The sequence below is a fragment of the Mucilaginibacter sp. P2_A4 genome (genome assembly GCF_056405015.1).
In genome coordinates, this window is sequence record NZ_JBFUCX010000022.1 from 1 (window position 1) to 57,671 (window position 57,671).

Genomic DNA, 57,671 nt, shown 5'->3' on the forward strand with positions numbered 1-57,671 from the left:
ATAAACGGCCTTGGTGACCATTTGTTCAAAATATTTGGCGGCAGGGATGCGACCCATCTGCCCGGGTTTACCGATTATAAGTGGTTACTACTATATTCAGAAGTAGGGTCTGACTTGAGTAAGTGGCCACGTGAAAAACACTTTACCGGTTGGCTTGGATTGTCACCGGGGCAGGATCGGTCGGGGAGAAAGTATAAAAGCAAGAGCAAGGGCAAGCCCACGGTAGGACAAATATTCAAGCAGATGGCCCACGGCTTATTAAACAGCAAGTATATTGGTTGGGGAGCATTTGCCAGAAGATTAAGAGGAAGAAAAGGCCCCGCTATAGCTATTAAAGCAACGGCCAGAAAATTGGCTGTTCAATACTGGCGTTTAATAGTCAAAGGAGCTGACTTTGTGGAAAAAGGTTTGGAGGTCTATGAAGCCATACTTAAGGAGCAGAAAAAAAGGCGGTTAGAGAAACTCGCCTTTGAACTGAACATGGAATTGGTACCTGCATAACTAATATGTCATGGGTAGGAACGAAGGATCTACTCTTCACCATGCTTCTTCGCCCTGTAAAGTTTGCGAATAGATCCTTCGTTCCTCAGGATGACAAACCTTTTTAACGTCATTGTCCGTTCAGTGTCCACTGGATTTTACCACTCAATGACATGGTGGTTGTTTCAATTAAAGTCCCTTGTGCTTTTTATTGAATAAATGTTATGTATACATTTCTATTTTCTTGAAAACTTTATACCTTTAAAAAGTATAAACAACCAGTAAACCATTCTGAATCAATTATAAGCTACCCTTAGTTTTAAGGCGGCTTGTGATTGTATCATTAAACAATTAATTATGATAAGAAAGATTTTTACAATGCTACTGCTTGGCGCGTTTTTTTCAGGCGCATCGGCACAAGAAGTTTCCATAAGCAAAGGCTGGAAATTGGCTGTTGGTGATTCGGCGCAATGGGCATCACCAACTTATAATGATCAGCACTGGCAGGCTGCTAACCTTAATGACAACTGGGAGCGCCAGGGGCACCCCAATTATGATGGCTTTGGCTGGTATCGTACCAAAGTGGTGATCCCATCATCATTAAAAGAAAAATCTTTCCTGAAAGATAGCCTTCGCTTAAACTTAGGTACTATTGACGATAACGATGAAGTATACCTGAATGGTAAACTGATAGCTAAATATGGCGGCAATGGCGGTACTATAAAAGATGGACACTATGGAGGTCGCTCCTATACTATAGCTGCAAACAATCCGGCTATTTTGTGGGATAAAGAGAATGTACTGGCCGTACGGATATTTGATACTGGCGGCGATGGCGGTATGGTTAGCAGCGGTTACGGCAGTGTGTTTAGCATTACCATGGCCGATGTAATGGACCACGTAGCGGTTAATACCGATGCTGATTTTGAATATGGCGATAATAACAGCCTTAGTAAAAGTGTTAAGCTATTTACTACAAACCAATACCAATACTCCGGAAAATTGGCCTTCAAAGTAACCGATCCAGAAACCAACGCTGTATTGTATGAAAAGACTAACGATGCTACCTTTACTAAAGGCAAACCGTTCACCTATTCATTTTCTATAGCTCGTTTGGCTAAAAAATCATACACCATTAGCTATACATTTACAGATACCAAATCGGGTAAAGCGATTGTGCAAACCGAAACTACGCCCTATATCCTTACCCCTTATCCATCGGCTAAGGTGAAAATAAATGGAGCCGATGTATTTGGCGCACGTCCTGGTCACCCGTTTTTGTACCTGATACCGGCATCTGGTAAAAAGCCCTTAACTTATAAGGTAAGCGGTTTGCCAGAAGGCTTAAAGCTTGATGCTGCAACAGGGGTGATAAGCGGTACTGTAGTTCAAAAAGGAGATTACCCGGTTACTTTTACAGTGAGTAATACACTGGGTGCAAAAGTTAAAAAATTCACGATTAGTATTGGCGATAATATAGGTTTAACACCAGCACTTGGCTGGAACAGCTGGAATGCATGGGGCTTGAGTGTAAATGACAGTAAGGTACGTATATCGGCCAAAGCAATGATTGATAAGCTGAGCGCGCACGGCTGGGCGTACATTAATATAGATGATGGATGGGAAGCAGAACAAAGGGCATCAGATGGTAAAATTGTTACCAACAGCAAATTCCCGGATATGAAAGGACTAACCGATTATGTACATAGCTTAGGTTTGCGGATGGGTATTTATTCATCGCCGGGCTCACGTACCTGCGGCGGTTATTTAGGCAGCTGGCAACATGAAGACCAGGATGCACAAACTTATGCTGATTGGGGCATTGATTATTTAAAATACGACTGGTGCTCATACTCTGAAATAGCTCCAAAGCCCGACCTGGCCGAATTGAAAAAACCTTACCAGGTAATGCAGGCTTCATTGGGTAAAGTAAACCGCGATATCATGTATAGCCTTTGCCAATACGGTTGGGGCAATGTATGGGAGTGGGGTGCCGAAGTTAATGGCAACAGCTGGCGTACAACAGGCGATATCCAGGATACATGGCAAAGTGTGTCAACCATAGGTTTTAACCAGGGCCCGGCTGCATTGCATGCACAGCCAGGTCATTTTAATGATCCTGATATGTTGGTTGTAGGTAAAGTAGGATGGGGGCCAAGCCTGCATAATACACGCCTTACTTTTGATGAGCAGTATACACACATCAGCTTATGGAGCCTGTTGGCATCGCCATTGTTGATTGGTTGCGATATGGGCCACCTGGATAGCTTTACATTGAGCCTGTTAACAAATGATGAAGTGCTGGCCATTGATCAGGATGCTTTAGGCAAAGGAGCAAGTCAATACGTTAAAAAAGATGATTACCAGGTTTGGGTAAAGGAATTAAAAGACGGCGGCAAAGCTATTGGTTTGTTTAATACATCCGATAAATACCAAACCATTAGTCTTGATAAAAGCGATCCGGCGATAAGGGGCTATACCAAATTCAGGGATGTATGGCAGCAGAAATATATCATTAGTAGCGGTAAAACCTTAACTGCAAGCGTAGCGCCGCACGGCGTGTTGTTGGTAAGGGTAGAGAAATAGTATCAGTATACTATTATAGCAATTGGAGTATGGCAATCGCGAACTTTGCAGAGTTGATCTGTATAGTTCGCGATTGCTTTGTTTATAGCAATATGGGTTTTATTTCTGCGGACTATGGTAATAGTAAACCGGCGAAAATACACCTTCGCTTGTGGTGTAATATCCTTTACCATCGGGTGTAAAACCTATTGCTTCGCCTTGTTTTTCGGCTACGTAGGGTAATTCTCTTGGTTGTCTTACCATGGCATCCCAGGCATGTTCATTAGGCAGGCGGCGCCAGTAGTAAACCTTTTCGTAGCTTTTTAGTACAATCTGCTGTCCATCTTTTGATATATCGCCCGCCGTGATCCATTTAAAAGGTCTGAAGCCCGGGAAAAATAACTTAGCCCTTTTGGTTAGGGTAAGTGTATCATTGGCTGTAAAATTTAATGGCGACGTATAAACTGCTACAGAATCGCCCCGTTTGCTAACAATATATAATAGTTTTTCAACGGGGTCTACCATTAAAGTTTCCGCATCCTTTGGCCCATCGGGGTATTTGAAATGGATAGCTACCGGCACGGCATGGGTTATGGTATCGCCGGCCCATGAAGTACTTTCCATGAAACGGTAAACGGTAATGTATTTTCTTGAACCATTGTTATCACCAATATCGCCCAGGTAAACATAGCTTTTACCCTTTTTTGGCCCCGGCCCAACGGCTATATCTTCGCAATCTTTTACGCCTAAGCGTTCGGTTTTGTCGCCGGTAAAATAAATAGTGCTTTTTAGTTCTCCTTTTTCATCTATAGAAAAAAAGCGGCTTGTATCACCACTATCATTGTGCACATAATAAATATCGGGGTTTATGGATGAAGCGGCAATACCCGAAGTTTCATCCATTTGCTTATTGTTGAGCGTGCCACTTATATCCTTTTTATCAAGCAAACGGTGCCTGGCATATGACCCCAAAAAGAGCAGCATAATCAGGGGTATAAGGATTTTTAATTTTCTTCTTCTGCTCATCTAAATTGTTAAGAATAATAACGCAAATAAATCATATTATTATGAAGTTCGCATTAATTATATGGTATTCTTGTACATCTGCACAAAAATGCTGCCAACAAGTTACTTGCGCAAATTTAGCTTAAGGAATTTAAACACACGTTGTGTTTATGTAATAATTGATAATTATCGCTGCCTTTGAGGATGATCGAATTTTTGGAAAGGAATCTTTATCACGTTTACAAATTTTCCGTTCAAATTTTCGTCCATGTGAGTGTCAATGCCGAAAACGGTGTCTTCTTTTTCTAAATTGCCGTAAGTGCCAAAAATTCTGTCCCAGATGCTTAATACATCCCCATAGTTACAATCTGTATAAGGTAATTGGTAATGGTGGTGTACATGGTGCAGGTTAGGTGTAATAAATACCAGCCCAACAATCTTGTTAACCTTTGCCGGTAATCTAAACTCAGTATGTGCAATGATGTTGGAGAATGATTGGAAAGTTTGCCTTAAAATAAGGGCGGCAATAGCAGGGCCACATATAAATACCCAAAACATTAAAAAGCAGGTGCGTATACAGGTTTCGCACGGATGTTCTCTTAGCGTGGTTGATACATCTACCTTAAGATCGCTGTGGTGAACCAGGTGAAATTTCCACAATGGCTCGGCTTTGTGCATCGTAACATGATAAACATATTCGCAAAAGTCAAGCATTACAAATAAACCGATATAGTAAACCCAGGGATTTGTATGGTAGGGTATAAAATTGATAAGTCCCCAATGATGAACAGTAGCCCATCCGGATATTAAAACAACAAAAGTTGTTAATAGTAGTTGCAGTGGTAAGGCCGTAAAAATAAAAAGTGTGTTAACTGATGAATGCTTCCATTTGGTTTTAATACCATCAAATGATACTATCATTTCGGCAAACCATAAGCTTGTTATTACACCGGCATATAAGAGTACTTGGGTCAGATCTTCGTGCTGAGAAAAAAATGAGCTCAGTTTGTGCATAGTTAAATTAAATAGGGACCTAAAGGTAGTGAATATGTTACCGTTTCCTTAACCCCACGTTAATTCTTCATTATTTATTCATCTTTCTGAGCAAAAAAATAACGATAATATTTCCCTGTTTAATGCAGTAAGTATTTCTGTTTCAGTGTTGTTATAGGGCAATAAAAAAGGGCTCTTTTCAAAGCCCTTTCATTTTAATACTATTTAGTCATCTCCATTTCCACATCGGGTTTTGAAACATCTGTTAATGCAACCCGGCCGCGATCTTTACGGAGGATACGGTTGAATAGTGATATTTCCCGATCAAAAAGAAATTGGAAAAATAGCTTGGTCCATGAAGTATGGAAGTGTAATGTGTCGTAATATTCAGGAGCAGTTTTCTTTATCTCAGGAAGTTTATTCCAAGGTATCGATGGGAAATCATGGTGCTCATTGTGGAATCCTACGTTGAACGCTACCGCGTTAAAGTTACCGTAGTAACTGTAAGTTTCCTGTTCAATAGTATGAGTAAGATAATGCTCCTGGATCCAGCGTGCACCAAGCGGGTGTAAGCCTACCGAAAAAGAAAAACTTAATAGTAAAAACGCAACTGAATGCCAGCCCATAAAATAAGCTATTGCCGTAGTGAAGATCACCTGCAAAACAAAGTTGGTAACTATCCAGCCGTCAATAGGGTGAATCTCTCTTAACCTTGATAAACGGAACAGTTGAAACACGGGGAAAAATAACAACCATATCGCTTTACCAAAAAATGAATTGCTTATCAGTTTAGCCTCCCATCTGTTTGGCAAATCGGCGTCCAGCTCATGCACACCCTGGAAAGAGTGGTGCTTAATGTGGTACTTTTCAAAAGATATAGCGCTTGGCAATATTTGCGGCAAATTGGCAAACATAGATGCCCAACGGTTTGCATTACGGTTTTTAAACAGCAGTTGATGAGTACATTCGTGAATCATCACAAACAAAGCATGATCAGCAAAGGCGCCCAATAAATAGGCCGCGCCAAAAACAAACCACCATGATTGGTCGCGCAGAAACCAGGCTAAAACCACCTGGAAAGCCACTAAACCAATAATAGCAAATATAGTGTTTGGATTTTTACCTATCAGTTTGCGAAGATGCGGAAACTGCTTTAGAATTTTTTTTGTACGAATACGATGTGGTTCAGACTCCTGGGAATAAACAAAATCAGTTCTCTTAATCATATAATATATAAACGTTAAAGATAGCAATAACGTTTTTGAAAATATCATTTAGTAGTCAAAATAAAAAATCCTTATAAAATCTTCATGCCGTTTTCATAAAGATTTTATATGGTTTTTTATTTATTGTTGTTTGTAAATCAGTACTTTAAATGTATTTGGTAATGCCTTGCGGGTACCGGGTTCAAATTCTGCAACGCTTAAATAAATTTTATGGGTTTCGGTATCTAAAGCCAGAGTTTTGGCACGCACAGGAGTTTTTAGTACTTGAACAACGCTGTATTCATCTGCTGATTTTTGTTTTATAATGGTAGTTGTACCATCACCGCATGAGCAAAATATCAATTTAGTTTCGGGGTCATAAGCTACTGCATCAACTCCGGCGCCAATAGGAAGGGTTGCTGTAACTTTGCCGGTATTGATATTAATTACGCTAATACCTTTGTTTTCGCGGCAAACGGTAAACAAGCGTTGGCTGGCGGCATCCAATGCCAGCCCTGTAGGACCGCCACATGGCGCAAGCGGATAGTTTTTTACCACTTTAAGTGATTTGCTGTCAATTACATTCAGGCTGCTTTTATCTTCCAGGTTGTTGTAGATTTTGCCTTTGCCATCAGATACGGCAAATTCAGGACCGCCGCCTAAAGCTACAGTGCCTACCTGTTTCAAGGTTTTAGGATCGATAACGGATGAATTGTTGCTTTCGCCGTTAAAGCTGAAAACGCGATCGGAGTAGGAATCATACATAATAGCATCCGGGCCGTTTGCATCCTTAAGCAGGATGGTTGCAATAATTTTCAATGTTTTTAAATCAAAAGCTACAACCGAGTTTGATTTGCCATCGGTAATAAAGCCACGGTTCAATTTATTTACAATAGCAATGCCATGTACACCTTTCATGTTATCAATAGAACCTACGGGTTGCTCGGTAATTAAATTGATAACATTTACCTGTGTGCCATGTGATACATATAAACGGTGATTTACCTTATCAATAGCCAGGTAGTCGTAACCACCATCGCCGGGTAGGGATATGGTTTTATCAGCTACATAGGTTTGAGCTTTTAAGGCCATAGGAGTTAAGGCCGTTGCCAGTAATGCAAGAATTAAAATTTGCTTTTTCATTTTTGTTGGGTCTGTTTATACGAATGAAATTAGGCTTTAAATCTGGAGAAATATTGTGCTATTGCGGATGATCTGTATGTTGTTCAATAGCCGGTACAGTGAAGCCATTACGATATAAAATACGCATCATACTTGGTAAAACAATTAAAAGCAATGGCAGGGCAACTAAGAAACCGCCAATAACTGCTATAGCCAAAGGCTGATGTAGCTGAGCCCCGGCGCCGATACCTAAAGCCAGTGGAGTTAATGCAATTATTGCTCCTAATGCGGTCATTAATTTGGGCCTTAACCGTGTTGAGATAGAATAAACTATAGCTTCATTCACGCTTTTTTCTCTTGCGCTTTCCCTAAATTGCAAAAAGGTGAATATGGCATTTTCGCCAATAATACCAACTATCATAATTAATCCTGTATAGCTGCCAACATTTAGTGGAGTATTTGTAATATATAAAGCCAAAAAGCTTCCCGAAATACCCAAAACGGCCATCACCAAAATTAATATTGCTATTCTGAACTGCTTAAACAAAAATAGTATCACCCCAAAAACCAACAGACTCGATGTGATGAGGATAATCAGCAGTTCTTTAAATGATTGCTGCTGCTCGGCATAAGCACCGCCATATTCTACATGATAGCCCCTGGGGAAGTTTACTTTTTGGGCTATGTTTTTTTGTATGGCGGGTATTACTGTTCCTAAATCACTATTCTCTAACCGGGCGGTGATAACGCCCATTGATTGCAGGTCCTGCCGGTTAATTTCGGCATCGCCGGCTTTTATCTCAACTGTAGCCAACTGGCTTATCGGAATTAATTTACCGTTGCCCAGGAATATATTTAGTTTTTTAATATCGGCTATGTTTAATGACCGGTTACCCGGATAAACCATGCGGATGGGAGATAGTTGCTGAGTTTCGTACAAATTACCTACCACGTTGCCGTCCAGGGCTGTTTGGGCCTGAAACTGCAGGGCGGCCGGTGTGATATTGTATTGAGCCAGCTTTTTATAATCAGGTACGATACTTACAGAAGGACCTGCAATCACGATACCATCAAACACATCGGCAGTACCTTTAACCGCGGTGACTTCGGCTGCAATTTGTTTGGAAAGGTTTTGAAGGATGCGTTGGTCATCGCCAAAAACTTTGATTTCGATTGGCTGGGTTGAACTCATCAGGTCGCCCAACATATCCGTTATCACTTGTCCAAAATCTACCCGTAAGGCAGGTTGTGTTTTTTCAATCTCACTCCTTATATCACTGGTTACCTCTTCAGTTGTTTTTTCATGAGTTTTTTTCAATTGAATCAGGTAGTCGCCGGTATTAGGCTCAGTTATAAAAAAACCCATTTGTGTTCCTGTACGGCGGGAGTAGGCGGCTACGTCAGGATGTTTGGTGATGATCTTTTCTATCTCTCTTAGCATCCGGTCGGTTTCCTGCAGCGAGGTTCCCGGCGGCGAACTATAATCCAACACTATACTGCCTTCATCCATAGCCGGTAAAAAACCGGTTTCTAATTTTGAGGGTATAAAAACGATCACTGCAATCAATGCCATCATGATAACAACGCTGATTATTGGCTGCATAATGAAAAAAGAGACCCAGCCCTGCCTTTTTACCTCGTGTGTTTCTTCCTTTACGTTTGTTGAATGCGCATGTTGATTACGTGTAAGAAACAGGTAGATCACAGGCAAACCTATCCATGTTACAAAAAACGAGCAGATAAGGGTAATGATCATGGTGTTGGTCATTACCTTAAAATAGGCTCCGGCAACACCCGTCATCAATAAAAAGGGAACAAAAATAACTATGGTACTTATAGATGAGCCAAGCATAGCCGGGAACAAGTAATCAATAGCTTTTTTAAGCAGGCGGCTGGTGGGTTCATCAGGGTGCTCTTCGTGCGTGCGATGGATTTGCTCAACCACAACAATGGCGTCATCAATGATCAATCCTATAGCTGCTGCTATTGCACCCAGCGTCATGATATTGAAAGTATAGCCTATTACGTAAAGCACAATAAGTGTAAGGCAAAGCGTAACCGGAATTGTAATTAAAATGGTTGCACTGGCTTTAAATGATCTCAGGAAAATAATAGCTACAACTATTGCCAGCAATAAACCTATCCAAACACTATCGGTAACACTTTTAACAGAATCGTTTACAAAATCGGCCTGTACATAGTAGGGTTTTATAGTAACATCTTTGGGTAGTATTTTTTGAAGGGCCGCCACTTTTGCCGCCATATCTGTTGATAAGGATATCAGGTTGGCATTGGGTTGTTTTATAACTGCTATTAATACGCCATCATGGCCGTTGGCATTTATCTTGGTATATTCTATGCCTTCGCTTATTTGTACTGATGCAATATCTTTTACCTGGATAACCCTTTTGCTGTTATTGCTTATCACCATATTTTCCAGCTGATCCTTTGCAGTTACGGTAGCATCGGTTACGGTGAGATACAGCATTTTATAATCAGAAAGATAACCTTCTGATTTTATGAAGTTTGTTTGGCTTAATGCGCTGCTGATCATATCCGGCGTTAATGACAGCGCCGTCATTTTTTCGCGGTTAAGCACAAGCCAGTACTCTTTTGTTTTACCACCAATAACCCTTATTTCGGATACGCCGTTTATTTGTGATAAAAATGGTTTTACGGTAAATGTAGCCAGTTGCTTTAACTCAATTGGTGATCTTTCATGACTTTCCAGCGTGTACCCGCTTACCGGTAAAATAGAAGGGTTCATTTTTTCGACGGATATGTTTACATCCGGCGGCAGGGTATTTTGAATTTTAGCAATCTGTGATTCTATTTGTTGCTTACTGAGGTCAATATCAGCATTCCAATCCATATAGGCCGATATCTCGGCACTTCCGCGGCTTGTGGTGCTTCTTACTATTTGTAAGGCCGGTACCTGTTTTATCGCGTTTTCTAACGGTTTGGTTACCGTTATCATCATTTTGTTTACCGGTTGTAAACCGGCATCGGCAATTACCTTAATTTTAGGAAAAGTAATCTCTGGAAAAAGGGAAGTTTGAAGTTTGGTATAAGCAAATATGCCACCTATTAATATCAGCGATAATACCAGTAGCAGGGGTTTGCGATAAAAAATAAAAAAATTCTCTACCTTATCTATTTTTGTTTCTACAACTTTAGCCATTACTGTACAATTTTAACTTTAGCTGTATCTGCCAAACCATAATTACCGCTTATAACTATTTTATCCCGGGGAGAAAATTTGGGTGATAGAATCTCTACTTTGCCTCCACTTTCAATTCCTTTTTTTACAGGTATTTTAACTGCTGTGGTGGCATTAATTAATTTCATTACCCAAAATTCTGTTTGTGTTTCGTTTGATAGGATGGCTGAAGCTGGCAGGGATGTGGTGTTTGTTTTCGATGTTTTTACTATTCGTGCCCTGGCTACCAGGTTTTCGGGGATTTGATCGGCCGAGTTTACTTTGATCACGATGCCCTGAGTTTGTGATAGCGTATCAACAACGGGCATAAAAGAGGCTACTTTGCCATTTAATTTTACCCCATCAGGCAGGGTAAGCAATACGTCCTGGTTGCTGGATACAGAAGCGCGCAATTCATAAGGCAGCTGCATAATGAAGGCAAAGCTTCCCCTGTCGCTTATGATAGCTAATTGTTCGCCATCCTGTACATAATCACCTACCTGGTGATTTAATTGCGTAATATAACCATGTTCCGAGGCTTTGATTTTATTTACGCCCGAAAATTTGAAGGTAGTATCAAGTATGTTTATGCTATTGCCAATGCTTTGCGCTTCTTTGGTTTTTATTGTAAATAAAACCGCGCCTTTATTTACGTAATGGCCAATTTGCGTATTTACCTTTTGTATGTAACCAATTGCATTAGCTTTTACATAGTTTTTTTGAAGGAATGATGATGTGGCATTCAGTTCAATGTAATCTGTAAGTGAACTTTCGTCAATGGTGGTAACTTGTACAGGTGTTTCGGGTACTACAACTTCTGCATCGCTTGCAGTTGCTGCATCAGAATTACCTTTACATGAAGAATACACCAGTGCTACTGCTAAAATTATTAAAATGTTTTTTGAACGGGAACAGGCTGTTTTATATATTTTCATGTTATTTATTCCAGTAATTTAATTGATTGGTGAGCTGGAGCTTTGTTATGGTAGTTTGTGTAAGCAGGTTGGTAATGGTATAGTAACTATTAACAGCCAGTATAAGATCTGCAATTTTTACATCGCCGGTTTGCATTAGTTGAGTATCAACCTTTATTAAGCTTTCGGCGTATTTTATCTGTTCCTTTATCTGGTTAATCAGGTTATCATTCTCGTTTATCTGCTGATTAAGCTGCGCAATTTGCTGCCGGTATTGCGAATTAAAAAACGCTTTATAATTTAAGCGGGTCTCCTCTTCCAGTTTTAACCTTTTGTATTGAAGTTTACGCTGGCCGCCATCGTAAATTGGCATAGAAATACTAAAGCCAAAGCTGGTACCAAAGTGTTTATAGGCCTGGGTTGTAAAATCAGTATTATATCCGCCATCGGCAAAAATATTAGCTTTAGGCCTGTAGCTATAGTCAATTAAGCTCCTCGTATTTACAAGTCGTAAACTATCAGATTTAAATTGCCTGAAAAATATACTCATGGAAGCATCGGGCGTAATTGTTGTTTGAATAACAGGCTCGCTTAGTTCAACCGTTGTAGTATCAACAACACCGGCCACGTAATTTAGTGTGGCATAATCATTTTTATATTGTATTTGTGCCTGCAAAAGCTGTAGCTGCTGTTGTTTTAAGGTAACCAAAAAAGCAAGATATTCGCTTTGTTTGTAAACATTGTTTCGGGTGAGTTTTTTTAGCAGGCCTTCTTCTTCAGTAAGTAATTTAACTACATCGCGGTTAAATTTTACCTGCTGCAAACTGCCGTAAGCGGTTATGTATTGACCGGTGATGGTCTTTTTTAAGTCTTGTTCAGATACTGCCCCGCTGTTGATGATAGAATCGCGCTGTAAGTTTATGGCTGCCAGTTGTGTATTTAAATATTGTTTACCTATCAGCTGCTTGTTTACTCCTAAAAGTGCATTAAAGGTTTGCACATTAGTAATAGCGCCTGCATAACCATAACCACCAACAACAGGTGCAAAATAGCCGTTGCTGTTTACGTTTACCTGTGGCCTTAAACCGGCCCTTAATCTTAAACTATCTATTTGGCTTGCCGCTATTTGATTTCTGACAGCCTTAAGTAAGGGACTGTTATTTTTTGCAAGTTCCAGGTAGTGATCAAGCGTATAAGTTTGTGCCCGGGCAGCAGTATAGGTGAGTGTGAATAATATAAAACCGAAAAACCACTTCATTAAATGAGGTATAAATGTATTTTAAACATAGCTAAACTATAGCTAAATTCTGTAAAAATTTAGGATGCTAAATGCCAATTTAAAAAGTTACAATAAAAGTGTGATAATGGGCCTGGTATTGGTAGGAGAGTGAAAAATCGAAGTTTTCGCAAATTTGTTTGCTGATGGTAAGCCCAAGCCCGCTGCCATCAGAGGTGGATGATTTATGGAATCGTGTAAAAATTTTATCATCGGGCAATGGTTTGCTATCTCCAGTGTTTTTGATAATTAAATTATGGGCTGTTAATTTAATGATAATATTACCGTTGGCATGATTGTGTCTTACTGCATTAATGACCAGGTTACTGAGCAATATCTCTATCAGATACCGGCTTGCCAGGACCTCCTTGTCCTCCAGTTCAACCGTTACCGTTATTTGCTTATCACTAAAAATATCCTCCAATTGCAAAACCATTTCTTCAATTAACAGGCGCAGGTTAATATTTTGCTGGTCGGTTAGTAACCTGTTTTCTATTTTAACCAATAGTAATAATGATTGATTAAGCCGGCTCAACCGTGCAACCGCGCTGTACAGATCATTAAGAAGTTTGCTTTGCCTGTCATTAAAGTTTTCGGATTGTATTAAGGTATCCAATTTAGAGTTGATGACCGCGATAGGGGTAAGCAACTCATGAGAAGCATTTTCTGTAAAGGTTTTGAGTTCTTTATAGTCATATTTTGCTTTGGTGGTCATTGCAGCTGCAGCCTGGTTTAACTCCACAAATTCAGTAATACGGGTAGTAGTTTGGGGTATCTCGCGGCTATCGGTAATATTGAACAGTTTTATCTCGCGTAAAATGCTATAAAAGGGCTGCCATAAACGATTTAAAATTAAACGGTTGGCAATAAGTAATACCAGCATCAACAGTAAAATAACGCCGATGGTAATGCCGAAAATGATTTGTATGAGATCTTCAGTTTCTACCTTTGATTCTACAATAAGTATCTTGTAGTATTTACCGTTTACGGTGATAGAACTGATCAGTCCGCGGCCCGACTCGTATTCATTTTTATCCCTGCGGTAATCTGTATTGATAAATTCGCGCGTTATTGAATTTGGCTTAGCCTCGCTAAAGGTGATCTGTTGATCTTTGGATTCAAATACCTGTGGTAATTGGTGGTTAAGTTTTACATAATCAAAAACCTCATCTTCCTCTACCTTTAAGGCCTTGTCATTTTGATCATTCAATATCCAGCTAATAGCCTGGTAGTAGATGATTCCGGTTATCACCATTACAACTACAGTTGTGATGATGTTTACGCGGTTATATAAGGTAAGCAGCTTCATTGGCCCGAGAATTTATAGCCCATGCCATAAGCAGCCTGGATATAATCATTAGCGCCAGCCTCTACAAGCTTTTTGCGTATGTTTTTGATGTGCGAGTAAATGAAGTCGAAATTATCGGCAAGGTCTATACCATCGCCCCAAAGGTGTTCGGCTATGGCGTTTTTGGAGACTACCTTTCCTTTATTGGCTATAAAATAAATAAGCAACGCAAATTCCTTGCGGGTAAACTTTAAAGGGGTGTCATGTACGCTTACTGTTTTGGCCTGCAGATCGATACTGATTTCGTTAAAAACCAACAGGTTGCTTCCGTTGTACATTTTACGCCTGATGATGGCAGATACGCGTGCCTTTAACTCGGATAAGTGGAATGGTTTCACCAGGTAATCATCGGCGCCTAGATCAAGGCCCTGCAGCCTGTCATCAAGCGAGTTTTTGGCGGATATGATAAGCACACCATCTGTAAAATTATTTTCTTTTAATTTTTTGAGGATGCTGATGCCATTGCCGCCGGGTAAAGTAATATCCAGCAGGATACAATCATAACGATATAACTCAACCTTGGTTAGGGCGGTAGAATAGGTAGCGGCTGTTTCACAGATATTTCCTGCTTCGGCAAAATATTCTTCAATACTTTCCCGCAGGCCTTCTTCATCTTCAATAATCAGTAATTTCATTTGGGCTATCTGTTTACTTGATATGCAACTTATATATTCCGGCTAAAGGTACCCATCCATTTTGTACACATTTTGGATTTAACCAGATTTACTACAGTTTGATAAAGCAAATTTGCGTTTATAATGTTAACGTTAAATTAAAAAATACAGGGTAAAACTTAAAATTTAAAAATTATGTGGTGGATATACGCTCTACTATCGGCTTTATTTGCCGCGCTTACTGCAATTTTTGCCAAAATAGGTATAAAAGGAGTTGATACCGACCTGGCTACCGCCATACGCACGGTAGTAATATTAATACTGGCCTGGGCTATTGTGTTGTTTAAAGGCAGCAATAAAGGGATTGAAGGTTTAACCCGCCTGAATTGGACATTCCTCATCCTGTCTGGCTGTGCAACCGGGCTATCCTGGATCTGTTATTTCCGGGCTTTGCAATTGGGTAAAGTATCCCAGGTGGCACCGGTTGATAAATTGAGCGTGGCATTGGCCATTGTTTTAGCCGTTGTGTTTTTGGGCGAACCGCTTACTTTAAAGAATGGCATTGGTGCTTTATTGATCATTGCCGGTACTTTGGTCCTGATTTTTTGAGGCACGATAGCGAGTAAAGAAACTGAGAATCAGTATGAGAGAGTGAATGTTGCTTTTGAGGCAATTTCATATTGATATATTTCCATTTAATTAATAAAAAAGGATTTTTTCTTGAGTCTTGACTCTTAACTCTTGATTCTTTTACCTCATTGTAACAAGTATGTTGATAAGTTAACCTTATTGTAACAAACACACCAGTAATCAGAATTAATCCAAAGTTTCTTTTCAAATTCGCACCCAAATCATGGATTTTTTAAGGATAATGAAAGCGTACTGTATATTATTTATTTTTATTCTGTTTACAATAAATTTACATGCTCAGGCTCCTGCCGGCAAGGGTAAAATAATTGGTAAAGTTACCGATGCTACAACCAAACAAGCGGTTGATTATGCAACTATATCTGTTTATAAACAAGGAGTTGAATCGCCATTTAACGGTATTAGTACCGATCCTAAAGGAAATTTTACGGTTGATAAAATACCTGCAGGCGAATATAAAGTTACCGCCGATTTTTTAGGTTATCAGCGTGCTACCCTGGAGCATATTATAGTTAAAGATGGGGCTGCCATCAATTTAGGCGAAATATTACTATCGCCCTCGCCGCACCAGTTAAAGGATGTAAATATTACCGCTACAACGCCAACCGTTCAAAACAAGATAGATAAAATGGTATACAACCCGCAAAACGACCTGAGTGCGCAGGGCGGGGTAGCTATCGATATATTAAAAAAGGTACCTCAGATTACTGTTGATATTGATGGCAATGTAGAGTTGCAGGGTAACGCCAATATCCGCTTTTTAATAAACGGAAAACCATCAAGCATCTTTGGCGCCAGCCTTGCCGATGCATTGGCAAGTATCCCGGCCAGCCAGATCAAAAGCATTGAAGTAGTTACCAGTCCCGGCGCCAAGTATGATGCCGCTGGTACAGGAGGTATCATCAACATTATTTTAAAAGACAGTAAAGTTGAAGGAGTAAACGGCAGCGTTAACCTATCGGCTGGTACCCGTCGCGAAAACGGGTCATTTAACCTCAATGTACGTAAAGGTAACTTTGGCGTCAATGCATTTTTTAGCGGCAACGCCCAGATTAACAGTAACTCACCGAACACGAGCAATCGTGTATCTAAAGATTCATTAGGGAAAACCACTACTTTGTTTCAGCAGGGGAGCAATAATTTTAAACGTAACGGTTATCAATCGGGCCTGAATTTTACCTGGAATATCAGCAAGCATGACGATCTTACCGCATCTGTGGGCTTCAATCATTTTGGCAATCATGGTAATGGCTTAACCAACCAGGACGAAAATACAGTAAGTGCCGACGGCACCCAACTTTCTGATCTTAAAACCCTCCGCACATCCAGCAGTAAGTTTAGCGGAACATCCACAGACGTAAGTTTAGCCTACAAAAAAACATTTGATAAAGAAGGGCAGGAGCTTGATATATTGTATTCATCCAGCTTTGGTAACAACAGTTTTAGCTCATCGCAGTTATTGCAGAATTTGCAGCCGGGCACCATACCTACAGGTATCACCAATAGCAACCCGGGCAAAGATAGGGAAACCAATATATCTGTAGATTACTCGCATCCGGTAAGTAAAAACTTTACCATCGAAACAGGTGGTAAACTCGATTTTAACCACATCAATAACAATGTAGTTACCGATACCTTGCTTAATGGCGCAACCAATGTACCCAACTATAACCAAACCTACGGCTTTACTTATGACCGTAAGATATATGCCTATTACTTATCGGCAACTACATCGGTGTTCAATAACTTTTTGGATATTAAAGCAGGCTTAAGAGACGAATACACAGTAACTACGGCCGATTTTAAGAATACAAATATTCCTAATTATAACATATTGGTACCATCGCTGGTGTTCTCACATAAAATTAGTGAATCGCAATCTGTAAAACTGAGTTATACCCGCAGGATAGAACGCCCCGATTACGGCGACCTTAATCCATTCTATAATATCAGCGATACCCACAACATCAGTACCGGCGATCCTAACCTGAAGCCTGAGCGTGGCGATAATTTTGAGTTGGGTTACAATAAATCGTTTGATAAGGGTGCAAATATTAACATAGCAGCTTTTTACCGTAAAAATACCGACGACCTGCAACGCTTTACTACTTTTTATGATACGTTGCGGATTGACGGTAGTAAATACACCAACGTATCGTTAACTAAGCGATATAATCTTGGCTCTGAAGATCGCGCGGGGATAAACATCTACGCATCGCTGCCTGTTACAAAGGAATTTAACCTGCGTACCAACATGATATTTTCTGAACGTACAAGTAATAATCCGGGTAGCCCAAGCGTAATCGGCTTTACTTACCGTTTAAACCTGAATGCCCAATACAGTTTTGGACATGATTTAAGCGCCGAGTTTTTTGGCAACTATAACTCATCACAAAAAAGCATCCAGGGCACACAACCCAAGTTTGTGTTTTACAACTTCGCGATGCGTAAAATGTTCATGAACAAAAAGGCCAGCATAGGGCTTACCGCGTCAAATCCTTTTGCTAAATATGTAAGCCAAAGTTCCACAACATATGGTGCCGGCTTTAACCAAACCAACATCAGGTATATACCGGTACAATCATTTGGTATCAGCCTGAGCTACAAGTTTGGCAAGCTTGAGTTTAAGAAGGATAAAGAAAAAGATGATAACGGCGGTAATAAACAGGATGAAGGTCCTGCTGATAAAGGAAAGTAAGGCCTAATACAACCCTTCAAAAGGAGAGGGCATTTAATTGGCTAACCAATACCCATAAAAAAAGCGATGAATTTAATTCATCGCTTTTTTTATATAAATATGTTTTCTTTTACTACCCTCAGTTTTGCAGTGGGTAGTAATGATTCTATCCGTTTTTAATCAGGATGCTCTCAATTACCAGTGTAGCATCTTCGCAGCTATCTGTAGCGGTTTCCATCGCCATAAAAACATCAGTGTATTTTATGAGTTGTATGGCATCAGTTTCATTAGCCAGCAAATCGGCAAAAGCCTCATTGTATACGGTATCAGCCTGGTATTCCAGTTTTTTTATATTGTTGCAAAGTTCAAATATGTGGGCTGAGTTACCTAAATTGTTCATGGCGTTAACAGCTTCCTGAAGCCCTTTTGTAGTTTTAAGGATAAGATCTGCCAGGCTAATAATAGGAGAAGTGATCTTAGGTACATCATACAGGTTTATCCTGCGCGATGCCATGGCTATACTATCGGCAACATCATCAATTGCAGCAGCCAGATCGCACATATCCTTGCGCTGAAAAGGTGAAATCAACATTCTGCCCGATTCTGTAAATACCTGGTGGGTAATTTCGTAACTTTTTGCCTTCAGTTTATCAACAAGTGTAAACTGAAATTTTTGTTCGTAGGTATCGGCAGAGTTTACCGCCGTGTTAAGTAAAGTTGCCATTTCGGTAGCGTTGGCAACTGCACGGTTAAATAAATCATAAAAAACCTGATTTGAATTGGGAAATATCGACATTGACTTGAACTTTTTATGACTTTTTAAATGACAATTAAGTTAAAAGCGTGTATACTAATTAATTAGCGCCCACTATGCACATATATTTATGCGGCTAAATGTAGCTATTAATTTGCAGTGAAAAGTCATGTAATTGTTAACTCAATGTTAATTAAATGTTATCAAATTTAAGTGTGTTTGCATTGTGTTTTCAACTACTATATACCGGTAAGGTAAATAAATTATATGTAACAATTGCTTTGCGCTAAAACAATATTGCTCTTAAATATATTGTTAACTTATATAAGTTAAATATCATGAAATCCGCTGATAAACACTATAGATTTATAAACAGTAAAACTGGTTATGCAATTTATTACTACTCACTAAGCAGCGACCTCACTACAGAAGAGATCAAAAAGGAATTGCAAGCGATAAAAAACCGCGTGGCAATTCAGAATCACATTTATTGCGAAACTGTGTATTGGGAGGAGATACGGGAAAATGCAGATTTTAATATGGATACGATTTAATGAATTATATACCAGTATTTTAATTTGTTTTTGTGTGCGGAAATTAGGTATATTTAATTGCCAATTATAAACCCATTTCTATTTGCCATTTCCTGCATGAAAAAGTTACTATTTGCACTTTTGTGTACAACCTGTTTTTATATACCAGCTTTTTCGCAAGGCGTTAAACAATCATTATCATTGGATGATATTGTTTCGCGTTTGCAAACCCTATCAACAACAAAAGCTATTGAAAAGGTATACCTTCACTTTGATAAAGCCCTTTACAACGCCGGCGATACAATGTTTTTTAAAGCCTACGTTACGCTGGGCGAACAACATCAGTTATCAAAATTAAGTGGCGTTCTGCACGTCGATTTGGTAAATGCCGCCGATTCGCTGGTGCAAAATATATCATTACAAGTTACTAATGGCTTAACCTGGGGCGATTTTGCGTTACCAGCCAGGCTGCCAAAAGGCATTTATCATGTAAAGGCGTATACCAAATGGATGCTTAATAACGCCGATCCAGGCATATTTGATCAGCCAATAGCAGTTAACAGTGCTGTGCCCGCCACCGCGGTATTGGCAACACGGAAAAATACAGACACCCATAATAAGTTTGACATTCAGTTTTTTGCCGAGGGCGGAACTTTTGTTAACGATATACCGGTTAAACTCGCGTTTAAGGCTATTGACCATAATGGGCAGGGCGTAAATGTTAAAGGAGTAGTTGTTGATAACCTAAACGCAGAAGTGACTAAGTTTGAAGCCAAACACCTGGGTATGGGCGTTATTTACATTACCCCGGTTGAAGGAAGAAGCTACAAGGCAAACCTCACTTATGCCGATGGCACCAAAGCCGTTATTGATTTACCTAAAGCTGATAGTAAAGGGATGACCTTGCTGGTAAACAATGATAAGCCAGATAAGCTGATGATAGAAATTAATGCAAATAGACCTTACTATCTTGAAAATAAGAATAAAGAAATAGGCGTTGTTATTTATTCAAACGGATCGGTACGTTCACTTAAAACAACACTTGATAACCAGGTGCTTGATATTAATCTTGATAAAAAGGATTTCCAAACCGGTTTAGTGCAGGTTACCCTGTTTTCTAAAACCGGCGAACCTATGAATGAGCGCCTTTCGTTTATACAAAACAATGATATTATAAATATACAAACCGGCACTGATAAGGCTGCTTACCAGGCAAGGGGTAAAGTACATGTTACTGTTAGTGCAAAAAAGGATGATAAACCTGTTACAGGTTATTTCTCGGCATCGGTTATTGATGCTACCCGGATACCGGTGAATGAAAGTGCCGAAACTACCATATTAACCAATCTTTTATTAACATCGGCTTTGCGGGGATTTGTTGAGCAGCCCAATTATTATTTTGCCAATGTTACCAGTGATACACGTGCCGATCTGGATATATTGATGCTTACACAAGGATACCGCAGGTTTGTTTGGAAACAATTGCTTGGCGACGATGCCAAAATGGCCTCAACTTATCCTGTTGAAAAAGGACTGGATTTATCAGGTACGGTAAAAACTATGGCTGGGGCGCCGGTTGCTAATGGGAGCGTTACGTTGCTTACCCAAAACGGGGGCACTATGTTAAACCAGGTAACTGATGCCAATGGCAGGTTTACTTTTGCAAATTTGATTTACACAAGCAATACCTCATTTGTAATTCAAGCTAAAACAGAAACTGGGAAGAGTAATACGCAAATCATAATAGACCAGCCCGAAAAAGTTAATATCACAACAATTAATAGCCAGGGTTTAGCTGATGACGTTGCTCTTAAAAACAATGGTAAACCCCTCGCTTCAACTACGTTCATGGCAGATGCAAGCGGGAAATCATTGAAGGAAGTGATTATTAAAGATAAATATTTAGAATCTCACAATAACACAATTGATCAGTTTAAAGATCAAACAGGAATATCTCGCGGCCTGGAGGGCCACTTACCCGGGGTGGCATTAATGGGCGGTGTGCCGTATTTAAGGGAAAGAGTTGGTTTAACAGGAGCAGGCCCCATGTTGGTGATCATAGATGGCGCGCAGTCAAGTTCAAATATTGATAACTTAAGTGTAGCTGATGTAGCAAGTGTTAAAATGCTTAAAAATGTTGATGCTGCTATTTATGGTTCCCAGGGAGCCAATGGGGTTTTATTAATTACAACAGTTAAAAATAAGGGATTGCCTGTAAATAAAAAGATTTCACCGGGGTTGCTTTCCTATGCTCCTAAAGGATTTTATAAAGCACGTGTATTTTATTCGCCCGTTTATGGTGGTTCGGCTACCCAAAGTAATAAACCTGATGAGCGCAGCACAATATACTGGAACCCTGATATTGTTACGGATAAAGATGGTGGCGCTTCATTTGATTTTTACAATGCAGATGGCAAAGGTAATTACCGTATAGTAGTTGAGGGGATAGACGAAAACGGTAATGTAGGCCGCAATGTTTATACTTATAAGGTGGAGTAAAAGGCTAAATAAAAAACCCCTGCCTTGAGGCAAAAGGGTTAAAAAAAACCACAACAATTGTTTAACCTTTTGGCCATTTTAACCTTAAGGTCAATTCCTAATTGCAATGTGGCCGTCTCATTATTTATAACATTACTATATATCAACTGTTTTTTAATTGAAATATTTTTTACAAAAGCAATTAAGTTTTATTTACTCCGTTAATTGCTACCAGAACAAATTTCGCCCTATATTTATACCAAATAAATCATGAGAAATACTATGAAAAGATCTATTAAAATGAAAGCAGCATTGCTTTTTGTATTTGCGCTGTTTATAAGCAGCCTAACATTTGCCCAGGATAAAAAGCCAGCAAGCCCGCATGATAGCACAAGTGCTAAAGTAGCTGGTTCGTTAATTAAAATTAAATACGGAAGTCCTTATGTAAAAGGTCGTAAAGTACTGGGCGAATTGGTGCCTTTTGGTAAGGTATGGCGTGCAGGAGCCGATTCGGCAACCAGTATTACAACAAGTAAAGCTATTAAAGTTGAAGGTAAAACACTTCCGGCCGGCCGTTATGCCTTCTTTGTAATTCCGTCAGAAAGCGGTACCTGGACTCTTATTTTTGATAAAAACCCAAAACAATGGGGCGCCTATACTTATAAAGAAGCTAATGATCAGTTAAGGGTAACGGTTAAAGGGAAGACAGCTCCTAAAACCGAAAGCCTTATTTATACTATTACACCAAAAGGCTTCAGCTTAAAATGGGATACTTTTGAGGTTCCTGTTTCAATAAAATAAGTGTAATAAAATATCGATACACAAAAAAGCTCCTTAACCGGAGCTTTTTTTGTGTATCGATATTTAACTTGTTACATCCAGCTGCCTTCTATAATTTTAACAACCTTCAATTAGCCTTATATTTACTTAATGCGTACCCTAATCAGCAAAAAACCATTATTAAAAAGAATCATAATTATATTGTTGCTTACGTTGGCTATTTTTCTGTTAATGCAGCTTGGCAATCATCCGGCATGGGTTGAACGCTATTATTCTGGTGGGTTTTATAAGCTTATCTGCTGGATATTTCATCCCATATTAAACCTGTTTCCTTTTAGTGTAGGCGATTTGTTATACACCGCAATTGTAATTGCTATAATTTTTGGTGTTATCAGGATGATTAAGCTGCTATTTAAAAAGCAGTTTAAAATTGTTGGTATGCATTTTTTGGGATGGGTTATAGGTGTACAGGCGGGCATACTTGTTTTTTATTTGTTTTGGGGGATGAATTATTTTAGGCCATCGGCAGCTGAGCGCCTTAATCTAAGAGATACAGCTTTCACTACCGCCGACCTCAAGGCTGTAACTAAATTGTTGATAGATAGCGCCAATATTTGCCGTGCACGTGTCACAGCCGCAGATTTAGCGCAGAGCAATAGCGCCATTTATAAAACCGCCGTTAATGCAGTGAGTTCGTTATCTGCCGATTCAGCTAACTTCAGGGCCTTTCATCCCGGAATTAAGCCATCTATGATTACATTTTTTATGAACTATATTGGTACCTCGGGTTATTATAATCCTTTTACAACAGAGGCGCAGATTAATTATGAAATGCCTGTTTTTAACCGGCCCTTTGTTGCCTGTCATGAAATGTCGCACCAGGTAGGTTATGGAGCCGAAGATGAGGCTGATTTTGCCGGGTTTATCATCGGCATTAAATCACATGATCGTTTGCTGCGCTACTCAGCCTATCATTTGGCAGTTGATGAGTTTATGCACACATTGCGCCGCCGGGATACCGTTGCCCACAAAGAATTAAAGGCGATGATATCAAAAGATGTTCACCAGGATTTTGTAACCGAACGTGCCTACTGGATGGCTTACGAAAATAAACTCAGCGCTATTAGCAGTGTTTTTTATGATAACTTTCTGAAGGCTAATAACCAACCCCAGGGTTTGGGAACTTATAACCGGATGGTGTTACTGGTTATGGCCTGGGAGCGCAGCCATTGGTCGCCAGTCATTAAACATTAGGGATGGGTTGTTGAGTTAAAGCGATCACTTGTTGATCAGTAAAAAAAATGCGTTCCGTATCTCACCCCGGAACGCACTGCAATATCATGTCTCAAATGATATTGTATCAACTAAACCTCAGATCTCATATAAAATGAACATCCAAGCTCTTATATATTTACTGCTATTAATAACCAGTAAACAAAAAATTTATTACTTTGTGTTTGCGCCCTAATAATGGCGAATATTCAGACCTGGTTTCAAAAGAATTATGAATAATTGAAAAGAAACGTAGGTGTGATGTGAATATTGTGTTTAAAAGCTCAAATTTACTTCATATTATTAATATTTCGCTATTGATTTTCAATCTAATTGATTAGACACACGGGTAAAATTATTGTTACCATGAAACATAATTTAATTTTCGTTTTAATATTTTCTCCTTTCATTGTATTTGCTCAGAAATTTAACCAGGAGGCAATACAGAGGGCTAAAGTACATGCCAATGCAGTAACCATTATTCGTGATAATTATGGTGTGCCACATATTTATGGCAAAACGGATGCTGATGTGGTTTTTGGGTTGATGTATACCCAGTGCGAAGATAATTTTAAAGGCATTGAGCGCAATTATCTTTATCAGCTTGGCAAACAAACCGAGGTTGATGGCGAAAGTAGCCTCGCTATAGATATACAGCTTCAGTTGATAGCTGACAGTGCCGATGCTATCAGGGATTATAAAACAAGTGCGCCTGCTTTCAGGAAATTGCTGGATGCCTTTGCCGATGGGATAAACTATTACCTGTATAATCATCCCGAGGTGAAACCTAAAGTATTTAAACATTTTGAACCATGGTATGCCCTAATGTTTACCGATGGCAGTGTGGCTGCAACCGAAACGGGAGGGATTAAACTGGAAGAAACGAAGGATTTTTACGCTGATGGCGGCGAAAAGCTGGGCGCTGTACCCAATCACCCCGGAAAAGCCTATGAGTTTGTAAATGAACGCGAAACCGGGTCAAACGGTTTTGCCATATCGCCATCCAAATCGGCATCGGGGCACGCTTTACTTTACATCAACCCGCATGTTCCGTTCTACTTTCGCAGCGAGGTAGAGTTAGTGAGCCAGGAAGGCTTGCATGCTTATGGCGCTGTTACCTGGGGGCAGTTTTTTATTTACCAGGGATTTAACCAGCATTGCGGCTGGATGCACACCAGCAGCTATGCGGATGTAGCCGACCTTTATGCAGAAAAGATGGTAAAAAAAGACGGCCAATGGTTTTATGAATATGATGGAGTGCTTAAACCGGTAACTATCCGTAAACTGGCCATTAACATAAAAAATGGCGATAAAGTTGAACAAAGAACAATAACAGCGTATTATACCCATCATGGTCCGGTATTAGGAAGCCGTGACGGTAAATGGTTGGCGTTAAAGGCCAATAACAGATCATACAACGCCTTGCTGGAGTCATGGCAAATTACAAAAGCCAACACGCTTGCAGAGTATAAAAAAGCGATGGACCTTGTATCAAATGCTACCAATAGCACAGTTTATGCTGATGATAAAGGCAATACTATTTTTTGGTATGGTAACTATATTCCTAAACGCAATCCAAAATATGATTGGAGTTTGCCGGTTGATGGCAGTACTTCTGCAACAGAGTGGCAGGGTGTTCATCAGCTTAAAGATATAATTACAACTACAAATCCTGCTACCGGCTGGATCCAGAATTGTAACTCAACGCCATATACAGATGCCGGTGCAAGCAGTCCTGATAAAAATAAGTACCCGGTTTATATGGCGCCCGATGGCGAAAATTACCGCGCTATAACAGCCATCAATATATTGAAAAATGCCGATCACCTGACGCTTGATGGCCTCATAGCTAAAGGCTATGATCATTACCTGGCTGCCTTTGATGATTTGCTGCCACCTTTATTTAAAGCTTATGATAATGCGCCGGATTCGATAAAAAAATCACTTGCCGAGCCCATAAATATGTTGCGACAGTGGGATAAACGTACAGCCGCAAATTCAGTAGCCACCGCGTTGGCCATAGAGTGGGGCACTTTGATGGTGAAATTGCTTCCGCCACCCAAAACAGACCAGCAAAGTACCTTTATTACCCAGCGCATAAAATTACTTGCCGAACAAACCCCTGGCAGCCAGCAATTGGCTATTTTAACAGCTGTTATGAAAACCCTGCAAAGTAAGTTTGGCACCTGGCAGGTACAATGGGGCGATATGAACCGATACCAGCGCCCCGCGGATGGTATCACGTTTGATGATAAGCTGCCGAGTATCCCGGTGGGCTTAACCGGGTCTGGATTTGGACAGCTACCCTCTTTTCAAAGCCGTACGATGAATACGTTGAAGCGGTACGGCTACTCGGGCAACAGCTTTATAGCAGCTGTTGAGTTTGGACCAAAGATAATAGCAAAAAGCATCATGACCGGCGGCCAATCATTTGACGCGGCATCTAAAAATTTTACCGATCAGGCTGCGGGCCTCATTGATGGTAAATTTAAAGATGTTTTATTTTATAAAGAGGACGTGCTTAAACATGCTCAAAGAACCTATCATCCGGGTAATTGATTAAATTGTTTTAAAAAGTATATTTGGATACGATATTAAAATGAAAAAATACCTGTTTTTAGTGTTAACGTGTTTTTGCTGCGTTGATCTGTTCGGCCAGAGTGTAACTGTTAATGACCTTACCAATTTAGTAAACCTTTCAAATGCCGACGCTCATAATTACCTGGTATTATCAAAGGGATTTAAGAAAGAGTACACACAGGATGTTGGCGGCAATATAGTTGAGCATTTACACAAGGGTGGGCCGGTAAATAAGGGCGAGGCTGTAGTGATAGGTATTGGTACTAAACTGAGCAGCGGCACTATATTACGTACGGTTACGTATACATCGGCAATTACTAAGGATATTTTCAACCTGATAACGCAGGCCAAAAGGCTTGGCCTGGATATGAAGTTTCAGGGGGCAGATTCTGTGAATAATATCTATCTTTTTGATAATGATTTTTTTCATATCGTGATGCTCATCAGTCGTGATAATTCTTCGGGTTCTGTTGAGGTAAAACAAAAAGAATATTTAGGCTTTGATTAATTAAGATATCGGCTCAGTAACAGCGTCGTTGCTGCACAAATTCCATTCAGCTTTATTATATTGCGGTACCAACTATAAAGCTTATGGAAACTATTAGTCGCAAAAAATTTATTGCTGCCGCTACTATGGCTACTGCCGGTATGGCATTCGGCTTAAACGCATTGGGTAAGGATAGGGTAGGGCCGGAGATCGTAAGTGATAACCAACCCGCAACGCAATCATCTGCGAGAGAAAAAATTAAAGTAAGCATATTTTCCAAACATCTGCATTGGCTTAATTATACCGATATGGCATCATTAGCTGCCAGTATGGGCTTTGATGGCGTAGATATTACCGTAAGGCCGGATGGACATGTGTTGCCCGAAAATGTAGCTGTTGATTTACCAAAGGCCGTAGCGGCTGTGGAGAAGGCCGGTTTAAAGGTATATTCAATAGTAACCAATATCAAATCGACAGATGAAAAATATACACATGATATTTTAAAAGCTGCATCTGCATTGGGGATAAAATATTACCGTACGGCCTGGTTTGATTATGATAAAAACATCAGTATCCCCGAAAACTTAAAAGTAATCAGTGGCCAGTTCGCGGCTTTAACCAGCTTAAATAAACAATATAAAATACATGGAGCCTATCAAAATCATTCCGGAGAACTGTTTGGCGCTTCTGTTTGGGATCTTTGGCTGGCGATGAAGGATCTTGACCCCAATTTGATAGGCTGCCAATATGATATCAGGCATGCCACTACCGAAGGCGCCGATACCTGGGCAACGTCAATGCAATTGCTGATCCCCCATATTAAAACCATCAACGTAAAAGATTTTTACTGGGAGAAAAAGGATGGAAAATGGCAGGTAAAAAGCGTGCCATTGGGCGAGGGAATGGTTGACTTTAAAAAGTACTTCGCGATGCTTAAGCAATATCAAATTAATGGTCCGCTAAGTTTGCATTGCGAGTATGATCTTGGCGGCGCGCAGGATGGTGCAAGGAATTTAACTATTAGCAAAGAGGCTTTTACGGCTGCAGTACAAAAAGACTTAACTACTTTGAGGGGATGGCTGAAAGAAAATGATCTATAGCGCCGGCAGTAATTTTAAGGGTAACTTAAATATTCCTGAAAAAAACAATTTGTAATTGTAACAGGTTTATTACTATATTTATATGAAGTAAACAGTTCTTTTTAACCCAATAAAACGGCTGTTAACTAAATCAATTTTAACCTTTAAAATGGAGGCTGTGATGAACTTAGTTCATAAAATAGAAAACTGGGGCGATACTCATCACCCTAAAATTCTTGATCTTGTCCGTATAGCACTTGGCGTATTTTTGCTATTAAAAGGCATTGCATTTATGCAAAACACAGCATACCTCAGGCACCTTATTGAAGACCAGGATGTAGTAGACCTATCACCAACATTGTTGATGATTTTGGTTTACTATGTAACTTTTGCCCACATGGTTGGTGGCATACTGATAGCTCTTGGCATATATACCAGGCTGGCGTCCATTATCCAGATCCCGATTGTTTTAGGCGCTGTATTTTTAACCAGTATTTTTCAGGAACCCATAAACACCATGGCCTGGCCATCTATTACGGCACTCATCCTGCTTGTAATATTCATTATCCTTGGCTCGGGACCGATTTCTTTAGATAGATATTTGGCATCGGAATGATTTTAGATGTGCAGATTTCAGATTACAGATGTGCAAATTATTTTGGTATGCATTCTTGCCATCTCATCATTACTTTATGATTGTTAATTGAAATCCAATTAATCTGCACATCTGTAAGCTAAATTCGCACATCTGCTTCCGGCGATCATCTGCACATTTGTAATCTGAAATCTGCACATTTGAAATCTGCACATCTGAATCAATACTCCACCACGAGTTCATCCACGTAGCACCATAACCAGCGCTCGCCGGGCTCGGCAGAGATTACTACCGGGTGACCTGTGGCTTCAAAATGTTTGGTCATGTGGGTATTTGGCGAGCTATCGCAGCAAAGCGTTACACCGCAGGTTTGGCAGGTACGCAGGTGCATCCACGATGAATGTGTTTTCATACATTCCTCACATACATAATCCTGTGGCTGTTTTATATCGGTAACAGCCTCCAGGTGCGGGCAAATTTCATCCTCTTGCATAAATTTAAACTTCAGCTAAATATTTGTGTACAAAACTAATAGCCATAGAGCCTTCGCCTACGGCAGATGCTACCCGGTTCATTGCCCCCGCACGAACATCGCCCGCAGCAAATATGCCAGAACAGCTGGTTTCCAATAAAAATGGATCTCTTTTAAGTTTCCATATTTTGTTGAAGTTTTCATAGCTGCGCAACTCACGTCCGGTTTCAATAAAATCCTTGTTGTTTTTAATAATGTCGAGTTTTATCCAATCGGTATAGGGTTTGGCACCAATAAATATGTATAAGGCTGCGGCTTTGTTAGTAACTGTTTCCTGCGTTTTGCAGTTTTTTAAAGTCAATTTTTCCAGACAGTTACTTCCGTGCGCCTCTATAATTTCGGTGTCGGGTACAATTTCTATATTGGGTGTTTCAATTATCTGGGTTATCAGGTAGGCCGACATGGTTGGCACCAGGTCTTCCCGACGGATGACTATATGTACCTTATCGGCATATTTTGAAAGGTGCATAGCCGCCTGGCCAGCAGAATTTCCTCCGCCAATCACATATACATTTTTACCGGTACAGGCCGATGCTTCGGTAGTTGCCGCGCCATAATAAATGCCCGCTCCGGTAAAGTTTTCAACCCCTTTAACTTCCAGTTTGCGGTAATCAACGCCGGTTGTAATCACCACAGTACGGCTGATGATCTCGGGCCCATCATCCAAAATAATGGTTTTATAACCATCTTTTTGTTTGATATCGCTAACAGATTGCGGCGACAAAAATTCGGCACCTAAACGCATAGCCTGGCTAATGGCACGGCGGGTTAAATCGGCACCACTTAAACCTGCCGGAAAGCCAAGATAGTTTTCTATACGTGAACTGGTGCCTGCTTGTCCACCAGGTGCTTTACGTTCAATCAGTAAGGTCTTTAATCCCTCGGATGCGCCATAAACAGCAGCGGCAAGCCCAGCAGGCCCGGCCCCAATAATTACCACATCGTAAACATCAGTAAGTGTTTGCGGGTTTTTATCAAGTTTTGCCGCTATGCCTTGTATTGACGGTTTTTCTAAAAAGCTTCCATCTTCAAAAAAAACGGTAGGTAGGCAATCTGTTGTAAGGCTATTGAGCGCTAATAAACTACCGGCATCAACGTTCCTCTCAATATCTAACCAGCGGTAGGGTATCAGGTTACCTGCCAAATAATCTTTGATCACGTGTGATTGTGGTGAAAATTGATAGCCGATTACTTTTACACCCACAAACTCAGGAATATAATTGTTTTGCCAGTCGTCAAGCAAATCATTTATTACCGGGAAAAGTTTTTCCTCTGGCGGATCCCATGGTTTCATGAGGTAGTAATCAAGCTGCACATCATTAATAGCTTTAATGGCGGCTTCGGTATCTGAGTAGGCGGTAAGCAGTACGCGCTTAGCATCAGGGAATATTTTTTTTGCTTTCTCTAAAAATTTAACACCTTCCATTTCGGGCATGCGCTGGTCGCATAGGAACAGGGCTACCACATCCGAGCCGTTTTTTAGCTCGGTAAGGCTTTCAAACGCTTCATTTGCCGATGTTGTACTCAGTATTTTGTACTCTTTACCGTATTGCGATCTGAGATCGCGGCTGATTGACCGGAGTACCTGCGGATCATCATCAATTGAAAATATTATTGGTTTACTCATGGTGGATTGCTACAGGTAATTTTTAATTTTTATTCTTGAAAAGTGTTGCTATCCATCAATCAGGAAGCAAACACTAAATTCGGTGTATCCGGGCTTTGATTTTACTTTGATAGAGCCACGGTGCTGTTTTACTATTCGTTGTACTACCTCAAGGCCCATCCCGGTACCTTTGCCCATATCTTTAGTAGTAAAAAACGGATCAAAGACCTGGCCCTGGATATCTTCGGGAATGCCCAGGCCATCATCAATTATAAAAACCTCCACAAATTCGCGGTCGCGGCGGGTTTTGATAGTCAACGTACCTTTGCCTGCCGGTTCCATGGCATCAAGGGCATTATCTATGAGGTTTGTCCATACCTGGTTAAGTTCGCCTATCAGCGCCTTAACTTCAGGCAAAGTTCGGTCAAAATCTTCAACAACGGTTATATTTCCTTTTCTTATTTTGTAACCCAGCATGGTAAGCGTGTTGGTAATGCCAATGTGGATATCGGCATACTGCTTGTCCTGGCCCCTGTCCATGTGGGTAAAGGTTTTAACAGAACTCACCAGTTCGGCTATCCGCTTTGATGATTCCTGGATATCCTCTATCATTTTTTCGGCAACCAGTTTACTGCTTATCCAGTTGATAATGGTTGATAAAAATTCTTTAGGGATATGCTTTTTTAAAGTCTCGAGGCTATTGGCGTTAAATTTAAAATCAACGAAACTTTCGGCAATATCGTAACCGTTTTCAATTTCGTTGTCATCGAGCCAATCGTTTATTTCATCTTCAAGCTGGGTACGTTGTTTAAGGCTTAAGCGGGCTTTACCTTTGTTTGATAATACCTTAAATAATTCGTTGGTTACCCCATCAACCTGTTCACTATCCATTTTAATGGCGAACATGCTTTTAAGGTTTTGCGGTACTAAACGCAGGTGTTTGCTTAAAGAAATAGAATCGCGTACAATGGCCGATGCCGGGTTATTAAGCTCATGCGCAAGGCCGGCTGATAGCTTGCCTAAAGCCATCATTTTTTCGTTTTGCTGTTGCAGGGCAGTAAAATCACGTACACGGGTAGTCATGATATGTACCAACGCCTGGGTAAGCTCAAAATGACCTTTTATCATTTCATTTATCCGCTCGGTAGGGAAACTGAGCACATGCAGCTCGCCTATAGCTTCTGCATAGCCTTTGGAAATTAAACCACGGGAGAAAGGCAGATAGCCTGTAATACTACCCGGCCCAACATTTACAAAATCCCTGCGCCCCCTGCTTTGCAGCATATAAAAACGCATACTACCTTCAATGATAATATGTGGCCCTGTCATTGGCTTTCCAGGCTCATTTAACATGGTGCCATTTTCATATACGTGATATTCACAACTATCTATCAGCCATTGCAGCTGATCATCCGGGACATTTACTAAAGCCTCAAGCGATTTAAGCCAGGATACGGTTACCTCTTGCATGAAATAAAATTAGGGATTATTATTTAATTGTTGAATGGCAGGGGAAAAAATTGCAAAACGATGTTGTCCGGACCGGGATTTAGGGGATTAAGGGATAGGCAGGATTTCTTTTTTATGTGACGCAATATTTTGCATATCCTATCATGTGAAAGAGGACACGGGATGCTTAAAAATGCGAAAATCCTGTAATCTGATTAATCGGTTTAATCCCGGTTCAGAAAAATTCTGTTTACACCCACTTGCTTAAAAATGCGCCAAAGGCTTCTTTATACTGATCGCCAACGGTTATGTTCACCTTTCCAATTTGGAGGGCATTACGGGTGATTGAGTTAATTTTATCTAACGATACGATGAAGGAGCGGTGCACCCGCATAAAGCGTTTTGCCGGTAGTTTTTCTTCCAGCGCTTTTAAGCTGGTGAGCGAAAGCAGGGGCTTTTCTATATCCTGCAGATATACTTTTACATAATCTTTTAAACCCTCAATGTATAATATATCTTTAAGCGCTATGCGCACCAGTTGATATTCAATCTTTAAAAACAGGTAATCGTCTTCAATACGGTGTTCCGCTGCCGCCGCGGGTGCAGGTGTAACTTTGGTTGATCGCTGTAATAATTCAACATACGTTAGCGCTTTATTTGCCGCGTGCAAAAACTCTTCATAATTAAAGGGTTTAAGCAGGTAATCTAATGCATCAACCTTGTATCCCTCCAACGCAAACTGATTATACGCCGTGGTGAAAATAATGCGGGGTTTGTTGGCGCCGCGACTATCCAACACACGCGCCAGCTCAATGCCGTTTAAATTGGGCATTTGTATATCAAGGAAAATAAGATCAACCTTTTGATCCTGTAAGCCAACCAGCGCCTCAACCGCGCTGCTGTACCTGCCCGTAAGTTTTAAAAAAGGTGTTTGCTCAATAAAGGCACAAACCAGGCCAAGGGCCAGCGGCTCGTCATCAACGGCTATGCAATTTAATATCATGACAAGTTGAGGGTTAGGTGAACTTTATAAGTATTAGCAGTAGTATCCTCCTTAAGATCCAGCGTGTATTTACCGGCATAAAGCAAATCAAGCCTGCGGATGGTATTGGTAAGGCCAATGCCCTTGTTTTCTTCCAGGTTGGCATTATTGTCTTTATAGATGCTGTTCTCTACACGTAATTCCAGCTTTTCGGCATGCTGTTCCACGCTGATGAGTATACTGCTGGGCAATGTGGCGCTGATGCCGTGCTTAAAAGCATTTTCAACAAACGGTAAAAATATCATGGGGGCAACAGTCATGTCATTTACCGTAGCGGGCGAATTGAAGGTTACCGTTACCTTATCTGTAAGCCTTAGCTCCATAAGGTTGATATAATCTTTTATAAAGGCTATTTCCTGGCTCAGCAAAGCAGTGCCGTGCTGGGTATCGTACAATACGTACCGCATCATGCGCGAAAGCTGGTGTATTGCCTTGCGGGATGTTTCGGCATTAATATGTGTTAAGGCATAAATGTTGTTCAGTGTATTGAAAAAGAAATGCGGGTTGATCTGCGCTTTCAGGAACGATAACTCCGAACTGATCTTGTCCTGCTCCAAAGCTTCGCGCAGCCTGATATCGCTTTGCCATTTTTGTATGGCTGTTATGCTGGTACTTATGCCCAACACCAGTGCCATTATAAAGATAATTGCATAGTCAAAAATGCGATTTTTATCGCCATGCCTTGGTTGCCCATGTTTGTGAATAGCAGTATCCATCAATTGGTGCATATTGAGCGAACGATCAAAAAAGTTGTTCAATACAAGTACCGTTGCAATAAGGACAATTACAAACACAAAGTACATTCCTGTGCGATTTTTTAATAAGTATGCAGGTACAAGTACAATAGAGTTGACATAAAATGAAGCTACCAGCATAATAATGATCAAGGCCTGCTTTATCCAGAATTGGTAGGGCAACACAATATCCCATGTAAGCGGCTGGTACAAAAACAACGAGAAACCCAGTACCACCCAGGTTAATATATGGATAAGGATAGTAATAGTATTACTTTTTGATTTAAGACTCATTTAGCAGGTTAATTACTGGCTGTAGCCGATAAATTTAATTAATTATTATACAAAGGACGAATAGACAACGGAACAAAGAATTTTTAGATAAAAGAAGGGGATTTACAAAATTAGGCAGGCAAAAGATACATCACATTTTTGAACACCGGGTTATCAAGCACGTTCAATCGTGTTTTATCCTTTGGCCAATTTTCAAAATTCCGTTGCCTGATAGTCCCTTTTTCAAAAATCCCTTCAATATTACAAATCAATATGAATGCAATGCAATCATAATCGCCGAAGAGACAAAATTTACCGATAGATGGATGGAATTTCCCGTTGAAACTGATTGCAGAGCATCCATTACTTAAATACAGGGCTTTATAGGGGAAAAAGCATGCTTTTGTCTACGTTTATATAGCCCCCGTCTATTCTGTTTTTTATAACGCTGCTGATGCTATTGTTTTGTGGCTGTTCAATAAGCCCATACAATGAAATTTATCTGCCTTTTAATAGCCTCATCACTAATAAGCCTTAGCACCTTTGCCCAAACGGGCAGGCAGGTTACCGGCATTGTAAAAGACTCAACCGGCGTAACCCTGGCTGGTACTACTGTTAAGCTTTTAACGGCAACTGACAGCAGTATGGTAATAACCGATAATAAAGGCGGATTTACATTTAACAATGTAAAAGTTAACCAGTTTAGCCTGGTTTTAAACTCCATTGGCTACCAGCCATTAAAGCGCCGGTTTATTTTAGATAAGGCCAATACGCCGGCGGTGCTTAATCCCGTCATCTTAAAAAATGATACCTACATGCTTAACACGGTAACTATTGCCGATGTAAACCCGGTAAAATTAAAAGAGGATACCGTGGAGTTTAATGCAAGCGCATACAAGGTGCGCGATAACGCCCCCGTTGAAGATGTAATAAAGAAATTGCCGGGTGTGGATGTGGATAAAGACGGCAACATCACCGCTCAGGGTAAAAGCGTAACCAAGGTAAGGGTGAACGGCAAAGACTTTTTTGGGGGCGATGTAAAATCGGCTACTAAGAATTTGCCCGCAGATATTGTACAAAACATACAGCTTATTGATGATTACGGCGACCAGGCAAATTTAACAGGAGTGAAAAGCGGTGAACCCGAAAAGATATTGAACATTACCATTAAGCAAAGTAAAAATTACGGATATTTTGGGCAGGCCAGCTTAGGCGGGGGCAGGGATGCCATACCGGGTATAGCAAACAGTAAGGAGGGAGACCGCTTTGTGGCATCGGCCAATGTATTTAGTTTTAGTGGCGACAGGCAGCTTGCATTTTTGGGCAATTTAAATAACACCAATACCAACCTGTTCAGCTTTGGTGGGGGTGGGCCAAGGGGCGGCGGTCCGGGTGGCCCGCCGGGAGGGAACAGCAGTAATGCTAACGGCATAACAACCGCCCGCTCATTCGGATTTAATTATCGTGATAGCTGGGGTAAAAAAGTTACCGCCTATGGTAGTTATAGTTTCGCCAACAACTCGGTATTTACAATAAGCAATACTATTCAAAACAACATATCGGCAACAAACCTAAGCACCAATACCAATAACAATACCCAAACCGACGAAAAGCTTAACCATAGGTTTAACTTCAATATTGAGTATAAGCCAGATACGGTTAATTACATCAAAATTACACCATCATTTGCCTATGCAAGGGTAAATACCACACAATTAGGCAGCAGCCTTTTGGTTAATAATTCCGAAACGGTATCAAACTATAACTTTAATACCATGAGTAACCAAAGCGAGCCCAATTATGGAGCAAACGTTTTATTTAACCATCGTTTTAGCAAGCGTGGCCGTAATTTTAGCATTAATGTAGGGGCGGGGTCATATCGTATTGATAAATTTCAAAACCCGGTTTATACTTATATTGATGGAGCGGCAAACGCGCCTTTAAACCAGTTTATTAACACCAACAGCCGTACTGATAGTGTGGGTACCAGTGTTTCGTTTTTGGAGCCGGTAAGTAAAAAAGGATACCTTGAACTTACCTATGCCTATCATTATGCCTATACCACTGCCGATAAATTGACAGATACCCTTAACGTTGATGGCATAACCAGAAACCAATACGATTTATTGAGTAACAATTATACATCTACTTTTATTACCAATCGCTTTGGCTTAAACTTTCGCTATATCGATAAAAAATACAACTACACTTTGGGAGTAGTAGCTCAGCCTACTATATTGCGCGGCCGGTCATTAATGAGTGCGGCAAGCGAGCCAACAGATAGCCATACCTTTAATTTTGCACCCAATGCCAGGTTTATTTACAACTTTTCGCGCAATCAATCATTAAGCTTCAACTATAATGGCAGCAGCAGTCAGCCAACCTATACCGAGTTGCAGCCAGTTACTGATTTCAGCAACGCGTCATATCCGGTTGAGGGTAATCCCGATTTGAAACCCGAGTTTAATAACAACCTATCCATAAAGTATAACAAGTTCAACTTCGAGACTGGAAATGTGTTTTTTAGCAATTTATCGTTTACTGCTACCGATAATAAAATTGTAGCCAATAGCATCACTTATCCCAAAAACTATGCGCCAAACAGTAAACTGGCAGGTAGTATTTTAACCCAATATTTAAATGCCGATGGCTATTACTCGGCACAGGGGTTTTATGTGTTTGCCAAACCCTGGGAAAAAAGAAAATATAATTTATTCTTTATAGGCAACATTGCTTACAACAATAACATCTCTTATATCAGTAATGTTGATTCGGCAAGTTATTTAATGACAACACAAAAAAATATAGCTAAAAACCTGGTACTATCCCAAGGGGTAAAGTTTCGTGTAAGTATTGAAAATGTTATCGATGCGGAAGCCAGTACTACTTATAGTGTAAACAAATCAAATAATTCGCTTACGCTGGCTAATATTAACAATAATTTCAGTTCGTTAAACCTGGGCATCAATGGTAAAAACTATTTTTGGAAAGACTGGACCCTTAGTTACGATTATTCAAAAGTATTGTATTACGGTTACAAGGGAGCAACCAACCCTAATATATTGAATACCTATGTTGAACGCCGCTTTTTAAAGGGGAATATGGGTACTATTCGTTTATCGGCTATGGATGTGTTTAACCAAAATACAGGTTATACCAGTACCCAGAGCGGTAGTTACGCAACGCAAACAAGCAGCAACAGATTAGGAAGATACTATTTGTTAAGCTTTACGCTTAAGTTACAGAAATTTGCTGGCAAAAAACCAAGTATGGGTGGCCCGGGTGGTGGTCCTCCTCCGGGCGGTGGTGGGCCAGGCGGTCCTCCTCCGTTTTAATGTAGCGGAATTTTTAATAGATATTTAAAACCTTGCCATCCCTGAGAAAGATGGAGAGAAAAGATCAAACATGAGGTTGTGATCTGGATTTAGTTGATGTTATTGGTTTAAGCAATAACTGGGCGTCCCGGGGGTGAGATACCGGGACGCTTTATTTTTTAAAACTGATAATTGATGCCTGCCTTTATACTGGTGGCATCTATTGAATAACTACGACTATTGGTAATTGACGCCGGTGTAGTGTACGATGCCCATATATCTATCTTTTTATTTAGTACTATGCCTAACTTAATTGGAAAGTTAAACCAGTTTTTAGCCAGAGAAAGATAGTTTTCATCTGTTTTGTCAAGTTTGGGATTATAAAGCGAATTGCCGGAGTCCTTAGCGATGTTGATAGCTAATCCACCGTCAACATAAAATTTAAAGGCATTTGTATTGTAGATATTGTATATAACCTGTGGCGTTAAAATAATAATGAACTGGTTAATTTTGTATTCAGCTTTGTAAGCAGGGTCATTAATATACCTGTCAACAATGCTTTTATAAGTAGCCCCTGTAGCCTGTATTTCGCCCCTTACCACCAGTTTGCCAACATTGGGGTTAGGAGTTACATTAACACCTAATGATAGCGTAGGGAAAACCGAGGTGTGATCCTGTACATTAAAAAATGAAAAAGTTCCGCTGTGTTTAAACGATGTGGAGTTGACACCTACGCCGGCAAAAAGTTTCCAGGAGGTTTTTCCTCCATAGTTTTTTTTATCCGCCGTCATTTTGTTTATTTTTTGCGAAATACTTTTGAGGTCTGTAGAACTATAGGTTGCGCTCTCAATTTCACGTTTCAAACGTTCTGACGAGGGATTATATTTAGTTGCCATGTCATACAGCTGAGGTATAAAAATATTTTCGCTGCGCGTTTGAACTCCGTGATCTGGTAAAAAATATATCCTGTAAACCAGTTCGGTAATATTATCCGGTTTGTTTTCAGTTATAAAAAACCTCGTTTTTATAGCGTCGACGTATGAATACAGGGTTACATTAGCGCCTTTCTGCTCTATTTTTAAAAATACGATATCCTGTTTTGTGGTTGAATCTTTACCATTTGAAAGTTTTGCAGTGTTGGTTTCATCTATACTAATTGGTCCCGCATATCGCTGATAGCTTACCGAATTAAGTAATTCAAAAAAACGAATATTATCAACCGTATAATTTTTAACGCCTGCCGAATTTTTAAACTCTATAGTGCGCGGGTTACCAAACCATTCTTTTTGGTTGATCTCGCCTTTTAAAGTGTCGCCTTTAATGGTAACTACGTATGCAGGTTTGTAATTGCTTTGTGCAAGCGTAAAAAGTGGCGACAGCAAGGCCGCCGATAATAGTTTGAAAAAAAGTTTCATGTGAGAAGGTTTAGTTGATTAGGCTATTTTTAATTAAATATATAATTAATGCCTATTTGCACAGCGCTTACTTGTACGTAGTCGTTATTGTATCTGGTGAAGATGGCATTAGGAATGTAAGCCGCTGAGATATCAAACTTTTTGCTGATAACGGCGCCAATATTTAAGGGGAATGAGAACCATCTGGATTGTACAATAATTCCGTCAACTTCCTTAGTTATGTTTCCATTTTTAAAAATATACTTATTGCCGCTATAGTTTGATATATTGAATGATGTGCCGGCAGCCCCATAAAGTTTAAAGCTATCGGTGTTATAAAAGTTGTACAAGATTTGGGGAATTATAGAAATGTTGTTTTGTGTTAATGGAAAGGTTCGCGTACCTCCATCGCTGTACGCCTTGGTTCCTTTATATTTATTAGCGGTGTAAGCCAGTTGCGCTCTGAAAACCAGTTTGCCTGTGTTGGGGTTTGCCAATACGTTTGCCCCAATTGCAATCCTCGGAAAAAAGGATGTTGGTGTTGAGCTACCGTCGTTTGATTTAAAATCGTCAAAGGCAAAATTTGAACTCATTGTACTTATGTTTAATCCTGCTGATGCAAATAAGAAAGTTCCCTGTTTTTTGCCGGTTGTTGATTCATCATCTTTTTTATCGTTGTGGTTAATTAATCGTGCGGTTTCAACCAGGTCGGTAAAATTATAATCCGTTCTTTCTATGCGTGTTTTTAATGCATCATTACCATTATATTTTTCTGATAAGGTAAATAATTGTTGCATATAACCATTTTCGTTTACGGTTTTGCCATCGTTTTTATAAACGCGGTAAACCAGTTCAACCGGCAGTCCATCCTTTCCTTCAGCAACAAAATAATGGTTCTTCAAATTGTCGGCGTATTCAAATAAAGTAATATTGGCCCCCTTTTGAATGATCTTTAAAAACACCGAGTCGGTTTTTGTATCTGTATTTCTGCCGTTTGAGAGGCTGGAGATATTGGTGGGGTCAGTATTTAATAACCCAATATATCTCTGGTAGGTTTCTAAATTTGTGGCTTTAAAAAAAGTAATATCATTTGTGCCAAAGTCCCTGCTTTCCTTGTTGTCCCGGGATATTTTGAAACTGATTTTTTTAGGATTTACGTTCCATTCTTTAATATTTATGAAACCCTGCAGTGTATCGCCTTTGGTAGTAACAACAAAACCAGGTCTGTAATTGCTTTGTGCAAGCGTAGAAAGTGGCGTAATTAATGCTGACAGCAGCAGCAATTTGAAAAAGTAGTTCATTTAAAGAGAGATAAGGTTTAATTGGGCAGCAAGGTATCAAATATATTATTTGATATCAAAAAAAGATGATAAGCCCTTTTTTAAGCGGGTGAATTGTAATGTAATCAGCTTTTTTTACAAATATTAATTACATTTACCCTATCAATTGTAAATTAAGCTGAATGAAACCTCTGCTGCTAAAAGTTTCTTCGGGCCCGGCACATTCATTTAGTGTTAGGTACGATGTATTACCCGATATTAATAACCGCTGGCATTGCCATCCGGAATTGGAACTTATTTATTTAAAAAAGGGAAATGGTACACAGTTTATAGGCGATAGCATTAAGCAATTTAAGGCCGGCGATATGGTTTTAGTAGGCTCAAACCTGCCGCATTACTGGCGCTTTGATGATACTTACTTTAACCAGGATGAAGGTGCAGGGGTTGAAGTTTTTGTAGTGCATTTTTGCGAAAATTTCTGGGGCGAACAGTTTTTACAATTGCCAGAAAATAAGCTGATAAAGGTATTGCTGGAAAAATCGAAAAGGGGGTTGCAAATAATGGGGGGAACCAAGGAGCGGGTATCCAACCAAATGGCAGCTATGTTAAGCACAGATGGAGCGGAGCGAATTATTATGCTGCTAAAGGCATTAAATGCTATTGCTACCAGCTTACCTTCAAACTACCTGGCATCCATCGGTTTTAAATATGATCATAACGATTCTGAGAACGATCGTTTGAACAATATTTATGAATACTCGATGCAGAACTTCAGGAAAAAGATTTACCTGGATGAGATAGCCGAAATAGCGGGCGTAAGCTCAAATTCTTTTTGCCGGTATTTTAAATCGAAAACCCGTAAAACATTTTCGCAATTTATTATTGAAATTAAAGTAGGCCATGCCTGTAAATTGCTTATAGAAGATAAGCTGAACATTAAACAGTTATGTTACGATAGCGGGTTTAACAATTTTTCAACCTTCCACAAACATTTTAAGCTGGTAACCGGCAAAAGCCCGCTGATGTATCAGAAGGAGTTTACCAAAAATCCGTAGGGGAATACTTTGTTTTTTGGCATGCTAAGCGGAGTGAAGCATCTATTCACCGCTATACGTATTTGACTTATGCAGTTCACGAATAGGTCGTTCGTGCCTACCTGTGACAAGTTTGTGAATCCAGACTTACGAAGTTTTTAAAACTTCGTAAGTCTTTCGCCGCTTATCATTTCCACCCTTTAGAGTTTCCCGAATTTTATCAACTCAGAATGACAAAGCTTTTAACACGTCATTTCCCTCTTCTGTGTGCCCCGGATTTTATCTTTTAAGATAACGATGCCAAGCCATCACCAAAGGAGAGGGTTGCATGAGGCTGTATGCCAAAAAAGCTGAATGTTTTGACCATTTTCTGCTAATTATTTAACTGCAAACTTTATTTCTTTGTATTACCAATGTAATGCTTCTAAAATTATGGGTCACAGATATTGTTTAACGCTTGATTTGGTTGACGATGACAGCCTGATTGCCGAATATGAAAAATACCACGAAGCCATCTGGCCCGAAATTCATAAAAGCATCACCGATTACGGTATCACTAACATGGAAATTTATCGTTTTGACGTACGATTGTTCATGATCATGGAAACAGATGACAGTTTTAGCTTTGAAAAAAAGGCTGCTGCCGATGCTGCTAACGCTAAAGTGCAGGAATGGGAAGCCCTGATGTGGAAGTACCAACAACCTGTAAAAGGCGCCCTCAAAGGCGAAAAATGGGTTTTAATGGATAAAATATTCGCGCTGTAAATTATTGCCAATTACAAAACTAAACATACACATCTCATGCTTAAAAAACTTCAATTATTAGCGATGCTGGTGCTTATAACCGCATCGTCGGTTTCGGCCCAAAAAATGATAGGTAATGAAACCGACGCCCAAAAAGATAAACGTATGGAGTGGTGGAAAGACAGCCGCTTTGGTATGTTTATTCACTGGGGCTTATATTCTGGAGCTGCGAGGCATGAATGGGTAAAGCATAACGAGAAAATTGATAATGCAGGCTATCAAAAATATTTCGACCAGTTTAATCCTGATTATTTTGATCCGCAGAAATGGGCTCGCCAGGCTAAAGCTGCTGGTATGAAATACGCGGTACTTACCACAAAACATCATGAAGGTTTTTGCCTTTTCGATTCAAAATACACAGATTATAAAGCGCCAAATACCAAAGCCAAACGCGATCTGGTGCGCGAGTATGTAAATGCCTTCAGAGGGCAGGGGCTAAAAGTTGGTTTTTATTATTCTTTGTTAGACTGGCACCATCCTGATTATACCATTGATGAAATTCACCCGCAATCGCCTGCTGATAAAAGTGATGCTTCCTATGCTAAGTTGAACAAGAATAGGGATATGGCCAAATACAGGCAATATATGCGCAACCAGATCACCGAGCTACTTACAAACTATGGAAAGATTGATATTCTTTGGCTGGATTTTTCTTTCCCCCGTAAAGATGGACATGGCAAGGGTAAAGACGAATGGGGTTCTGTTGAATTGTTAAAACTCATCAGGAAATTACAGCCGGGTATTATTGTAGATAACCGCCTTAACCTGGAAGAATATAAAGATGGTGCCGATTTTGAAACACCAGAGCAGGTAAGTACTGCCGAATTGGCTAAATATCGTGGCAAAACCTGGGAAACCTGCCAAACATTTTCTGGCTCATGGGGATATTACCGTGATGAAGATACCTGGAAAACACATCGCCAACTGCTTGATCTGTTAATTACTTCGGTAAGCAATGGCGGTAACCTGATCCTGAATGTTGGTCCTACAGCACGCGGCGAATTTGATTACAGGGCTACCAGTGCACTGGACAGCCTGAGCCACTGGATGCATGCCAATGATAAATCAATTTATAATTGTACCTACGCTCCCGATACCTATAAAATACCCGAAGGTACCAAGCTTACCTATAACAAGGCAACCAAGCATTTATATGTGCAGTTGTTTGATTATCCAAAAGGTAAACTAATTTTGCCCGGCTACAACGGAAAAGTGAAGTATGCACAGTTTTTAAATGATCACTCCGAGTTGTTATATAAAACATCGGGTGCGGATGATCTGGAAGTTACTCTTCCGGCTAAAAAGCCAAATTATGAAATACCGGTTATTGAATTAACCCTCAATGACTAACATAAGAATATAGACAAAGGAATTTGATATAATGTCGCAAAAAAAAACATATTTAAGGATCCACCCACATGATAATGTGCTGGTAGCCCTGCAAAATCTGGAGCAGGGAACCGAGATAAATTTTGGGGGATCAATTTTTCCGCTCGTTGATCGTGTAGCGGCCAAGCATAAGTTTGCTATAAATGAATTAGTGCAGGGTGCCGAAATATATATGTATGGTGTATTGGTTGGCAAAGCAACCAGTACCATACCAAAAGGTGGCGTACTAACCACTGCAAATGTACATCATGCTTCTGATAGCTATCGTTTAGGCGAACGCAAATTGAACTGGCATCAGCCAGATACAAGTAATTTTGAAGGCAAAAGCTTTATGGGCTACCATCGTACAGATGGTTCTGTTGGTACGGCCAATTACTGGATAGTAGTACCGCTTGTGTTTTGCGAAAATCGTAACATCCAGGTATTAAAAGAAGCACTGGTTGATAAGCTGGGCTACAAGAAAGCCAAAAGCTACGAAGGCGATGTTGAGCAGTTGATGGAGCTTTACCAGGCCGGAAAATCAGTTGAAGAAATATTGAACGCCGATATTCAGGCAAGCATCGATAAACCAAACTCTAAACGGTTATTTAAAAATATCGACGGGATAAAATTTTTAAATCACAGTATGGGCTGTGGTGGTACCAAGGATGATTCTGATGCGCTATGCGGATTAATAGCCGGCTATATAACCCATCCAAATGTTGCGGGCGCTACTGTGTTGAGTTTGGGTTGCCAACATGCGCAGGTGAGCATATTGCAGGCCGAGATCGCTAAACGCGATCCTGCTTTCAATAAGCCGTTGGTAGTGCTGGAACAGCAAAAAGTAGGTACCGAAAGCGAATTATTACAGCAAGCCCTTAAGCAAACATTTGCCGGGCTTGTACAGGCAAACCAAACCCAACGCCAGCCTGCATCACTTTCAAAATTATGTATTGGTCTGGAGTGCGGCGGCTCTGATGGTTTTTCGGGTATTTCGGCAAATCCTGCTTTGGGCTATGTGTCAGATATGTTGGTGACGATGGGTGGTTCGGTAATTTTAGCCGAGTTTCCGGAGTTGTGTGGCGTGGAGCAGGAACTGAGCGATCGTTGTGCCGATGAGGAAACGGCCAATCGTTTTATGCACTTAATGACCACGTATAACGCGCGTGCAGAGGCTGATGGATCGGGCTTTTATGCCAATCCTTCGCCCGGTAATGTTCGGGATGGGTTGATCACTGATGCCATAAAATCTGCCGGAGCTGCCAAAAAAGGCGGCACATCACCGGTAACCGCAGTATTAGATTATCCCGAAAAGGTAACTAAACCCGGGTTGAACCTGTTATGTACTCCCGGCAGTGATGTGGAAAGTACCACAGCCGAAGTGGGTTCTGGTGCCAACATCGTACTATTTACCACAGGTTTGGGTACCCCAACAGGCAACCCGATTACCCCGGTGATTAAGCTTTCAACCAATACGGTGATGTTTGAGCGGATGCCTGATATTATCGATATCAACTGCGGTACTATCATCGAGGGTGATGAAACCATTCAGCAGGCAGGCGAGCGGATTTTGGATTATGTTATCCAGGTTGCCAGCGGTGAAGCAGAGCCGAAATCAGTAAAGCTTGGTCAGGATGATTTTATACCATGGAAGCGTGGAGTGTCATTATAGGTTGCAGTATTAAAAAAAAATTGTCAATTTAACAGCATCGAAATATCAATTTGCCAATAAGTAACGTTTGCTAATAGGTTATTCGTTTGCCGCGATGACAAATAAAAATAGAAATTAATAAAACTCTTTGTAATCCTGCACAACAAAGGGACGGCAAAGTTTTAATAACATCATTTAAAATATGTTTAAACTAACCAATAAATCTGTAGTAATAACTGGCGGCGGCAGCGGAATAGGCAAGGCCATGTCGATACTTTTTGCGCAGCAGGGCGCTACCGTACACATCATCGAATTAAATGATAAAGCAGCAGCCGATACAGTAACTGAAATTGAAGCTGCCAGCGGTAAAGCCAATGGCTATGCCTGCGATGTAAGCAGCCAGGAGCAGGTTTTAAATGTTTTTGCACAGATAGGTGCTATTGATATTTTAATAAACAATGCGGGGATAGCGCATATAGGTCGTGCGGATACTACCAGTACTGCCGACTTTGAGAAAGTGTTCAACGTAAATGTAAAAGGGGCATATAATTGCCTTTACGCGGTAATCCCGATGTTGAAAGCAAACGGTGGTGGAGTAATACTAAATACGGCATCTATCGCGGCCAGCGTTGGTATCACCGATAGGTTTGCGTACTCGATGAGCAAGGGTGCCATACATGCTATGACGTTATCTGTGGCACGCGATTACCTGCATGATAACATCAGGTGCAATTGCATTTCGCCGGCGCGTATCCATACCCCTTTTGTGGATGGATTTATCGCTAAGAATTATGCAGGTCAGGAGGCAGAGATTTTTGAGAAACTGTCAAAAAGCCAGCCCATTGGCAGAATGGGGAAATCAGAAGAAGTAGCCGCGTTGGCTTTATATTTATGTTCAGACGAAGCCGGATTTATTACCGGGACAGATTACCCAATCGATGGCGGATTTATAACCTTGAATAATTAAAACCAAAACATATAACAATTAAATATGAAGCTTATCCGATTTGGAGAAAACGGCAAAGAAAAAACAGGAGTTATCCTTGATAATAAAAAATACGACACTTCGGCTTTTGGCGAAGATTATACGGAGCAGTTTTTTGAAACGGACGGCCTTGCCCGTTTAGCAACTTTTATAAAAGATGCCACACTGCCCCTGGTTGCAGATGATGTACGTTTAGGCAGCCCAATTGCCCGCCCATCAAAAATTATCTGCATCGGCTTAAATTATGCCGATCATGCACATGAAACCAATGCACCACTACCACCAGAGCCGGTAATTTTCATGAAGGCTACCACAGCGATAGTTGGTCCGTTTGATAATATTGTTATTCCTAAAAATTCTGTAAAAACAGATTGGGAAGTTGAGCTGGCTGTAGTTATTGGTAAAAAAGCATCTTATGTAGATGAAGCCGACGCAATGGATTACGTTGCCGGTTATGTATTGCATAATGATGTATCTGAACGCGAATTTCAGTTAGAGCGTAACGGTACCTGGGATAAAGGAAAGGGTTGCGATACTTTTGCGCCGCTCGGCCCGTTCTTAGCTACAACTGATGAGATAGAAGATCCACATAACCTGCATTTGTGGTTAAAAGTTAATGGTGAAATTATGCAGTATGGCACCACTTCAAACTTTATATTTAATTTACCACAAGTAATATCATATACCAGCCAGTTTATGACCTTGTTGCCTGGCGATATTATTTCAACAGGTACACCTGCTGGTGTTGGCTTGGGTATGAAGCCACCTGTTTATCTTAAACCAGGCGATGTGGTTGAGCTTGGTATTGATGGTCTTGGTGAATCAAAACAAAAAGTTATAGCGTATGACTAAAATAGATGCTCATCAGCATTTTTGGCTATTTGATCCGGTTAGGGACAACTGGATCAATGATGAAATGCTTGCGATTAAGCAGGATTTTTTGCCTGCCCAGCTGTTACCCGTTTTACAGCAAAATGGAATGGATGGTTGCGTAGCTATTCAGGCCAATCAAACAGATGATGAAACCATGTTTTTGTTAGATCTGGCTGATGAACATTCTTTTATAAAAGGTGTAGTAGGATGGGTTGATCTGAAAGCTGATAATCTTGAAGAAAAGCTACAGGAGTACAGAATGTACAATCAGCTTAAGGGTTTCAGGCATATTTTACAATCGGAGCCAGATAAGCAATATATGCTGCAGCCTGCTTTTCAAAAAGGTATTGCCGCGCTGCAAAGGCATGGTTATACCTATGATATCCTGATATACCCAGAGCATTTGCCTTATGCAACTGAATTGGTTGGTGGCTTCCCCGATCAGAAATTTGTGGTTGACCATATGGCCAAGCCGCAAATCAAAACCCAGGAAATTAAAAACTGGCAAACTGATATAGAATCATTGGCAAAACATCAAAACGTATTTTGCAAAATTTCGGGCTTGTTAACTGAGGCCGACTGGGCAAAATGGAAAATTGCAGATTTTACCGCATACCTTGATGTGGTGTTTAATGCTTTTGGCGCAAACCGCATCATGTTCGGTTCAGACTGGCCGGTTTGCCTGTTGGCCGGAGCCTACAAAAGTTCATTAGATGTTTTGCACTCATTTATTGCAAAACTATCAGCCATTGAGCAGGAATTATTTTTTGGAGGTAACGCTATTTCGTTTTATAACTTATAGTCGTTTCAGATGGATAATATTGTTCTCATTTTGAGAGTGTAAAACTTACGGGGTGTCAAAACTTCGTAAGTTTTTTTCTTTGTAACTTTTTCCCGTTTCTTCGTTTCTGCATCTGTAAAAGAAGAGGATACAACACCAAACCTGCTTGTTTTTTTCGTCAAATTTAGAAACAAGTTCGGGGCAATCTACCGCATAAAAGCAGCGCTTCTAAAATCTTCTTTTATTTTGCCATTAAATTGTAACAATCTGTTAACTATCGGCGTTAATAAATTGTTGGCACATATTTAGCTATATAATCATTACGATTTGCTGCTAAAATTTTAAACCTATAAGTATTTTTACTTTAACTAACGTTTTAGATGTGCTATCTCAAAAATTTATTTTAAACGTTATGTATATTATCTTATTTCAAATTGCCGCCCTGCTTGCCGTAATCATTTTACCCATATTTATTATTCGTGCTAGAACACGCAGGAAAACCAAAAATGTAGTAAAGTACAAGATTGATACTGATACTACGTACGCCCGCTATGCTATTAATGAAAATGGTTTTCTTGAAGAAATAAACGAAGGGAAACTGTCTAAACACAGAAATTAGTATGTGTACAGCACATTATGTAAAGACGATTGTCCAAATTTAAGGACAATCGTCTTTTTGTATCTATACAACTTTAGGTAGTTAAAATAATAAAATAGTAATAAGCACCTTAATGCGTTAAAACTGAATATTTCATTGTCGAAATTAATATCAACTACAAAGCAATAATTTAAAAGGTGTGCTCATCAGCACTTGGGCCATAGCTGCCCGGTATGGGTATATTTAACAAGCGCAAATACACACCTAACTGCGCCCTGTGGTGCACAATTTGCGAATAGCTCATCCTGATCATTTCACCTTTTGTAGATTTATTCAATATTTGGTCACCATTACGGAGTGTCCATGTTTTGGAAAATTCCTTTTCGTCTGCTTTCTCTAAACTGGCTTTGCCTTGAGCGAGTGTTTTTTCAAAAAACTTTAACAGATCTGGTGTATTTTCTATCGGCTCAGGTATGTATGGGTTGCTGGCAAAATCAAGTTCGTCGGTTGTAAGTGCAATAGTTACCCAACCCGGTAATTCGGCAATATGTGCGGCAAGGCGCTGTATAGTCATGCTTTTTTCATGAGGTTGCCACTGAAATTTTTCGGTTGGTACGCGCTCAAGCATTTTCCTGGTAGTTTGAGCTTCCTGCTCCATTTCTTTTAATAACATTGGGATGATTGACATAGCTTTATTGTTTTGATTATAATTCAAAGTAACAACCCGGTAGTGACAGCCCTATGTCAGCAGCTTTTTATAAAAGAAATAAATGTTAAAGAATATGTAAATTGCTTGAGAGAAACCAATCCTAATCCATCATAAAAAGCATGTTATCCTTTCCGCCATTCACCATCCATTGGGATCCCAATATTATCACCGACGAAAATGGCGAGGCCCGGATTTCTTTTTACGCGGCAGATCAACCAACATCGTATACCCTTATATTGCAGGGAACAGACCTGAAAGGTAATTTGGGGTTTAAAACAGCAACAATAAATGTTAAGTAAATGAAAAGAGTATTTTTAGTTTTGATGATCGTGCTGCACTTCACCGCCTATTCCCAGTCGCGTAAAAAAGTTATAATCGTACTCACTTATGATGATGGTCTTGCATCGCAATTGGATATCGCCATTCCACAACTGGATTCTTTGGGGTTTAAAGGTACTTTCTTCCTCACCGGCTATGTAGGGACAAAAACTATCCCGCGTTGGCGCCAGGTTGCTTTAAAAGGGCACGAGCTGGCCAATCATTCTTTATACCATCCTTGCCTGCTTACCACGGTAAAAGGCAATGCTGCAAATAATTCGGCCAATTATTCTGTTTACATGATGCTGCGTGAAATTGGCGAAATGAATAACCTGCTGTTTGCTGTTGATGGCGGAGCATCCCCGCGTACTTATGCTTACCCCTGTACCGAGGTAGCCGTTGGTGGTATTAATTATGTTGATTCGTTAAGGCAATCGGGCCTGGTAAAGTATGCCAGGATTGGTGGCGGCCCCGACGCCGTGATCACCAATTTTAAAAAACTCGACCCGTTGCAGGTGCCAGCCTGGGGGATTCATGCCGGCGTTACCGGTGATGAACTGATTGCCTTTGTTAAAAAGGTACAGCAAAGCGGTGGTATGGGCGTATTGATGTTTCACGGTGTAGGAGGCGATTATATTACTACTCCCGCTGCCGCGCATAAAAAATTATTGCTATACCTAAAGCAGCATGAAAATGAAATTGAAGTAACCACTTTCCGGGCAGGGATGGATGGGGTTGCCGCCTTAAATCACAATTAATATAATTGGGAATCCAATCATAACCATGAAACGTATTTTTCTTTATCTCCTGTTTTTTTTGCCGGTTACATGCCTGGCACAAAGTCCTGTTGTTGACAATTTATCCAGCGAATACCTGGTAAATCCCATAGGTATTGATATCACACATCCCCGCCTCAGCTGGAAGATAGCAGCAACTCAAAATAACACCCTGCAGCAAGCCTATAACATTACGGTTGCAACCGACGCTTCGTTTTCATCCTCAAAAACGGTTTGGAACACGGGCAAAGTAAATTCAGACTCCTCGGTATTGATCACCTATAACGGTGCTGCTTTAAAATCAGCTACCCGTTACTACTGGAGGGTGAAGATATGGGATAACCACAGCCATACATCGGCGTGGAGCAAACCCGCGTATTTTGAAACCGGCTTGCTTACCACAAGTGACTGGACGGCCAGCTGGATTCAGCCTAAGCATGATTCTGTGCGCAAGATACCGGCAATTATGCTGCGTAAGCAGTTCACTACCTCTAAAAAGATAGTATCAGCAAGGGCATATGCAACTGCACACGGTTTGTATGAATTATACCTTAACGGGCACAAAGTAGGCAACCAGTTACTTACCCCCGGATGGACAGAATATAAAAAACGCCTGCAATACCAGGTTTATGATATAACCGCCATGCTGCAGCAGGGTGATAACGTGATAGGGGCAATGGTAGGTGATGGCTGGTTTAGGGGAACCATAGCCTTTAATAATCAATGGGGCTTTTGGGGTAAAAAATTGGCGCTGTTATGCCAGTTGCAGATCACCTATGCAGATGGAACGGTAGAAAATATTAACTCTGATAGTTCATGGAAAAGCACCCTGGCGGGCCCTGTAACCCTTAATGGAATTTACGATGGCGAGAATTATGATGCCCGCAAAGAAATACCAGGCTGGGCTAATAAAGGATTTAACGATGCTGCCTGGACAGCTGTAAACGTTGCTGATATAGATAAAAAAACATTGGTAGGTGTGGAAAGTGTTCCGGTACACAGAATTGCCGAACTAAAGCCCAGGGCCATTTTTAAAAGTGCCAAAGGTACCCAGATAGTAGATTTTGGGCAGAATATGACAGGTTGGGTTAGGCTTAAAGTAAATGGTAAGGCCGGTACAACGGTTAATATCAAACACGCCGAAGTACTGGATAAATTTGGTGAGTTTTATACGGCCAATCTGCGTGCTGCTACGGCTACTATCAATTACACTTTAAAAGGTGGCGGCGATGAAGTATTTGAGCCTCATTTTACTTTTATGGGTTTCAGGTATATTGCTGTAGATGGCTTTCCCGGTGAGTTAAAACCTGAAAATTTTACTGCAGTGGTGGTGCATTCAGATATGAAAGTAACAGGCGAATTTACCTGTTCAGATACCATGATCAACAAATTGCAGCACAATATTCAATGGGGGCAAAAAGGTAATTTTTTAGATATTCCTACCGATTGCCCGCAACGCGACGAACGTTTGGGTTGGACAGGTGATGCGCAGGTTTTCTCGCGCACGGCATCATTTAACATGAACGTGGCGCCGTTTTTTGCCAAGTGGATGAAGGATGTTGCTGCAGATCAGTACCCGGACGGAGGCGTACCTTTTGTGGTACCCGATGTTTTACAAACCAACCGTACAACATCGGCAGGCTGGGGCGATGTGGCCGTTATTGTACCGTGGACAATGTACCAGGTTTATGCTGATAAACGTATTCTGCAAACCCAATACCCCAGCATGAAGGCTTATGTAGATAAGATCATCAAAAGAGCCGGCGATAGCCATATATGGCGTGGTGGCAGTGTTTTTGGCGATTGGCTATTCTATCGCCCGGGCATCTATGATTTTTCGGAGCCCAACGGCTATACCAATCCTGATATGATTGCAACGGCTTTTTACGCATACTCATCAAAATTACTAAGCCAGGCCGCAGGTGCATTAGGTAATACAGCCGATGAAAAAAAATATGATGATGTTTACCAGCAGGTAAAGAAAGCATTTGTCCAAAATTATATAACGCCAACCGGGCGCATATTTGCCGATTCGCAAACAGGATATGTACTGGCCTTAAAGTTTGACCTGGTTCCCGATAGCCTGAAGAACAAGGCGGCAGCTTACCTGGTTGAGGATGTGCGCAGCCGCAACAATCACTTATCTACCGGGTTTTTAGGTACGCCTTATTTGTGCCAGGTGCTATCACAAAATGGGTATGCCAATGTAGCTTATGACCTGTTGTTGCAAAAGACTTATCCATCATGGTTATATCCTGTAAAAATGGGCGCAACTACCATTTGGGAGCGTTGGGATGGCATCAAAACCGATAGTACTTTCCAGGATAAAAGCATGAACTCCTTTAACCACTACTCTTACGGGGCAGTTGGCGATTGGATGTATCAGAATGTAACAGGTTTGCAGGTTGGTAAACCGGGTTATAAGTATATAATATTAAAACCACAGCCGAGCCCTAAATTTACATTTGCCAAAACCACTTTCGAAACCATGTATGGGCAGATACTTTCGGCCTGGGAAGTTAAGGATGGCGTAATGCAGGTGCATGTTAAAATTCCGGCCAATACAACAGCCAGCGTAAGCCTGCCGCAAGCTCATCCTGAAGATGTAAAGCAGGATGGTAAGCCTATAACGGGCGCCAGTACCGATGCTGATGGTGTCACCATACAACTTGGTTCCGGAGAGTATACGTTTAATTATCCCTGGATAGTGTTGAAAGAGAAGATTGCCGCAAGATAAGATTGAAAGCCTGGTTGGATGAGTAAATTCTTATCCAACCAGCTGATTAAATAATTTTACCAAAGTTGCTTCGGCATCGGTACATAAACCGGGATGAACTTTTGATGATTGTACCACCGTGCTGCGCGTGGCGGTAAGCCAGCGAAAACGGGAGGCTATATCCAATTTGGCAATTGGGCCGGCCTTGGCATCGCCATTAGCTATTCTTTCAAAGGAATTGATATTATCTTTAAGGCAGTCGATATCCAAACCGGGCGCCAAAGCGCTGATTCTTGCTTCATCAACTTTTAAGATGGTTTTTAAAAACTTTTGTTTAGGGCAATATAAAATCACTCCAATGTTTATGAACTCTTCGCGCTCTACCCTGGGTACAACGCGTATTACGGCGTACTCAAATAATTGATCGGGCATGTTTGGCTTCATTTACAAATATTGCTGACGATGCAATACGGGTTAGTAAAAATTGGGTATAAACTTCCCTGCGTTCGGTTGGTGTACCATTTTCAGATTCATCTGTCAACCAATCATCAGGAATTAAATTAACAATATCGCGGATCCGTTCTGGCGTTAAAATGGAACGAAATGCTGCATCAACCTCATCCAATTCGGATGCCTGTGGTAATAAAACGTGGTCCTTAACCTGTACAAAAGGTCTTTTGGCAGATTCTTCCCAGTTATACCACGAGTGATGGAAATACAAAGCGGCGCCATGATCAATAAGCCACAGTTCCTTATGCCACATAAGCATATTGGTATTGCGGGGCGTACGGTCTACATTGGTTAATAAACAATCAAGCCACACTATTTTTGAAGCTAATGTTGCATCTAATGTATTAACCACTGGGTCGTAAGTTATGGCGCCTGATAAATAATGTAAAGCAAGGTTAAGGCCAACACTAAATTTCAACAGATCCTGGATCTCCTCATCCGCTTCCGACCGGCCAAAGGCCTCATCAAGGTTTGCAAATACCAGCTCGGGCACTTTTAAACCCAGGAGGCGCGCAATTTCGCCTCCAATAAGTTCGGCAATTAAGGCTTTAACACCCTGGCCGGCACCTCGAAATTTAAGCACATATAAAAACTCATCGTCACCCTCGGCAATGGCTGGCAGCGAACCGCCTTCCCGTAACGGGGTTACATAGCGTATCACTTTAATGGTTCTGAGTTGTGGTTCAGCGTAATTCATAGACGAGGCGAAAATTAGGGCAAATTTTTGAGAAATCAGTAAGCCGATTTTTTATTTCCCGCATCCCAAAGATAAATCCTATTTTGGACGCAGATAACAATATGCAGGCATATATTTTAGGTATCGACATTGGCACAGGCAGCACCAAGGCTGTTGCAGTTGCTTTAACCGGGGAGGTATTGGGTGTTACCCAACAACATTACCCTATTAATAATCCTCAACCTGGCTACAGCGAACAGGATCCTGTATTGATATGGGACGCCTTTGTAAAATGCCTGCAGGAGATAACTGTTAAGGTAGGCTTTGCACCGGAAGGAATTAGCTTTAGCAGCGCTATGCATAGCATTATTCCGGTTAATGCGGCCGGAGTACCTTTGGCACCAATGATAACCTGGGCAGATGCACGAAGTGAGGAGATAGCGGAGCGTTTAAGGGACTCGGCAAAAGGGGAGGAGATTTACCGGATAACGGGTACTCCAATACATGCCATGTCGCCGCTGTGTAAACTGATGTGGATGCGTGATAATAAGCCGGATCTGTTTGCTCAAACCCATAAATTTATTTCTATTAAAGAGTTTATCTGGTTTAACTTGTTCAATGCTTTCCAGGTAGATTATTCTATTGCCTCTGCAACAGGGTTATTTGATATTTTAAAATTGGAGTGGAGCAGGGAGGCCTGTGCCTTGGCGGGTTTATCTCCTGAGAAGTTATCGAAGCCCGAAAACACTACTTACTATCGGAGCAATTTGGATGCTGGCAAAGCAAGCCTGCTCAACATCCCCCAAAAAACAAATTTTATTATTGGTGCAAGCGATGGGGCCTGCGCAAATCTGGGGAGCCATACTACCGGGCCAGGTATAGCGGCTTTAACTATTGGTACCAGCGGAGCTGTGAGGATTACCAGCCCCAAACCGGTTTATAATTACGAGGGTATGAGCTTTAATTACCTGCTTAACCAGGATACTTATGTATGTGGTGGAGCGGTGAATAACGGGGGTATTGCAATTAACTGGCTGTTGAGCAACTTTCTTCAAAAAACTGAAATTACGGCCGATGATTACCGTGATTTATTTAATGCTATTGAAACCACACCGGCTGGTAGTGATGGTTTGCTGTTTTTGCCCTATTTATATGGCGAAAGAGCGCCCCTTTGGGATACCAGGAGCAGCGGAGCATTCCTGAATGTTAAGCCAATGCACACACGTGCGCACTTTTTAAGGGCCTCACTCGAGGGCGTTTGTTTTGCTTTATATGATGTGCTTAAAATAGTTGAAGATGCCTCGGTTAATATTACCCAGGTTAATATTAGTGGTGGCTTTGTAAGCTCGGGCACATGGACACAGATCCTGTCCGATATCACCGGGAAAAAGTTGGTAGTATTACAACCCGAGGATGCATCGGCAGTTGGGGCCGTTTACCTTGCCATGCAAGTGCTACACCCCGATAATTACATCAAGCTAACCCATATTGACAATCAAACGATTATAGAGCCGAATGAAGGAAACCATAAGATGTACAATAAACATTTTGTGCTGTTTAAAAAGCTTTATGTAGATTTAAAAGAGTCAATGCACCTCATGAAAAATATGGATGTTTGATAAATGCTAATGCATGTAAGTTGCATTATTGGGGATGCAAAATAAAATTTAAATTATTGAAAATTCTGTTTTATCTAAAGCCAAGCGCGCGGGTAAAGCGGTAGCAACAATAAACTATAACCGGCGCGGCCAGTATATCCATAGTATAATGAATATGCTGCACCAGTAATAGCATCATCACAATTAGCATGGCTGCAAGAGCAATGCGCTTATCGTTTTTCCGTTCCAGATGGAGATATATCAAAACCAGGGACGCGGTATGGCCCGAGAAGAAAAGATCTTTAGTGATAGCAGCGTGACCGTAAAAGTACCCCGTAAGCGGATCGACCAACGGGATTAACCCTATCGGGGGATCGAGCTTCACGAAACTTAATGTTAAAAACCGGGCTATACAAACAAATATAAGTGTCCAAAGATAGGTCATGCCGATGGCGGGTTTATATAAGGCCCTTACCATCATAAGTATACCCATACCCCATATAATGGCGAAAATGGGAACAGACACGTCGACGGCTGGTAAATGAGCCAGAACCCAATCATTTAATACAACGCCATTCCTTTGTTCAATACTCCTGAAAAAAGAAGGCATAATATTAATTATAGCTACAATAAGCATCGTGCCTATAATAAGCTTAACGCGTTTTAAACTCGTGTCGAATGCGTTTTGCCAGTTAAGTTTTATTCTATATAAAGCTATCAGTGTCACAGTTCAATCATAGTAATAGTTTGCAAAAGTAATTATTGACGCTTGTATTAAAAATATGTTACATCAATGTTAATGTATTTAATTAAGATAATAAAAATTTAAAAGCAATTATGTTGCATTTGTTTTATATTTGCGGCATGCATCTTCATAAAACATCTTCCAGGTTGGATGGTATTGGCATAACGGCTTCAACAATATGCGCCATTCATTGTGCGGTAGTGCCACTATTGCTTACCAGTTTGCCATTAATTGGTCTTGGGTTTTTAGCAACACCATGGGTAGAGTGGGGGATGATTGTTTTAGCGCTGATGATAGGTGGATATTCAATAGGGTTATCTTACCTGCGCAGCCATCGCAAGGCGCTACCTTTAATTTTATTGCTTGCAGGCTTTGTAATAATAATGATGGGGCATGCTATTTTAAACAATATAGCCGAAGCGATTATTGTGCCTTTGGGTGGGTTAACAATAGCCCTTGCGCATTATATAAATAATAAATATGTTGGCGTTTGCAGGCATACGCCGCTGCGCTATAAGTAGGTCGGGGATTTAAAATCCCAGCTCGCCACGTTCTATAACCGCCGAATCGCAAATATAAGTTGGTACAATGCCTGTTGCTATTATCCTGTTTTCGGCATCAAGCGGCTGGGTGTTGCCCGATAGTACCAAAACAGTATCGAGCCCAAATTTATTGGCACCTAAAATATCAGTTTGCAGGGTATCGCCAACCATCACTATATCTTTTTTACTGATGGGGCCTTGCTCGCGCAGCAGATCATAAGCAAACATGAACATTTGCGAATCGGGCTTACCAAAACGGATAAACTCTTTCCCAACAATTGCTTCAATCATACTGGCCAAACCACCAACCGCTATGGATACATCATGCTTGGTTCGTGGATAGGCGCGGTCTGTATTGGCAACAATTGCTGGTATGGTTCTTTTGCGCAAAATATTTACGGCCTTATTCAAATCATCAAACCAGTCAAAACCCTCATCGTCTAAAAATACAAGGGCGTTTACCTTATCAATATTATCCTCGTTTATAAGGCTTACGGGTAGCGTATGCAAGCCCGAGCTATCAATATAATGTGCCGAATCGGGAGTGCCCAAATAGGCTACAATGCCGTCGTTCACTTTCAGGTCAAGATAATCCTTGGTAAGCATGCCCGATGATATGATTCTGTTGGGAGTAACGGCGAGCAGGCCTTTTGTATTATATGATTCTGCCAGTTGCGCGGGGCTCCTGGAAGCATCATTGGTAACGATGTAATATTCTTTATTTTGCTGTTCCAGGTAATCAAAGGTTCGCTCTATACC

The 57,671-nt window shown here is 40.6% G+C and carries 47 protein-coding genes (1 of these 47 running past the window's edge); 25 read left to right on the forward strand and 22 right to left on the reverse strand.

The features are described 5' to 3' along the window. Positions 1-501 (forward strand): transposase (locus tag AC1DYB_RS27945; RefSeq protein WP_477439891.1); only part of this gene is annotated, 501 nt, incomplete at its 5' end. Positions 502-837: 336 nt separating this feature from the next. Further along, positions 838-3,066, forward strand: a complete 2,229-nt coding sequence (locus AC1DYB_RS27950) for a putative Ig domain-containing protein (protein WP_477439893.1) — start codon at positions 838-840, stop codon at positions 3,064-3,066. A 99-nt stretch (positions 3,067-3,165) separates the two neighbouring features. On the opposite strand, the gene AC1DYB_RS27955 is transcribed toward AC1DYB_RS27950, so the two are convergent. From AC1DYB_RS27955 to AC1DYB_RS27995, 9 genes are all read right to left on the reverse strand, one after another. After that, entirely contained in the window at positions 3,166-4,071 is a 906-nt protein-coding gene (locus tag AC1DYB_RS27955; RefSeq protein ID WP_477439895.1) for a hypothetical protein, read from the reverse strand. Between the two features lie 165 nt (positions 4,072-4,236). Continuing rightward, positions 4,237-5,064 (reverse strand): sterol desaturase family protein, encoded by an 828-nt coding sequence (locus AC1DYB_RS27960; RefSeq protein ID WP_477439897.1) that lies wholly within the window; start codon positions 5,062-5,064, stop codon positions 4,237-4,239. Between the two features lie 200 nt (positions 5,065-5,264). Continuing rightward, positions 5,265-6,269 (reverse strand): fatty acid desaturase, encoded by a 1,005-nt coding sequence (locus tag AC1DYB_RS27965; protein ID WP_295719664.1) that lies wholly within the window; start codon positions 6,267-6,269, stop codon positions 5,265-5,267. Between the two features lie 120 nt (positions 6,270-6,389). Then, positions 6,390-7,391 carry a YncE family protein gene (locus AC1DYB_RS27970; protein ID WP_477439899.1) on the reverse strand — a complete coding sequence of 334 codons (1,002 nt, stop codon included), beginning with the start codon at positions 7,389-7,391 and terminating at the stop codon, positions 6,390-6,392. Positions 7,392-7,449: 58 nt separating this feature from the next. Further along, the gene (locus AC1DYB_RS27975; RefSeq protein ID WP_477439901.1) at positions 7,450-10,551 is read right to left on the reverse strand and encodes an efflux RND transporter permease subunit; all 3,102 of its coding nucleotides are present in this window, start codon (positions 10,549-10,551) and stop codon (positions 7,450-7,452) included. Continuing rightward, the gene (locus AC1DYB_RS27980; protein ID WP_295719658.1) at positions 10,551-11,504 is read right to left on the reverse strand and encodes an efflux RND transporter periplasmic adaptor subunit; all 954 of its coding nucleotides are present in this window, start codon (positions 11,502-11,504) and stop codon (positions 10,551-10,553) included. Before AC1DYB_RS27980 ends, AC1DYB_RS27975 begins: the two co-directional genes overlap by 1 nt. Position 11,505: 1 nt before the next feature. Then, positions 11,506-12,741 carry a TolC family protein gene (locus AC1DYB_RS27985; protein ID WP_477439904.1) on the reverse strand — a complete coding sequence of 412 codons (1,236 nt, stop codon included), beginning with the start codon at positions 12,739-12,741 and terminating at the stop codon, positions 11,506-11,508. A gap of 79 nt (positions 12,742-12,820) precedes the next feature. Continuing rightward, a complete protein-coding gene (locus AC1DYB_RS27990) occupies positions 12,821-14,068 on the reverse strand; it encodes a sensor histidine kinase (RefSeq protein WP_477439906.1) in 1,248 nt (415 codons plus the stop codon). Beyond that, the gene (locus AC1DYB_RS27995) at positions 14,065-14,742 is read right to left on the reverse strand and encodes a response regulator transcription factor (RefSeq protein WP_477439908.1); all 678 of its coding nucleotides are present in this window, start codon (positions 14,740-14,742) and stop codon (positions 14,065-14,067) included. The genes AC1DYB_RS27990 and AC1DYB_RS27995 overlap by 4 nt, the downstream gene beginning before the upstream one ends. A 174-nt stretch (positions 14,743-14,916) precedes the next feature. Between AC1DYB_RS27995 and AC1DYB_RS28000 the strand changes: the two genes are divergently transcribed. Together AC1DYB_RS28000 and AC1DYB_RS28005 are read left to right on the forward strand one after the other, a co-directional pair. Beyond that, positions 14,917-15,330 (forward strand): EamA family transporter, encoded by a 414-nt coding sequence (locus AC1DYB_RS28000; RefSeq protein WP_295719648.1) that lies wholly within the window; start codon positions 14,917-14,919, stop codon positions 15,328-15,330. Positions 15,331-15,592: 262 nt separating this feature from the next. After that, a complete protein-coding gene (locus tag AC1DYB_RS28005; RefSeq protein WP_477439910.1) occupies positions 15,593-18,067 on the forward strand; it encodes a TonB-dependent receptor in 2,475 nt (824 codons plus the stop codon). A 145-nt stretch (positions 18,068-18,212) separates the two neighbouring features. On the opposite strand, the gene AC1DYB_RS28010 is transcribed toward AC1DYB_RS28005, so the two are convergent. Beyond that, the gene (locus tag AC1DYB_RS28010) at positions 18,213-18,842 is read right to left on the reverse strand and encodes a DUF47 domain-containing protein (RefSeq protein WP_295719643.1); all 630 of its coding nucleotides are present in this window, start codon (positions 18,840-18,842) and stop codon (positions 18,213-18,215) included. A gap of 296 nt (positions 18,843-19,138) precedes the next feature. Here AC1DYB_RS28010 and AC1DYB_RS28015 point away from each other — a divergent pair, with 296 nt between their 5' ends. From AC1DYB_RS28015 to AC1DYB_RS28050, 8 genes are all read left to right on the forward strand, one after another. After that, a complete protein-coding gene (locus AC1DYB_RS28015) occupies positions 19,139-19,354 on the forward strand; it encodes a hypothetical protein (RefSeq protein WP_477439912.1) in 216 nt (71 codons plus the stop codon). Positions 19,355-19,450: 96 nt separating this feature from the next. After that, the gene (locus AC1DYB_RS28020; RefSeq protein ID WP_477439914.1) at positions 19,451-21,832 is read left to right on the forward strand and encodes a carboxypeptidase regulatory-like domain-containing protein; all 2,382 of its coding nucleotides are present in this window, start codon (positions 19,451-19,453) and stop codon (positions 21,830-21,832) included. Positions 21,833-22,093: 261 nt separating this feature from the next. After that, complete coding sequence (locus AC1DYB_RS28025; RefSeq protein WP_295719635.1) at positions 22,094-22,612, forward strand: DUF2911 domain-containing protein; 519 nt, start codon at positions 22,094-22,096, stop codon at positions 22,610-22,612. 129 nt (positions 22,613-22,741) lie between these two features. Further along, positions 22,742-23,845 (forward strand): DUF3810 domain-containing protein, encoded by a 1,104-nt coding sequence (locus tag AC1DYB_RS28030; RefSeq protein ID WP_477439917.1) that lies wholly within the window; start codon positions 22,742-22,744, stop codon positions 23,843-23,845. A 384-nt stretch (positions 23,846-24,229) separates the two neighbouring features. Continuing rightward, positions 24,230-26,422: a penicillin acylase family protein gene (locus AC1DYB_RS28035; protein WP_477439919.1), complete on the forward strand. Its 2,193-nt coding sequence runs from the start codon at positions 24,230-24,232 to the stop codon at positions 26,420-26,422. A gap of 40 nt (positions 26,423-26,462) precedes the next feature. Then, positions 26,463-26,951, forward strand: coding sequence for a hypothetical protein (locus tag AC1DYB_RS28040; protein WP_477439921.1), 489 nt, complete (start codon positions 26,463-26,465; stop codon positions 26,949-26,951). 83 nt (positions 26,952-27,034) lie between these two features. Beyond that, positions 27,035-28,030 carry a sugar phosphate isomerase/epimerase family protein gene (locus AC1DYB_RS28045; protein ID WP_477439923.1) on the forward strand — a complete coding sequence of 332 codons (996 nt, stop codon included), beginning with the start codon at positions 27,035-27,037 and terminating at the stop codon, positions 28,028-28,030. Positions 28,031-28,190: 160 nt separating this feature from the next. Continuing rightward, on the forward strand, positions 28,191-28,625 hold the full coding sequence (locus AC1DYB_RS28050) for a DoxX family protein (protein ID WP_295719622.1): 435 nt from the start codon (positions 28,191-28,193) through the stop codon (positions 28,623-28,625). A gap of 199 nt (positions 28,626-28,824) precedes the next feature. Here the strand turns inward: AC1DYB_RS28050 and AC1DYB_RS28055 are convergent, their stop codons facing one another. The 5 genes from AC1DYB_RS28055 to AC1DYB_RS28075 form a co-directional block, all read right to left on the reverse strand. Next, positions 28,825-29,097, reverse strand: coding sequence for a UBP-type zinc finger domain-containing protein (locus tag AC1DYB_RS28055; protein WP_477394027.1), 273 nt, complete (start codon positions 29,095-29,097; stop codon positions 28,825-28,827). A 4-nt stretch (positions 29,098-29,101) separates the two neighbouring features. After that, positions 29,102-30,763: an FAD-dependent oxidoreductase gene (locus AC1DYB_RS28060; protein ID WP_477439925.1), complete on the reverse strand. Its 1,662-nt coding sequence runs from the start codon at positions 30,761-30,763 to the stop codon at positions 29,102-29,104. 48 nt (positions 30,764-30,811) lie between these two features. Then, positions 30,812-32,212, reverse strand: coding sequence for an ATP-binding protein (locus tag AC1DYB_RS28065; RefSeq protein ID WP_477439927.1), 1,401 nt, complete (start codon positions 32,210-32,212; stop codon positions 30,812-30,814). Between the two features lie 229 nt (positions 32,213-32,441). Continuing rightward, entirely contained in the window at positions 32,442-33,194 is a 753-nt protein-coding gene (locus AC1DYB_RS28070; RefSeq protein WP_477439929.1) for a LytR/AlgR family response regulator transcription factor, read from the reverse strand. Beyond that, entirely contained in the window at positions 33,191-34,261 is a 1,071-nt protein-coding gene (locus AC1DYB_RS28075) for a sensor histidine kinase (protein WP_477439931.1), read from the reverse strand. Before AC1DYB_RS28075 ends, AC1DYB_RS28070 begins: the two co-directional genes overlap by 4 nt. A gap of 470 nt (positions 34,262-34,731) precedes the next feature. Here AC1DYB_RS28075 and AC1DYB_RS28080 point away from each other — a divergent pair, with 470 nt between their 5' ends. Beyond that, positions 34,732-37,575, forward strand: coding sequence for a TonB-dependent receptor (locus AC1DYB_RS28080; RefSeq protein WP_477439933.1), 2,844 nt, complete (start codon positions 34,732-34,734; stop codon positions 37,573-37,575). 158 nt (positions 37,576-37,733) lie between these two features. Here the strand turns inward: AC1DYB_RS28080 and AC1DYB_RS28085 are convergent, their stop codons facing one another. Together AC1DYB_RS28085 and AC1DYB_RS28090 are read right to left on the reverse strand one after the other, a co-directional pair. Next, positions 37,734-38,969, reverse strand: a complete 1,236-nt coding sequence (locus AC1DYB_RS28085) for a hypothetical protein (protein WP_477439935.1) — start codon at positions 38,967-38,969, stop codon at positions 37,734-37,736. Positions 38,970-38,998: 29 nt separating this feature from the next. Beyond that, positions 38,999-40,249 (reverse strand): hypothetical protein, encoded by a 1,251-nt coding sequence (locus tag AC1DYB_RS28090; RefSeq protein WP_477439937.1) that lies wholly within the window; start codon positions 40,247-40,249, stop codon positions 38,999-39,001. Positions 40,250-40,410: 161 nt separating this feature from the next. Between AC1DYB_RS28090 and AC1DYB_RS28095 the strand changes: the two genes are divergently transcribed. The 7 genes from AC1DYB_RS28095 (at position 40,411) to AC1DYB_RS28125 (ending at position 47,745) form a co-directional block, all read left to right on the forward strand. Further along, positions 40,411-41,283: an AraC family transcriptional regulator gene (locus AC1DYB_RS28095; RefSeq protein ID WP_295719603.1), complete on the forward strand. Its 873-nt coding sequence runs from the start codon at positions 40,411-40,413 to the stop codon at positions 41,281-41,283. A 411-nt stretch (positions 41,284-41,694) separates the two neighbouring features. Further along, entirely contained in the window at positions 41,695-42,027 is a 333-nt protein-coding gene (locus tag AC1DYB_RS28100) for an L-rhamnose mutarotase (protein ID WP_295719601.1), read from the forward strand. 36 nt (positions 42,028-42,063) lie between these two features. Next, positions 42,064-43,416, forward strand: a complete 1,353-nt coding sequence (locus AC1DYB_RS28105) for an alpha-L-fucosidase (RefSeq protein ID WP_477439940.1) — start codon at positions 42,064-42,066, stop codon at positions 43,414-43,416. 31 nt (positions 43,417-43,447) lie between these two features. After that, positions 43,448-45,106 (forward strand): UxaA family hydrolase, encoded by a 1,659-nt coding sequence (locus tag AC1DYB_RS28110; protein ID WP_477439942.1) that lies wholly within the window; start codon positions 43,448-43,450, stop codon positions 45,104-45,106. Between the two features lie 181 nt (positions 45,107-45,287). Next, positions 45,288-46,052 (forward strand): SDR family NAD(P)-dependent oxidoreductase, encoded by a 765-nt coding sequence (locus AC1DYB_RS28115; protein WP_477439944.1) that lies wholly within the window; start codon positions 45,288-45,290, stop codon positions 46,050-46,052. 24 nt (positions 46,053-46,076) lie between these two features. Continuing rightward, the gene (locus tag AC1DYB_RS28120) at positions 46,077-46,922 is read left to right on the forward strand and encodes a fumarylacetoacetate hydrolase family protein (protein WP_477395620.1); all 846 of its coding nucleotides are present in this window, start codon (positions 46,077-46,079) and stop codon (positions 46,920-46,922) included. Next, a complete protein-coding gene (locus AC1DYB_RS28125; RefSeq protein ID WP_477439946.1) occupies positions 46,915-47,745 on the forward strand; it encodes an amidohydrolase family protein in 831 nt (276 codons plus the stop codon). The genes AC1DYB_RS28120 and AC1DYB_RS28125 overlap by 8 nt, the downstream gene beginning before the upstream one ends. A gap of 767 nt (positions 47,746-48,512) precedes the next feature. Here the strand turns inward: AC1DYB_RS28125 and AC1DYB_RS28130 are convergent. Next, positions 48,513-49,010, reverse strand: a complete 498-nt coding sequence (locus AC1DYB_RS28130; RefSeq protein ID WP_477439948.1) for a DinB family protein — start codon at positions 49,008-49,010, stop codon at positions 48,513-48,515. Positions 49,011-49,150: 140 nt separating this feature from the next. Here AC1DYB_RS28130 and AC1DYB_RS28135 point away from each other — a divergent pair, with 140 nt between their 5' ends. From AC1DYB_RS28135 to AC1DYB_RS28145, 3 genes are read left to right on the forward strand one after another with little or no spacing between them, the layout of a single operon-like run. Then, positions 49,151-49,330, forward strand: coding sequence for a hypothetical protein (locus AC1DYB_RS28135; RefSeq protein WP_477439950.1), 180 nt, complete (start codon positions 49,151-49,153; stop codon positions 49,328-49,330). Then, positions 49,331-50,107: a polysaccharide deacetylase family protein gene (locus AC1DYB_RS28140; protein WP_477439952.1), complete on the forward strand. Its 777-nt coding sequence runs from the start codon at positions 49,331-49,333 to the stop codon at positions 50,105-50,107. A gap of 25 nt (positions 50,108-50,132) precedes the next feature. Further along, positions 50,133-52,862 carry a glycoside hydrolase family 78 protein gene (locus tag AC1DYB_RS28145; protein ID WP_477439954.1) on the forward strand — a complete coding sequence of 910 codons (2,730 nt, stop codon included), beginning with the start codon at positions 50,133-50,135 and terminating at the stop codon, positions 52,860-52,862. 30 nt (positions 52,863-52,892) lie between these two features. On the opposite strand, the gene AC1DYB_RS28150 is transcribed toward AC1DYB_RS28145, so the two are convergent. Both AC1DYB_RS28150 and AC1DYB_RS28155 read right to left on the reverse strand, forming a co-directional pair. Then, complete coding sequence (locus AC1DYB_RS28150) at positions 52,893-53,273, reverse strand: DUF3037 domain-containing protein (protein ID WP_477439956.1); 381 nt, start codon at positions 53,271-53,273, stop codon at positions 52,893-52,895. Further along, positions 53,254-54,048: a HipA family kinase gene (locus tag AC1DYB_RS28155; protein ID WP_477439958.1), complete on the reverse strand. Its 795-nt coding sequence runs from the start codon at positions 54,046-54,048 to the stop codon at positions 53,254-53,256. Before AC1DYB_RS28155 ends, AC1DYB_RS28150 begins: the two co-directional genes overlap by 20 nt. A gap of 101 nt (positions 54,049-54,149) precedes the next feature. On the opposite strand from AC1DYB_RS28155, the gene AC1DYB_RS28160 reads away from it, so the two are divergent. Next, entirely contained in the window at positions 54,150-55,646 is a 1,497-nt protein-coding gene (locus tag AC1DYB_RS28160; protein ID WP_477439960.1) for a gluconokinase, read from the forward strand. A gap of 70 nt (positions 55,647-55,716) precedes the next feature. On the opposite strand, the gene AC1DYB_RS28165 is transcribed toward AC1DYB_RS28160, so the two are convergent. Beyond that, positions 55,717-56,235 carry a phosphatase PAP2-related protein gene (locus AC1DYB_RS28165; RefSeq protein WP_477439962.1) on the reverse strand — a complete coding sequence of 173 codons (519 nt, stop codon included), beginning with the start codon at positions 56,233-56,235 and terminating at the stop codon, positions 55,717-55,719. Positions 56,236-56,489: 254 nt separating this feature from the next. On the opposite strand from AC1DYB_RS28165, the gene AC1DYB_RS28170 reads away from it, so the two are divergent. After that, entirely contained in the window at positions 56,490-56,891 is a 402-nt protein-coding gene (locus AC1DYB_RS28170; RefSeq protein WP_477439964.1) for a MerC domain-containing protein, read from the forward strand. A gap of 9 nt (positions 56,892-56,900) precedes the next feature. On the opposite strand, the gene AC1DYB_RS28175 is transcribed toward AC1DYB_RS28170, so the two are convergent. Continuing rightward, positions 56,901-57,671, reverse strand: the 3' portion of a protein-coding gene (locus AC1DYB_RS28175) for an HAD-IIA family hydrolase (RefSeq protein ID WP_295719565.1). Its footprint extends 99 nt past the window's final position; the window shows 771 of its 870 coding nt (coding positions 100-870); its start codon lies off the right edge, out of view; it ends in the stop codon at positions 56,901-56,903.

What these genes read in the sequence shown, in the direction of transcription:
- AC1DYB_RS28040 (WP_477439921.1), top strand. Translation starts at nt 26,463, where the DNA reads ATGAAAAAATACCTGTTTTTAGTGTTAACGTGTTTTTGCTGCGTTGAT.
- AC1DYB_RS28090 (WP_477439937.1), bottom strand. Translation starts at nt 40,249, where the DNA reads ATGAACTACTTTTTCAAATTGCTGCTGCTGTCAGCATTAATTACGCCA.
- AC1DYB_RS28095 (WP_295719603.1), top strand. Translation starts at nt 40,411, where the DNA reads ATGAAACCTCTGCTGCTAAAAGTTTCTTCGGGCCCGGCACATTCATTT.
- AC1DYB_RS28075 (WP_477439931.1), bottom strand. Translation starts at nt 34,261, where the DNA reads ATGAGTCTTAAATCAAAAAGTAATACTATTACTATCCTTATCCATATA.
- AC1DYB_RS28000 (WP_295719648.1), top strand. Translation starts at nt 14,917, where the DNA reads ATGTGGTGGATATACGCTCTACTATCGGCTTTATTTGCCGCGCTTACT.
- AC1DYB_RS28130 (WP_477439948.1), bottom strand. Translation starts at nt 49,010, where the DNA reads ATGTCAATCATCCCAATGTTATTAAAAGAAATGGAGCAGGAAGCTCAA.
- AC1DYB_RS27965 (WP_295719664.1), bottom strand. Translation starts at nt 6,269, where the DNA reads ATGATTAAGAGAACTGATTTTGTTTATTCCCAGGAGTCTGAACCACAT.
- AC1DYB_RS28155 (WP_477439958.1), bottom strand. Translation starts at nt 54,048, where the DNA reads ATGAATTACGCTGAACCACAACTCAGAACCATTAAAGTGATACGCTAT.
- AC1DYB_RS27975 (WP_477439901.1), bottom strand. Translation starts at nt 10,551, where the DNA reads ATGGCTAAAGTTGTAGAAACAAAAATAGATAAGGTAGAGAATTTTTTT.
- AC1DYB_RS28135 (WP_477439950.1), top strand. Translation starts at nt 49,151, where the DNA reads ATGTTATCCTTTCCGCCATTCACCATCCATTGGGATCCCAATATTATC.
- AC1DYB_RS27985 (WP_477439904.1), bottom strand. Translation starts at nt 12,741, where the DNA reads ATGAAGTGGTTTTTCGGTTTTATATTATTCACACTCACCTATACTGCT.
- AC1DYB_RS28060 (WP_477439925.1), bottom strand. Translation starts at nt 30,763, where the DNA reads ATGAGTAAACCAATAATATTTTCAATTGATGATGATCCGCAGGTACTC.
- AC1DYB_RS28145 (WP_477439954.1), top strand. Translation starts at nt 50,133, where the DNA reads ATGAAACGTATTTTTCTTTATCTCCTGTTTTTTTTGCCGGTTACATGC.
- AC1DYB_RS28045 (WP_477439923.1), top strand. Translation starts at nt 27,035, where the DNA reads ATGGAAACTATTAGTCGCAAAAAATTTATTGCTGCCGCTACTATGGCT.
- AC1DYB_RS27995 (WP_477439908.1), bottom strand. Translation starts at nt 14,742, where the DNA reads ATGAAATTACTGATTATTGAAGATGAAGAAGGCCTGCGGGAAAGTATT.
- AC1DYB_RS28025 (WP_295719635.1), top strand. Translation starts at nt 22,094, where the DNA reads ATGAAAAGATCTATTAAAATGAAAGCAGCATTGCTTTTTGTATTTGCG.
- AC1DYB_RS28020 (WP_477439914.1), top strand. Translation starts at nt 19,451, where the DNA reads ATGAAAAAGTTACTATTTGCACTTTTGTGTACAACCTGTTTTTATATA.
- AC1DYB_RS27990 (WP_477439906.1), bottom strand. Translation starts at nt 14,068, where the DNA reads ATGAAGCTGCTTACCTTATATAACCGCGTAAACATCATCACAACTGTA.
- AC1DYB_RS28115 (WP_477439944.1), top strand. Translation starts at nt 45,288, where the DNA reads ATGTTTAAACTAACCAATAAATCTGTAGTAATAACTGGCGGCGGCAGC.
- AC1DYB_RS27960 (WP_477439897.1), bottom strand. Translation starts at nt 5,064, where the DNA reads ATGCACAAACTGAGCTCATTTTTTTCTCAGCACGAAGATCTGACCCAA.
- AC1DYB_RS27980 (WP_295719658.1), bottom strand. Translation starts at nt 11,504, where the DNA reads ATGAAAATATATAAAACAGCCTGTTCCCGTTCAAAAAACATTTTAATA.
- AC1DYB_RS27950 (WP_477439893.1), top strand. Translation starts at nt 838, where the DNA reads ATGATAAGAAAGATTTTTACAATGCTACTGCTTGGCGCGTTTTTTTCA.
- AC1DYB_RS28165 (WP_477439962.1), bottom strand. Translation starts at nt 56,235, where the DNA reads ATGCCTTCTTTTTTCAGGAGTATTGAACAAAGGAATGGCGTTGTATTA.
- AC1DYB_RS28015 (WP_477439912.1), top strand. Translation starts at nt 19,139, where the DNA reads ATGAAATCCGCTGATAAACACTATAGATTTATAAACAGTAAAACTGGT.
- AC1DYB_RS28080 (WP_477439933.1), top strand. Translation starts at nt 34,732, where the DNA reads ATGAAATTTATCTGCCTTTTAATAGCCTCATCACTAATAAGCCTTAGC.
- AC1DYB_RS28035 (WP_477439919.1), top strand. Translation starts at nt 24,230, where the DNA reads ATGAAACATAATTTAATTTTCGTTTTAATATTTTCTCCTTTCATTGTA.
- AC1DYB_RS28070 (WP_477439929.1), bottom strand. Translation starts at nt 33,194, where the DNA reads ATGATATTAAATTGCATAGCCGTTGATGACGAGCCGCTGGCCCTTGGC.
- AC1DYB_RS28100 (WP_295719601.1), top strand. Translation starts at nt 41,695, where the DNA reads ATGGGTCACAGATATTGTTTAACGCTTGATTTGGTTGACGATGACAGC.
- AC1DYB_RS28050 (WP_295719622.1), top strand. Translation starts at nt 28,191, where the DNA reads ATGAACTTAGTTCATAAAATAGAAAACTGGGGCGATACTCATCACCCT.
- AC1DYB_RS28160 (WP_477439960.1), top strand. Translation starts at nt 54,150, where the DNA reads ATGCAGGCATATATTTTAGGTATCGACATTGGCACAGGCAGCACCAAG.
- AC1DYB_RS28010 (WP_295719643.1), bottom strand. Translation starts at nt 18,842, where the DNA reads ATGTCGATATTTCCCAATTCAAATCAGGTTTTTTATGATTTATTTAAC.
- AC1DYB_RS28105 (WP_477439940.1), top strand. Translation starts at nt 42,064, where the DNA reads ATGCTTAAAAAACTTCAATTATTAGCGATGCTGGTGCTTATAACCGCA.
- AC1DYB_RS28170 (WP_477439964.1), top strand. Translation starts at nt 56,490, where the DNA reads ATGCATCTTCATAAAACATCTTCCAGGTTGGATGGTATTGGCATAACG.
- AC1DYB_RS28065 (WP_477439927.1), bottom strand. Translation starts at nt 32,212, where the DNA reads ATGCAAGAGGTAACCGTATCCTGGCTTAAATCGCTTGAGGCTTTAGTA.
- AC1DYB_RS28055 (WP_477394027.1), bottom strand. Translation starts at nt 29,097, where the DNA reads ATGCAAGAGGATGAAATTTGCCCGCACCTGGAGGCTGTTACCGATATA.
- AC1DYB_RS28140 (WP_477439952.1), top strand. Translation starts at nt 49,331, where the DNA reads ATGAAAAGAGTATTTTTAGTTTTGATGATCGTGCTGCACTTCACCGCC.
- AC1DYB_RS27970 (WP_477439899.1), bottom strand. Translation starts at nt 7,391, where the DNA reads ATGAAAAAGCAAATTTTAATTCTTGCATTACTGGCAACGGCCTTAACT.
- AC1DYB_RS28120 (WP_477395620.1), top strand. Translation starts at nt 46,077, where the DNA reads ATGAAGCTTATCCGATTTGGAGAAAACGGCAAAGAAAAAACAGGAGTT.
- AC1DYB_RS28030 (WP_477439917.1), top strand. Translation starts at nt 22,742, where the DNA reads ATGCGTACCCTAATCAGCAAAAAACCATTATTAAAAAGAATCATAATT.
- AC1DYB_RS28085 (WP_477439935.1), bottom strand. Translation starts at nt 38,969, where the DNA reads ATGAAACTTTTTTTCAAACTATTATCGGCGGCCTTGCTGTCGCCACTT.
- AC1DYB_RS28125 (WP_477439946.1), top strand. Translation starts at nt 46,915, where the DNA reads ATGACTAAAATAGATGCTCATCAGCATTTTTGGCTATTTGATCCGGTT.
- AC1DYB_RS28150 (WP_477439956.1), bottom strand. Translation starts at nt 53,273, where the DNA reads ATGCCCGATCAATTATTTGAGTACGCCGTAATACGCGTTGTACCCAGG.
- AC1DYB_RS28110 (WP_477439942.1), top strand. Translation starts at nt 43,448, where the DNA reads ATGTCGCAAAAAAAAACATATTTAAGGATCCACCCACATGATAATGTG.
- AC1DYB_RS27955 (WP_477439895.1), bottom strand. Translation starts at nt 4,071, where the DNA reads ATGAGCAGAAGAAGAAAATTAAAAATCCTTATACCCCTGATTATGCTG.
- AC1DYB_RS28005 (WP_477439910.1), top strand. Translation starts at nt 15,593, where the DNA reads ATGAAAGCGTACTGTATATTATTTATTTTTATTCTGTTTACAATAAAT.